Origin of the sequence: Halogranum rubrum (assembly GCF_900114455.1) — an archaeon.
Taxonomy (GTDB): domain Archaea; phylum Halobacteriota; class Halobacteria; order Halobacteriales; family Haloferacaceae; genus Halogranum; species Halogranum rubrum.
Genome location: NZ_FOTC01000008.1, coordinates 114926 through 170445 on the forward strand (window position 1 = coordinate 114926; position 55520 = coordinate 170445).

Consider the following 55520-nt stretch of genomic DNA (forward strand, 5'->3'; position numbering starts at 1 on the left):
ATGACCCAGCGCGTCGTCGTCCTGAAGCACGCACTCCAGAACGCCATCATCCCGGTCATCACCGTCGTCGCCTTCCAGTTCAGCTACGCCTTCGGCGGCGTCGTCGTCTTGGAGGAAGTGTTCTTCTGGCCGGGCATCGGTCGACTCACGCTCACGGCCATCCAGAGTCGCGACATCCCGCTGCTTCAAGGCTGTATCATCGTCGTCGCGCTCATCTACATGCTGTCGAATCTCACCGCCGACCTCCTGTACGGCTACTTCGACCCACGCATCCGCTACGGAGGTGACGACTGATGGCGACGTCGACGCTCTCCATCACGTCCGCCCGCAAAGAGCGGATGGAGCGCTTCGTTCGGAAGTTCCGCAACAACACGAAGGCGATGATCGGACTCACCATCGTGGTGTTGCTCGTCCTCGTCGCCATCTTCGCGCCCGTCATCGCGCCGTACGAGATAGACACGACGTCGGTCGAAGACCGCTCTGAGGCACCGTCGGTCGCCCACCCGTTCGGCACCGACGACCTCGGCCGCGACATCTTCAGCCGCGTCGTCATGGGGAGTCGAATCTCCCTCTACGTCGGGTTCGGTGCGATTAGCGCGGCGTTGCTCGTCGGGACCGTCATCGGCGTCGTCTCCGGCTACTACGGCGGGATGGTCGACGAGTTACTCATGCGTCTGATGGACGCGGCGATGTCGTTTCCGCCCATCCTGCTCGCACTGACACTGATGGTCGTCCTCGGGCCGGACTTGAACAACGTCATCCTCGCGTTGGCGTTCGTCTACACGCCGTACATCGCCCGCGTCGGGCGGAGTGCGACGCTCTCGGAGACCAACGAGGCCTACGTCGAGTCCGCTATCGCACGCGGCGAGAGCAGCGGTCGAATCATCTTCAGCGAAGTGCTGCCGAACACGACGGCACCGCTCCTCGTGCAGGGGTCTCTGAACATCGCCTTCGCGATGCTCGCCGAGGCGAGTCTGTCGTTCCTCGGACTGGGCGCACAGCCACCGACGCCGTCGTGGGGGCTGATGATAGACACCGGTCGCGGGTTCATGCAATCTGCGCCGTGGATGATCATCTTCCCCGGTCTGGCCATCGCAATCACCGTCATCGGCTTCAACATGCTCGGTGACGGTCTCCGAGACATCCTCGACCCCAAGGTGGACGCGATAGAATGAGTACCACGACACCCACACACGACGACCCGAGTTCGAGTTCGCCCCTGTTGGAGGTGCGGAACCTCCGGACGCAGTTCCACACAGAGAGCGGCACCGTCGTCGCCGCCAACGACGTCTCGTTCTCGCTCGACGCAGGCGAGACAATGGGACTCGTCGGCGAGTCCGGCGCGGGTAAGAGCGTCACCGCTCGCTCGCTGCTCCAACTCATCGACCCGCCCGGCGAAATCGCTGGCGGCGAGGTCATCTTCGAGGGCGAGAACCTGCTCGACTACTCCGAAAAGCAGATACAGAGAGTTCGCGGAAACAAGATTGCGCTCGTCCCACAGGACCCGATGTCGTCGCTCAACCCGGTGTTGACCGTCGGCGAGCAGATAATCGAGACCATCACGCACCATCAGGGGATGGAACGCGACGAGGCGAGAGCGCAGGCCATCGACGCGATGACCGACGTGGGAATCCCGGACGCCGCAGAGCGTATCGACGACTACCCCCACGAGTTCTCCGGCGGGATGCGGCAACGCGTCCTCATCGCCATCGGCCTGTCCTGCCAACCCGACCTCATCATCGCCGACGAACCGACGACGGCGCTCGACGTGACGACGCAGGCGAAGATTCTCGACTTACTCAACGAGTTACAGGAAGAGAAGGGGATGGGTATCCTGATGATCACCCACAACCTCGGCGTCGTCGCCCAGACGTGTGACACAGTCGGCGTGATGTACGCGGGCAACCTCGTCGAGACGGCGGAGATGCACGAACTGTTCCGCCACCCGCAACACCCCTACACGCGCGGCCTCATCGACTCCATCCCGCAGATAGACACGGCGTACGACGAGTTACCGACGCTCGACGGGGCGATGCCGGACCTGACGGACCTGCCACAGGGCTGTAACTTCGCCCCGCGATGTGAGTACGCCACCGACGCGTGTCGAACCGGCGGCGACCCGGCGCTCGAACCGGCCGGGCCGGGGTCGTCGCGCGCGGCGTGTATCCGGACCGACGAGATAGACCTGCGCCAGGGCTACGTCCCCGACGACGTCGAACGTACCGAGAAACAGGTCGACCGTAGCGGCGACCCGCTGTTCGAGGTGAAGAACCTGAAGAAGTACTTCTCGGCGGGCGACGGCGTCATCGGAAACCTGTCGTTGTCGCGGAACGGTGGTGGGATACCGAAACTCGAACGCCGATACGTGAAAGCTGTCGACGGCATCAGCTTCGACATCTACGAGGGCGAGACGGTCGGTCTCGTCGGCGAATCCGGCTGTGGGAAGTCCACCGTCGCGCGCACGGCGCTGAAGCTACTCGAACCGACGGACGGCGAGGTGTACTTCGACGGCCAGCCGATGCACGAGATGGGCGACAGCGAAGTTCGGAGCCTGCGCCGCGAGATGCAGATGGTGTTTCAGGACCCGCACAGTTCGCTCAACCCCCGGAAGACCGTCGGCCAGATCGTCGGGCGCGCGATGGAGAAACACGACATCGCCACGGGTGAGGAGAAACGCCAGCGCGTGCGGGAGTTGCTCGAACGCGTCGGACTCTCGGCGTCGGCGGCGGGGAAGTACCCTCACGAGTTCTCCGGCGGCCAACAGCAGCGCATCGCCATCGCACACGCGCTCGCGGTCGAACCGAAACTCATCGTCTGCGACGAACCCGTCTCCGCGCTCGACGTGAGTGTGCAGGCGCAGATACTGAACCTGCTGAACGAGATTCAAGCGGAGTTCGGCCTCTCCTATCTCTTTATCTCGCACAACATTGGCGTCGTCCGGCACATCTGTGACCGACTCGCCGTGATGTACCTCGGCAAAATCGTCGAGTTCGGGAGTATCGAGCAGGTGTTCGACACGCCGTTCCACCCTTACACGGAGAGTCTGCTCTCGGCCGTCCCACACGCCGACCCGACGCGGAAGTCCGAGCGCATCTTCCTCGAAGGGAGCGTCCCGAGTCCGCTGGACCCGCCGTCTGGCTGTCCGTTCCAGACGCGGTGTCCGAAGAAGATTGGCGAGGAGTGCGAGACGGTCGTTCCGGACCTCGAAGAGAAAGAGGCGGGAACCGGACACTACCTCTCGTGTCACCTCTCGATCGAGGAGATGAGTGAGCACGCCGGGTTCGTGCAGTCGGAACAGGCCGAACAGTCGGAAGCACAGCACGGCGACTAGTCGCTTCGGCCGCCCGACTCGGTCCACCCGGGGACCACCGTCGCGAATGTAACTGTCGACGGACGCTACTCGAACTGTCCGTCCTGTTTGTACTGCTGGCCGAGTTCGACGTAGTGTTCGTGGACGCGCGAAATCTCGTCGAGTTGGTCGTCGGTGAGCGGTTTCGTCTTCGCCGGCGTGCCGTAGGCGAGATGGCCTTCCGGAATCGTCTGGTCTTGGAGGACGATTGCCCCGGCGGCGACGATGCAGTTCGACTCCACCGTCGCACCCCTTAGGACGGCACTCTGCATCCCGACGAGCGAGTGGTCTTCGACCGTCGCGTAGTCGACGACGACGCTGTGGCCGACGGTCACCTCGTCGCCCAACACTGCGCCGTGGAGCATCGTGAACTCCTGCACGTTGGTCTCGCGGCCGACGACGGTCGTCGCGCCGTCTGCCCGGAGACAGGTGAAGGGCCACAGACTGGCCCGTTCGTCGACCATCACGTCGCCGACGAGGTAGGACTGTTCGGAGACGAACGCCGACTCGGCAATCGTGGGCATCTGGCCGTCGAGTGGTCGTTTCATGCTCTGATGCCGCGGGGTGACCCCATAGTGTTATCGCCGGGTAGTACGACAAAGATGTCAGTTTGACTACCAGCGAGCGAAGGTGATACCTACCTCCCCTACGAGGGACCGACCAATGACGCTCGAAGACGACGCGCGGGACTATCACCGGCGTACCCCGCCGGGCAAGGTAGAGATATCGACGACCAAACCGACGAACACCCAACGTGACCTCTCGCTGGCGTACTCGCCGGGTGTCGCGGCCCCGTGTCTCGACATCGCCGAGGACGAAGAACAGGCGTACAACTACACGGCGAAGGGGAACCTCGTCGGCGTCGTCTCGAACGGGTCGGCCGTTCTCGGACTCGGCGATATCGGCGCACAGGCCTCGAAACCCGTCATGGAGGGGAAAGGCGTGCTCTTCAAACGCTTCGCCGACATCGACGTGTTCGACGTCGAACTGGACCTCGAAGACCCCGACGCGTTCACCGAGGCCGTCGCCGCGATGGAACCGACGTTCGGTGGCATCAACCTCGAAGACATCAAAGCGCCCGAGTGTTTCGCTATCGAGTCCGACCTCTCCGAGCAGATGGACATCCCCGTCTTCCACGACGACCAACACGGCACGGCCATCATCTCCGGGGCGGCGCTCCGCAACGCCGTCGACATCGTCGGAAAGGACGTAGAGAACCTTCACGTCACCTTCGCGGGCGCGGGCGCGGCGGCGACGGCGACGGCGCGGTTCTACGTCTCACTCGGTATCCCTCGCGAGAACATCACGATGTGCGACATCAACGGCGTGCTCTCGGAGGCGCGCGCCGAGGCGGGTGACCTCAACGAGTTCACCGAACCGTTCGCCCGCGGCGAAGCAGACGGCGAACTCGAAGACGCGATGGCGGGTGCGGACGTGTTCGTCGGTCTCTCGGTCGGCGGCATCGTCAGCCAAGAGATGGTGCGGTCGATGGCCGACGACCCTATCATCTTCGCGATGGCCAACCCCGACCCCGAAATCACCTATCAGGACGCCAAAGACGCCCGCGACGATACCGTCATCATGGCGACGGGACGCTCTGACTACCCTAACCAAGTGAACAACGTCCTCGGCTTCCCGTTCATCTTCCGCGGCGCACTCGACGTGCGTGCCACCGAGATAAACGAGGAGATGAAAGTCGCCGCCGCCGACGCCCTCGCCGAACTCGCCCGGCAGGACGTCCCGGACGCCGTCGTCAAAGCCTACGGCGACGACCCACTGCAGTTCGGTCCCGACTACCTCATCCCGAAACCGTTGGACCAGCGTGTTCTCTACGAAGTGACGCCCGCCGTCGCGAAGGCGGCGATGGACAGCGGCGCGGCACGGAAAGAACTGGACGTCGACGAGTACCGCGAGGAGTTAGAAGCGCGTCTCGGCAAGTCTCGCGAGATGATGCGCGTCGTCCTGAACAAGGCGAAGTCCGAACCGAAGCGCGTCGCCCTCGCCGAGGGAGAAGACGAGAAGATGATTCGCGCGGCGAACCAAATCGCCGAGGACGGCATCGCCGAACCCATCCTCATCGGGCGGACGAAACGTATCCTCCGCAAAGCCGAGGAGTTGGGACTGGACTTCGACCCGGTCATCGCCAACCCCCACGACGGCGAGTGGAACCACTACGTCGACCACCTCTACGAGCGACGACAGCGGAAAGGGCTGACGCGGACGGAAGCGACCGAACTCATCCGACAGGACTCGAACTACTTCGCCAGCGTGATGGTCGGACTGGGTGACGCCGACGCGATGCTGACGGGACTGACCCACCACTACCCGTCGGCACTCCGCCCGCCGCTGCAGGTCATCGGGACGGCCGAAGACGCGAACTACGCGGCCGGTGTCTACATGCTGACGTTCAAGAACCGCGTCGTCTTCTGTGCCGACGCGACGGTCAACCTCGACCCCGACGAGGACGTCCTCGCGGAAGTGACGAAACACACCGCCGAGTTGGCGCGAAGCTTCAACGTCGAACCGCGCGCGGCACTCCTCTCGTACTCGGACTTCGGCAGCGTCGACAACGAAGGCGTCCGCAAGCCGCGGGACGCGGTGAAACGCCTGCACGACGACCCGGACGTCGACTTCCCCGTCGACGGAGAGATGCAGGCCGACACCGCTCTCGTCGAAGAGATGTTGTCCGACACCTACGAGTTCGCCGAACTCGACGGCCCGGCGAACGTGCTCGTCTTCCCGAACCTCGAAGCGGGCAACATCGGCTACAAACTGCTCCAGCGTCTCGGCGGCGCGGAAGCAATCGGCCCGATGCTCGTCGGCATGGACAAACCGGTCCACGTCGTCCAGCGGGGTGACGAGGTCAAAGACATCGTCAACCTCGCGAGCGTCGCCGTCGTCGACGCCCAAGAGTAAGCGAACTGGAGAGCAAATTTCTCCAATTTTTGTAGAAGTAATTGTATGAAATTCGGGATAGGGAGGTAGTCACAGTGTTCAGAATTTTTACAATGTTTACAAATTGTAGAATGTCTAGTCTGAGCGGAGGGGATAAAAGCATTCGTGGCCCGTCGAGACAGTGAGTGGCTCCGGTAGAGCAGCAACTCGTCTCTAAACGTGTCTTCATATTCAGAGTAGATGGATAAAGAAGTCCAAGAAGAAATCTACACGAAGGTGGCTCGACGTGTCGGCGAGACTGCCGCCTCGACGTAGCCACTCGGTGACTTTTCGGCTGTGCTGTCTCCGCCACAACCGTGTGGCATGGTGACCCCAACCGTGAACGTTAAACGCTTACACGCAAACGAGTAAATAATGAGCAGTACGCAGCGTACCGACACCGACGTCCGCGACACGCTAGAGGAACTCCGTGCCGGAACCAAAGCCGTCCGTGTGAACGGGATGGGCCCCTTCAACGTCCGAGAGCGTCGCGAACGGGCGAACTACGCAGGCGAGTACGTCGACACGACAGTCGAACTCATCGGGGAGACCAAACGAATCCGCATCCTCGCGAAAGACCAGGGAGCGCACGGAACTGGAACACCGGTCGTCTACGAGATCGACCCCGAGGGGAACCGTCTGTCCGACGCCGAACGCGTCGCCGCCATCACCCTCGCCGAGACGATCACCTCGAACGTGACGGTGCTCGACTACATCGACTCTGTTCAGTAGTGTAGATATTCTCCTAAATTCTGTTATTTGGTGCGACACTTTTTCCGGTTGCAGTCCTGACGGGTGGGTATGGCGGCGAACACCAGTCTCGTTCGGGTCACGTGGGAGTGCCCGCTCTGTGGGACACGCCGGTCGAGTATTCAACAGGCCGTCAACGAGCGCCGGGGGCGAAACGGCCTGTTGAACCACATCAGACATACCGACGACGACGACCACGGTGAGTGGCGGTCGGTTCCCGACTCACTCTCCCAGGAGACGCTAGAGGCGTGTCTCACCGTCGAGTCGGTCTCACTCGGTGTCTCGGACGCAGACGAAGGCGACGACGCCTAACGGCTCTCTGTTCACTCTGTCATCGCCTCCGCAACCCGGTGGAGGAGTTCGACCTGTCGGTCGACGTTCTCGGCGAGTTCACCGACGAGTTCGTGGTCCGCGCCGTGACGTCGTCGCTGTTCGTCGAGTGCTACGAGACTCGTCTCGACCGTCTCGAGGAGGCCGTCGAGGCGAGTCGCCGCGTCGCGGACCTGGTCGGCGTACGCCAGCGTCGGGTCACCCCAGACGTCGTCGGCGGCAGCGCGTGATTCGTCGAGTGTCGCTCGCCACGTCGCCACCTGTACTATCGGCGCGACCCCCTCGTCGTCGGCAGCGTCGAGTTCGAACGTCGCGAACTCGTCGACCAACTGAACGATGGTCCCGTAGAGAATCGACGGTCCGATGTTCCGTTCGAGCCACGCTTCGGCCGTCATCCCGTCGTCCGCGGCGACGCCACCGAGTTCGTCCAGCACGGACGCGGCGACTTCGATACGTTCACCGCGGACCTGCGCGACGACGTAGCTCGACTCGTCGTCCACGTCGAGCGGTCGGGTCGGGTCGTCGTCGTTCACGGTCGTCTCTACGGAGAGACGAGGTGTATAGCTTCGCCCGCACGGAGTTCGCTCGAACCGAGCGACGAGCGAGTCGCTCGCTCGGTGAAAATAACGAGAAAACGAGGGGCTGCCTCAGTAGAGGCCCATCGCTTCGATCTGCTCTTGGTACCGGTTGCGGATGGTGACTTCGGTGACCTGCGAGACTTCGGCGACTTCACGCTGGGTCTTCTTCTCGTTGCAGAGCAGCGACGCCGCGTAGAGGGCGGCGGCGGCGAAGCCGGTCGGCGACTTCCCGGAGAGCAGTCCCTGCTCGGCGGAGACGTCGATAATCTCGTTGGCCTTCTGTTTGACCTCCTCGCTGACGCCGAGTTCCGAGGCGAACCGCGGCACGTACTCTTTGGGGTCGACCGGCTGCATCTCCAGTTTGAGTTCCTGGGCGATGTAGCGGTAGGTACGGCCGATCTCCTTGTACGGAACACGAGCGACTTCGGTCACTTCGTCGAGCGAACGCGGGATACCTTCCATCCGGCAGGCCGCGTAGAGACAGCTCGTCGAGACGGCCTCGATGGAACGTCCGCGGATGAGGTCCTCGTTGAGCGCGCGCCGGTAGAGCACCGACGCGACTTCGCGGGTCGACCGGGGCGCACCGAGTGCGGAGGCCATGCGGTCCATCTCCGAGAGCGCGAACTGGAGGTTACGCTCGCCTGCGTCCTTGGTTCGGATTCGCTCCTGCCACTTGCGCAGTCGGTGCATCTGCGAGCGCTTTTCGGACGACAGCGACCGACCGTAGGCGTCCTTGTTCTTCCAGTCGATCTGGGTGGTCAGCCCCTTGTCGTGCATCGTCTTCGTCGTCGGTGCGCCGACGCGCGATTTCGAATCACGCTCGTTTTGATTGAACGCACGCCACTCCGGCCCCCGGTCGATGTTCTGCTCGTCGAGGACGAGCCCACAGTCGTCACAGACGAGTTCGCCGCCGCTGTGGACGATACTGTCGGACGAGCACTCCGGACAGGTCTGCTCTTCCGATTCGTTGGACGTCTGTTCGTCCTCGTCGACGCGACGTCGGGATCGTTGCCGGGAGAAATCAGGCATTGAGATACTTTTTCAGGTGTGAGGGTTTAAATATATGGTGTTTCCGGATTATGGCGCCAATCGGTAGACGGCGTCGGGGTGACCCAGACAACCGGCGGAATTCCCCTACTTTATCGTGTCGATTTGCCCCCAACCAGTAGAGCTACAAGTGATTTTCAGGAGCCAATTGAAGTTTGTGGGCGACATATGTCACCATATGACAACAAGTGGCCCGTTCGGTGCTATCCGGAACCTCGACGTGGGTGAAGAGCAGTATCGAATCGCCGACCTCCACGCGCTCGAAGCGGCAGGGCTCTGTGAACTAGAGCGACTTCCAGTCAGCATCCGCGTTCTCCTCGAATCCGTCCTCCGCAACGTCGACGGCGAGACCATCACCGAAGACGACGTTCGCAACGCCGCCTCGTGGCAACCTGACGTCCCCGACGTCGAACTCCCCTTCACACCGTCTCGCGTCGTCCTACAGGACTTGACCGGCGTCCCCGCCGTCGTCGACCTCGCGGCACTCCGGTCGGCCGCCCAGCGAAAGGGGATGGACCCGACGCTCGTCGAACCCGAGGTTCCCTGTGACCTCGTCATCGACCACAGTGTACAGGTCGACTTCTTCGGGACCCCCGAAGCCTACGAGCAGAACGTCGAACTGGAGTACGAACGAAACGCCGAACGGTATCGTGCGCTCAAGTGGGCACAGAACGCCTTCGAGACGTTCCGTGTCGTCCCGCCGGGGACCGGCATCGTTCACCAGGTCAACCTCGAATATCTCGGGCAAGTCGTCCACGCCCGCGAGAGCGATGGCGAACAGTGGCTCCTCCCCGACACGCTGGTCGGCACCGACAGCCACACGCCGATGATCGGCGGCATCGGCGTCGTCGGGTGGGGCGTCGGCGGTATCGAAGCCGAAGCCGCGATGCTCGGCCAGCCAATCACGATGAAACTCCCCGAAGTCGTCGGCGTCCGGTTGACCGGCGAACTCCCCGAAGGAGCCACCGCGACGGACCTCGTCCTCCACATCACCGAACGGTTGCGCGAGGTCGGCGTCGTCGACCGGTTCGTCGAGTTCTTCGGCCCCGGCGTCGCGAACCTCACGGTCCCCGACCGGGCGACTATCGCGAACATGGCTCCCGAACAGGGGTCGACCATCAGCATGTTCCCCGTCGACCAAGCGACGCTCGACTACCTCGCGCTCACAGGACGCGATCCCGACCACATCGAACTCGTCCGCGAGTATCTCGACGCACAGGGGCTGTTCGGCGAACACGACCCCGAGTACACCGAGACGGTCGACCTCGACCTCTCGACGGTCGAACCGAGCCTCGCCGGGCCGAAGCGCCCGCAGGACCGCGTGCCGATGCGGAAGATGCGACGCCACTTCCGCGAACTCCTCCACAGCGAGTTCGAAGACGAGTTGCCGGACATCAGCGACCGGGCGCTGACCCGGTGGTTGGGCGAAGGCGGGTTCGACGACGACGAGGTGCAACCGGCGGACGAAGACGCACCGACCGACCATCCCGAGGCCCCGGTCGACCAACTCTCGAAGCGCGTGCCGGTCACGATGCCCGACGGGACGGAGACAGAGTTGACCCACGGCAGCGTCGTCATCAGCGCCATCACGAGTTGTACGAACACGTCGAACCCGTCGGTGATGCTCGCGGCCGGGTTGCTCGCACGCAACGCCGTCGAACGCGGCCTGACCGTGCCGCCGCACGTGAAGACGAGTCTCGCACCCGGAAGCCGCGTCGTCACGGCGTATCTGGAGGAAGCCGGTCTCTTACCGTACCTCGAAGAACTCGGGTACGACGTCGTCGGCTACGGCTGTACGACCTGTATCGGCAACGCGGGGCCGCTCCCGGAGCCCATCGAGGAGGCAATCGACGCCGAAGACCTCTGGACGACGAGCGTGCTCAGTGGGAACCGGAACTTCGAGGCGCGCATCCACCCGAAGATTCGCGCGAACTACCTCGCGAGTCCGCCACTCGTCGTCGCCTACGGACTGGCCGGGCGAATGGACATCGACCTCGACAGGGAACCACTGGGAACCGACAGCGAGGGCGAGAACGTGTTTCTCGCGGACCTCTGGCCCGACGCCGACGAAGTTCGACAGGCCATCCACGACGACGTGGACCCGGCGATGTTCGTCGAGAAGTACGCCGACGTGTTCGAGGGCGACGAACGATGGGCCGCACTCGACGCACCGACCGGCGACGTCTACGAGTGGGACGGAACGTCGACGTACATCCGCGAACCGCCGTTCTTCCAGGACTTCCCGCTGGACGAACCCGGCGTCGCAGATATCGAAGGCGCACGGAGTCTCCTCCTCCTCGGTGACACCGTCACGACGGACCACATCAGCCCCGCCGGACCCTTCAGTTCGAAGCAACCGGCCGGTCAGTGGCTCCTCGACCAGGGTGTCCCCGCACACGAGTTCAACACCTACGGCGCTCGCCGAGGAAACCACGAGGTGATGATGCGCGGGACGTTCGCCAACGTCCGCATCGAAAACGAGATGCTCGACGACGTAGAGGGTGGGTTCACCGTCCACCAACCGACCGGAGAGGAGACGACGGTGTTCGAGGCGAGTCGCCGGTATCGCGACGAGGGGACGCCGCTCGTCGTCCTCGCCGGGAAAGAGTTCGGCACCGGGTCGAGTCGAGACTGGGCGGCGAAAGGGACGACCCTCTTGGGTGTTCGTGCGACCATCGCCGAGAGCTACGAACGCATCTTCCGCGACAACCTCGTCGGGATGGGCGTGCTCCCACTCCAGTTCGAATCTGGTGATAGTTGGCAGTCGCTCGGACTCGACGGTACCGAGACGTTCGCCATCCACGGACTCGACGACGGCCTACAGGTGAACGACGAACTCACCGTCGTCGCCGAGCGTGACGACGGGTCGAGCGTCGAGTTCCCCGTCACGGCACAGGTGAGTACGCCGACGGCGGTGACGTACGTCGAACACGGCGGGATTCTACACGCTGTCCTCCGGCGACTTCTCACGTCACGCTGAGGCAACGTCCCGTTCGAACCTGTCGCCAACGTTTCTACAGAACTAGAAATTCGGCAAGAATGAAAAGATAAACAGACAGTTAGTGGTGTCTCGTGGAGCAGACTGTCCGATTGTGGGAAAAGACTATGTGGTATGCTATCTATTGCCGTATCGTATGTTGTACGAATGCCGATTCTGCGAGCAAGGATTCGTCGGTCATCCAGGTGAGTCGTGTCCCGACTGTGGGGCCGACGACGAGGAGTTCCCGAACGGATATCTCCGAACGACGCCGACGACGCCGGAGATGGCCTACAGAAGAGAGCCCGGTTCTCCGCACAGTGGAGGGACTTCGACGATGTAACTACGCTTCGAGGACTTCGACGAGGTTCCCCTCGGGGTCACGAACGAAGAGAATCCGCGTCCCGCTCTCGGTCGTCTGCGGGTCGCTGAGCGTCTCGACGTCGGCCGAGAGGTCAGCGTAGAAGTTGTCGAGGTCCGCCACAGAGAGTCCGAGATGCGTCGCTCCGGGTTGGTTGAGCCGTGGCGCTCCGCGAGCGTCCGCTTCCGGGTCGTACTCGACGAGTTCGACGCGCACGTCGCCAGCGTCGAGATGAGCGAACCGACCAGTCGCCCCAGCGACGTCGACGCCGGTTGCGAAGGCCTCACCACCGACTGAGAAGCGCGAGAGTACGTCCAGTCCGAAGACGTCGCGGTAGAACGCGACCATCCGGTCGAGGTCCGAGACGGTGACGCCGACGTGGTGTGCGCGAGGGTCGTTCTCGTCCATACCGTCTCTCACAGAGCCACCCGCAAAAGCACGCTTTCGTCGGCAAGCTTGACCGACGAGCCCTCGACGCTCCCTTAAGTCACCACGGAACGTGCATACAACGCATCATGCCACCCGAGGACGAGCGACACGTCGAAGTCGAGTACGACGAGGACGGTGAACTCACGAAGCGACACTACAAGGCGGAACTCGACCGCCTCCAAGAGGAACTGGTCAAACTCCAACACTGGGTGGAGGAAGAAGGTCTGAAGGTGTGCGTCGTCTTCGAGGGCCGCGACGCCGCCGGAAAAGGTGGCGTCATCAAGCGCATCACCCGTCGACTCAATCCGCGTGTCGCCCGCGTCGTCGCACTCGGCAAGCCCACAGAACGCGAGCAGGGACAGTGGTACTTCCAACGGTACGTCGAACAGTTGCCGACGGCGGGCGAAATCGTCCTGTTCGACCGGAGTTGGTACAACCGCGCCGGTGTCGAGCACGTCATGGGGTTCTGCACCGACGAGGAGTACGACGAGTTTCTCCGCTCCTGTCCGGAGTTCGAACGCCTGCTCGTCCGTTCGGGTATCGTGCTCGTCAAGTACTGGTTCTCCATCAGCGAAGCGGAACAGGAGCGACGGTTCCAGCGGCGAAACGAGGACCCGAAGCGACGCTGGAAGCTCAGTCCGATGGACCTCGAAGCGAGAGCGAAGTGGGAGGCGTTCTCCGAGGCGAAAGACGTGATGTTCGAGCACACCGACATCGAGGAGGCTCCGTGGCACGTCGTCCACGCGGACGTGAAGCGTCACGCGCGGCTGAACTGCATCACGCACCTGCTCGACCAGTTCGCTTACGAGGACCGGACACCCGACCGGATCGACTTGCCGCCGCGCAGCGAACGTGACGACTACGACCGGCCGCCGATTCACGAACAACGCTGGGTACCGGCCGTCTACGGGTCGAACCCCGTCGACGAAGCCTGACGAGAGCTACTGGCTTCGGCCTTCGAAGGCGGTTCGGAGGCGCCGAACTTCGTCGCGGACAGCCATCCACTGGTCGAGCGTCCCCGGTATCTCGTCGTCGTCGCCGACCTGTTTCTCGACGAACGCCCGGACGGCACGAGGTTCGTTGATGTCCGAGAAGGCGATTGCGCCGCCGCCAGCGGCTTCGACAGAGACGGTTCCGTAGTCGAACGCCGACCCGAGGACGCCCTGCGTGAACGCGCTGTTCTGGACGCGGTGAAGCGAGACACGCTCGACGTGACGAGAGAGGATGCCCGTCTTGCGGTACAGCGCGTGGTCGGTGACGACGTAGCGCGTGTTGACGACGCGGAGATACGCGGCGACGGCGATTGCGACGCCGACGGGGACGAGCAAGAGGAGCACGAGTTGGTTCTCCGTGACCGCACCACCGACACCGACGGCGACCAGCACGAGGCCGACGGCGACGGCGGGGAGAATCGTCGGTAGTCGCGGCCGCCCGCTCCAGAGGACGTCCTCGTCGTCGCCGCGAGCCATCCACTCGTCGACGTTCGGGGCGTGCTCCGCGCCCGTCGCGTCCGCGAGGCTCATCGGTCGTCCGTCTCGCTCGTCTTCTTCGTCTGACTCGTCTCACGCATCTCGCCACGCTCGAACATCGTCTCGTCGGTCGTGGCGGCGTCAGTTCTCGACTCGCCTTCGACGGCCTGCCGAATCGCACGGAGTTCGCCGAGGATGTCGTCGAGGACGGCCGTCTTGTCGTCGCCGTCGGTCGACCGGCTGTCACGTCGGCGGATACGCTCGTTGATGAGTGTCTGCAGCTGCTGCGGGTCTGCGACGTTCTGGAAACTCAACTCGACGCCGGAGCCACCGGCGGTGCTGATGTCGACAGTGCCGTAGCCGAACTGCGCGCCGAAGAAGGTCTGGCGGTAGGAGGTGTCTTGGACCTTGTCGAACTCGATGCGTTGGACACTTCGAGAGAGCACGCCCGTCTTCTTGTAGAGGGCGGCGGAGGTGACGACGTAGTTCGTGTTCTGATACGTGAGATACGCCGAGACGAGAATCGGAATCCCGACCAGCACGATAGAGAGCGGGACGCCGACGATGAACGCTGGGACGAGACTGTACGGATGTGGCGTGTCGGCCCAGAGAATCTCCTCGTCGCCGTCGAGCGTCAACCAGTCGAAGTCGTTGGACTCGGTCGTGGTCGAGGTCGCCGTGGAGGGACTATCCATACCGTCGCATTTCCCTCGTTGGCGGATAACTCTTCGCTGTCTGGCGACGCCGTGGGTACGAATACCGGCTAGTGGTCGCGTCGGATGTCCGACGAGCGAACACATCGAGAGCGAAGGCGAGTCGGTCCGATGCGAGACCAGCCAGTGTGAACTGATGGCATGGACAAAGCGCTCTTTCACTCTACAATACGGTTAATCCCTCAACCGACAATCAATCTATATGTCTCTAACACGACGGACGATCTTGCGGTCCGGTGGTCTCGCGACAGTTGCACTCCTCGCTGGCTGTACGTCCGGTGGAAGCGGGTCGACCGACGAACCCACGAGCGAAGAACCGACGGACGAACCGACCAGCGAGTCGCCGACGACGGAAGCGCCCACGACGGATAGCCCGCCGGGCGGCAACGGCACGGGCACCGACGACCCGTCAGGTGGAACTCGACCGGCCGGAACGGGTGGGCCCGGCATCATCGTCGCTCAGACCGACGACGAGACGGACCTCCCGGTCAGTCACGCCGTCGAAGTGACGAAGGAAGCCGCGACCGAAGAGTACCCGCCGCAACTCCGGGTGACGCTCACCAACGAGAGCGACGAGACGGTCCAAGTCGGCGAGGGCCGTGCGGTCGTCTTCGCCTACGTGACGAGCGAGAGCGACCAACTGACGCTCCTGCCCGCAGACGGCGACTATCCCGCCGAGGCGGGTTGCTGGCGGCTGACCGAGGGCATCGCCGTGACCGAGGAGTACCGCATCCTGACCATCGAGGCCGGCGAATCGGTGACGCAACTGCTCGACGTGTACGGCACGCCGAACGGCGACGGTTGCCTGCCAGTCGGCGAGCACCGCTTCGAGACGTCTTACACCGTCGCGCGCGGCGAAGACGGTCTCGCGGGCGGTGACGGCGGCGAGGAAGGGTCGTGGGGCTTCTCGGTGCTCTTGGAGTGAGTAGCGAGCGACAGACGCGCGTCTGACAGGCTTTCAAGCCGATGGGTGACGAATATTAGGTCAGATGCCGCGTGCGCGTCGCGACCCGGAGTCACTGAGAGAGTGCTTCGAGCCACGGCTGCTGCCCTCCATCCGCGACCAGAAGCGACGGTTACATCGGGTCCGTCGCGCACTGCTCTCACGGTCGCCGTACTACTTCGCTCGGGGCGACATGCGGCGAGAGTATGGCTGGACACGTGCTCTGTTGACTGCGGGTGCGACAGTGGCGGGCGTCGCACTCGCCTTCCGTCTCGTTCTCACCGGCCTGTTCGTGACGCTCGTCTCCGCCGAAATCTCACTGGTTCTCCTGTTCAACGTCTGTGTCTCACTCCTCCTCGGTCGAGCGTTGCTCGACCGTATCGACACCGAGCCACGGACGTACCGACGAGTGGTCGGTCCGCGACCACCGTGGGTGCGGTCGACAATCAGCCGACGCCGTCGTGGTCGACGGTGGCGGCAGCGACGACACCGACGACAGTCGAAGCGAGGGCATTCGGTACGTCGCCATCGCTCGGCACTCGACGGTCGCCGACGGTCGTAGTCGGTGGACAGTCCGATAGCCAACCACGACTGCCAGCGTGCTTATACCGGCGGAACGACAACGGCCAGCCATGACTGGGAACACTGACGACAGTATCGAGGACGCGTTCGACGGCGACTTCGAGCTACCGCCCGGTGTCGACGAGGCTGCCATCGAGCGAATGCGAACCGTCGCTCGCATCTTCGACGACCTGGTTCGAGTGCCGGGAACCGACTTCCGCGTCGGTATCGACCCCCTCCTCGGCGCGATTCCGGTGGTCGGCGACGCGCTGAGCGCCGGACTCTCGTTGTACGTCGTGCTCGAATCGGCACGACTCGGCGTGTCGTTCACGACGCTCCTCCGGATGCTCGCGAACGTCACGCTCGATACTGCCCTCGGGTCGATTCCGGTCGTCGGGAGCGTCTTCGACGCCGTCTGGAAGGCGAACAAGCGAAACCTCGAACTCGCCATCGAGGACCTCACGGCCGAGGCCGAACGTCGCGGACGCGACGAACGCGAGGCCGTCGTCATCGAAGTCGAGTAACGGAAGTGTGTCGGCGTGTCGGCATTACGTCGACCTCAGGGTGAAGACGGCTGTGCCGCGGCCGTCAGCGAGTCGAACAGCGTCGGGTCCTCCCAGAGTTCGCCCAGCGTCGCCGCCGCCAGATAGCGCGTCGGCGCGGCGACCCACTCGGTCGCCGCCGCGTCGGTCGGGTCGGGCGCAGTCGTCGTAAACCACCATGCGATGTATCGACCGTCGTCGAGCTTTGCCGTCGGATACATCTGCCCGTTGACCGAGACGTCGATACGGGAGGAGGGTTCGACCGCCGGCCGTTCTTCGTCGCCGTCGGCGACGAGCAGTTCGATGAGAACCGACGTCTCAGCCACGGGAGCCACCACCGGCGTGCGAATCACGCTCGGCAACACGGGACCCGGTCGTGCGTAATCCGTCGTTCATACTCACTGTATCGCGCGCTGTCGGTATAAGTGTCAGTCAGGCGTGTGTCAGACGGAGTCGCACGACGGCGTCGACACGGTGAGGACAGAATCACTCAGCCGTCGAGACAGTTTCTCCCAGAAGAACAAGAACGTTCAATACTGTTGGGTGATAACAGGTGCCATGGTTCGACCAGTCAGCGTCACCCTCGTCGGGGATAGGCTCTCGGTAGCAGCGGCGTTCCAGCAACTCGACGAGATGGTGTCCGACGTGACGAGAGAGCAGTGGACGGAGGTACCACGCGGACCGGACGCGACGACGGAGTCGCCGGAACGTCCTCGCGTCGCGACGGATTCGGACCTCGACGTCGCCGTCGAGCGTGCGGCGTCTCGGCTGGCCTTCGACTCGGTTCCGGTCGACGTGCTGCGACTGTCGATGCGGGTCGAGTCGACCATCGCGCGCGACGTCGTCGCGACGGTGCTGCACAACCACCTCACCGACCGGGCGCGCCCGGTCCAAGTCGTCATCGGAAACCACCGGCTGACGGCGCACGAAGAACTCGGCGACCTCCAGCAGCGCGTCTGGGACGCAGCGAACGGCGCGGTGGTGGCCGAATAACGGTATCGAGGCCCGTGGTACCGTTCGACAGGACAAGACAACTTACCAAACCTTATACGGCACGGAGAGATAGAAACAGGTAGCGGGATGGGATAGCCAGGAGATTCCGCCGGGCTCATAACCCGGAGATCGGTAGTTCAAATCTACTTCCCGCTACTTCTCTCGGACTCACACTCAGACGCCGAGTCTCATCTCGGCGTGATAGCCGTGAGTCCGTGTAAGTTGGATGGAGTAGTTTGAACCAAGGAGCGAAGCGCAGCGGAGCGACTGAGGTTCAAATCTACTTCCCGCTACTTCTCTGCGACAGTCACTCACCGAGCGAGGCGTTTGATTGCCGAGCGACCGCAGAGTTTTGTGAAGAGGGACACGGTAATTGGAAAGAGAGGTTAGGAGGAAAACGGTAGTACGAGTCCTCCATCGGAACAACTAGTTTGTACTGTTCACGGAAGTTCTTCGCTGTTTGTGTAGCAGTTGAAGCGGAGGGTTACAGTCGCAGTTGGTTCGTCGTCGGGGTCGACCAGAGAGACGGTATATTCGCCGTGTACTGGGGGCGGGCCTAACTGAACTGCGTACAGTTCGCCACTGTCAGAACTGAACACCGAGTAGTCGTCAGGATCGAGGCTGCTCATTCCACGGTTAGACAAAAGCGGAATGGAGGCGAGGAGGTTGTCGTCGGTATCTCTAACGCTGACTCTGTGGTGGGCTTCATCAGTAACGGCTTGTTCAGAAACCAAGATTCCGAGAGCGACTTCTTCTTCACCCTCTATCGGAGCAACCCGCCGGAGGTGTCGTGAATCGCTTCCAACGCCGCGACTACCACAACGGGCGACGATGTCTTCATTACCGAGACAGCCAGCAGTCGCACTCAAGAGACCAGCGACACTCCCAATCAGTTCACGTCTGGAGGGCATGTCAGATACTGTGAAACTCTCGTGGCATAACCATGTGGGAACTATCGTTGCGTGCGCAAGAGAGAAGGCAACGACGAGTCTCACGACACGCCGTACCCGATGCAGACGCCAACGCGGTGGTCAACAGCAACTCCTGCAGAAGCTCCGATAGGGGGTCGCATGGCTCCAACTGAACTGAGGAACGAGCTTCGAGTCACCTAGACAACCCCGCCGCCAGTTTTTCCTGCCCACAGTCGCTAGCGCCGCCATGTCCTACACCTGGCAGTACTACGACCTCGTTCTGCTGGGTATCGTCGTCAGCCTCGGCAGCGGTGTCGCCGTCGGGCAGTTCACCGCCCTGCCGTCGACGACGACGGTTCCCGTCGCGGGTCTCGTCGCCATCGCCATCATGGGTCACGGACTGTTCGTCAACGGGCCGGTCGACGCGCCTCGCGACCTGGCCGAGGAAGTCGAGACGTTGAACTGAGCGCGGTTTACGCCGTGGTCCGGGCCGTCGCACGGTCGAACGCCGCGATGCCGACGCCGCCGATGACGACTGCATAGACGAGCGTCAGCGCCGAGAACACACCCGGGAGCGCCGGGAGGACGAACCCCGCGACGACGAGCGGGAGCAACCCGACCAGCATGAGCAGCGAGTACGCCGAGAACCGCGCAGTGTCGAAGAGGAACTCGTTCGGCTGAAAGCCCGTGACGAAGACGGTGACGCCGAACAGGAAGACGACGGCACCGACGAGTACGCCGCCGCCGAGTGCCAAGTCGGCGACGCTCGCGTCGGTGAAGAACGCCATCCCGAGGTAGTAGACGAGGACGACGGGCGTCTCCAAGAGGACGAACGCGCCCGCCTTCGCCCGGTAGAGCGCCCGTGTCGAGACGGGGTAGAGCTGGTAGTCCGAGGGCGCGTCGACCTGTGTGAGCCAACTGTAGGTCGGGAACGCCGTCGCGCCGAGGACGGCACCGAAGAGGACAGCGGGAACCAGCGGGAGCGTGACGTACGTCCCGACGAAGGTGACGACGACGAACGCCGCGCCGAGGAGGACGCCACTCGAAAGGACGAGTTTCCACACCCCGCCGCTGCTCCGGTGGACGTCGAGAACCGTCTTGGCGATGAGCGACGCGAGCGGACCACCGCCCAGTCGTCGCTGGAGTCGGAGGAACCCCGAGCGGTGAGGTGTGGTGGTCGCGCTGTCTCGGGAGTCGGCAGGCTCAGAGAACTCGAACCGCCAGACGCCGACGAGGAGCAGCACCACCGTCGCGAATGTAAGTATCGCGACGAAAGGAAGCGAGTAGGGCGGCGTCACGAACGGTCGAACGGTCGAGTAACGCGTCAGCCCAGCCACGAGAGCGGTGAGTACGACCGCGAGGCCGGCTAGCCGCACGAGTCGAGAGCCACCGGTCCAGAGCGAACTGGCGGCGAGCGTGACGCCCAGACCTGTCGAGAACGCGAGTGTGGTCATCCCCCACACCGCGGGTGCGGAGGCCAGTGCAGGCTCTCCGGCCGCCGTCGCGCCGCCGAGCGTACCGAGCGACATAGGTAGGAGAAACAGGACGGCGTAGTAGCCGACGTCCTTCAGGATGAACGCCGTGACAGTCCGGCGTGCAGAGAGGGGGAGCGTCCGCGTCGCAGCGAGAAGGAGCGTCACGTCGCCGAGGAGGTTCGACAGCGAGTCACGACCGACGAACCCGATAGACCCCGTCTGGAGGCCGAACCCGAACGCGAGGGCGACGAGACCCGCCGCGAGCGTCGACGCCGGGACGCCGATAGTCGCGAGTGCGTAACTGGCACATCCGGTGAGGACGAGGAGAACGACCGGAAAGCCAGCGAACCGTCGTCCTCCGAAGAGGTCGCTGTGGAGTCGCCACTCTTCGACGGCCATGAGGCGAAGGAGCGTCAGAAAGCGCGTCGACGACGTCATGGCTCGGGGTAGAGAGGAGTCGAGTGGTCCTCGACGGCGCGCAGAAACACGTCTCTGAGAGTCTCATCGGACAGCTCTCGTGGGTCGCACTCGACGGCGAACGCGCCGTCGACGAGGATACCGACGTGGGTACACAGTTCCTGTGCGACTTCGACGTGGTGTGTCGAGAGGACGATAGTCGTTCCACGCGACTGGAACTCGCGGATGAGCTCTTTGACCCGCTCTTGAATCACCGGGTCGAGGTTCGCGAGCGGTTCGTCGATGAAGACGAGTTCGGGGTCGTGCAGGAACGCTTGCGTCAGCATCACCTTCTGTTGTTGGCCGCGCGAGAGGTCTTTACAGAGCGTGTCGAGTTTCTCGGCGAAGTCGAGGCGCTCGGCCCACTCGTCGACACGTGTCGCCACGTACTCGGTGTCCAGTTCCCGGACGCCGCCGACGAACGAGAAGTACTCACGAGGTGTGAGAAAACTCGGCGGCGACTCCTTCTCTGGGAGAACACCGATGCGTTCGCGGACGCCTTCGGGGTCGTCGCTCGGGTCGAGTCCGAGGATAGCGGCCGACCCCGTGTCGGGTGGGACGATGCCGGTGAGGACGTTGATGGTCGTCGTCTTCCCCGCACCGTTCTTCCCGAGGAGTCCGAAGACCGTTCCCACGTCGACCTCGAACGTCAGATTCGACAGCACCGGCGTCGTGTCGTAGGACTTCGAGAGTCCGTCGACGGTAATCGCAGCCATGGTTGTGAAGTCGCTACGAGTTCGACAAATATAAACAGACTATCTTTATTCCTGATAATTCGGGACGGCGTTCAGAACGGCTATCTCGTCGAAGCGTCTCTAGGAACGGCATGGTTCACGCCTACGTGATGGTCGCTACGGAGTCGGGGAAGTCGCCGGCGGTGCTCTCGACTGTCAGCGAGTTCGAGAACGTCACCGAGAGTCACATCGTCGCCGGTGAGTGGGACCTCGTCGTCGAAGTCGACGCCGACCGTATCTACGAGGTGCTCAAACTCGTCTCTTCGAACGTCGGGACGGTCGAGGGGGTCGAAGCGACCCGGACGTATATCGCGCTCGAATAAGGAGTCAGTAGAGGAGGACTTCGAGGACGACGGCGACGAGCGTTCCGACGAACAGACCACCGAGGAGGATGCCGAACAGCACCGGCATCTCACCGGCGAGCACTGGATTACCGAGGACGTACGGACCGACGACGGGAACCACGACGAGTGCGGCGACGAAGAGCGTGAACAGCGACCACGTCACGAGACGGAGGGCGTCGACGGCCTTTGCAATCTTGTTCTCCGGTGGTGTCTGCGAGGTCTGTGAAGTCTGAGAGGTCTGTGAGACCTGTGAAGTAGGTGAAGTCTGCGGCGAGTCCATCGACCGAGTCGTCTCACTCATACCGCTCTCGACGTGCGAGAGGACCATGATACCACCGGCATCTCACTCTCGCTGTGTCGTCTCACCGGCCGAGTCCATAAGCTGTAGTCGGTCGCCGACTTCGCTGTAGATATCGATGAGTGCTTTCAACGTGCCGAGGACGATTGGGCCGTAGAACAGCCCTACGAAACCGAACGCGGCGATACCACCGAAGATACCGACGATGAACAGCCCTGGGTTGAGTTTCGCTTCGTGTCCACCGATGAGTGGCCGGAGGTAGTTGTCCGAGAGGCTGACGACGAGTGCTCCATAGGCGAAGAGCAGCACGCCAGCGGTGGTGTCGCCGACGAACAACAGGTAGAGAGAGGCTGGAATCCAGACGACAGACGCTCCGATGAGCGGGAGAAGCGAGAGCGTCGCCGTCATCACGGTCCAGAAGATGACGTTGGGAAGACCGACGGCGAAGAAGCCGATACCGGTCAAGACTCCCTGCACGATACCGACGAGGACGTTGCCGACGAGGACCGCCCACATCAGGCGGTCGAGGTGCGTGAACAGGTCGTCCAACACGTCTTCCGGCAGCGGCGTGGCAACCCGAATCCACGCGACGAGACGGTGACCGTCTTTCAGGAGGTAGTACAGGACGAACAGGAGAACGGCGAGACCGATGGCGGCATGCGAGAGACCGCCGAACACGTCGAGGACGCTGTCGAACAGGGCGGCCCGTCCGTCACTGGTGAGCGATTCGAGGAGTTCGCGAATGTCGACGACGACGCCGAAGTAGGTCTGAATGTACGCTTCGATGATGTCGACGTTGAACTGACCGTTTCGTATCGCCGTCGTCACCGTCAACGCCTGCCCGACGACGACGCTCGCGAGGACGACGACAGGCAAGAGCACGGTGAACACTGTCGCGACGATGAGCACGCCGGCAGAGAGACGAGGGCCGACGCGAGGAGCGAGGCGACGGTGCAGTGGGTGGAGAACGTACGCGAACAGAACCCCCAGGAGAACGTACTGGTAGAAGGGAAGTGCAACGAACAGCGACAACGTCCCGACGACGGCGAGTAGGAGCAGAAAGAACGCTCGGTTGCGGTTCATGCAGACGTGTCGTCACTGATAGAGATAAATCCCGGCCGCTCCGGTGTCACTTCGGGCACCGTGACTATATACCGCATACGGAGACAGTAGCGACTCGGGGCGTAGTGTCGAAAAAACAGTAGAGGTCGTTGTACCGTCTCGTCAGTTACGGGTCCAGTGACACTCCCGGCACTCTGTAGGTTGCCACGTATTTCCAAAGTGCAGGAGCGTCGCTCGGACGCAGGGGCTGCCACAGTCGGGGCATTCTGCGCCGGCGAAGTCGGTTGCGTCCTGTGTACTCATTGCCGCACCTCCAGTAGAGTACACGAGTGAGTCGTCGGGGTTTGCGGAGTCGTCCAGCCTTCTGAGGGCATACTGCCGAACATTTGTTGTTGCTCCATGCCCGAAACGGGGCCGCACCGAATCCCAGTCGGGCCATCGCCCACGTCGGAATCGAACCGACAGTTCCGATCACCAGATGGGCTCTCGTCTCCCACGGCGGTGTGTGGTACAACGGTACCATGGGTACCACTTAAATCTACGTCCGCTGGAAGGTCCGATTTCTATATAGTCAACGGGAGAGACAGTGAGTGTCAGTCGCCGCAGGTCAGTCGTCGCCGAGTGAGACAGTCGAGAGGTCGGCGTCCAGTTCTTCGACGTGGTCGTTGTACGCTTCTACGAACGCCGCGAAGTCGTCGGCCAGCGTCCGAACGTCCTGTGCGGACGGTGGCGAGTACTGTGAGACGAGGTAGATACCGCTCTCGCCACCGACGCGGAGGTACGAGGCCAGACCGTCTTCCCACTTCAACTCCCAGCGCTTGCCGTCGACGCGCTTGGCGAACATCCCGTAGGAGTCGCCCTCGTAGCGATGGAGTTGGCCGGCCATCTCGTTCGACGTCTCTCGAATCGTCGCCACGAGTCGGTCGCGTTCGGCGACGACGGATTCGGTCGACGTGACGTCGGGGAACTCGTCGAGCACCCCGTCGAGGACGCCGTCCAGCGACGCGACGTAGGCGTTGTACGAGGCGACGAAGTGCTCGTAGTCCTGCATCGCCGTCGCGAGGTCTTTCGGGTCCGGCGGGCGCTGCGTCGAGACGACGTAGGTCTCACCGCCGCCTTTGCCCTTGAAGCGGAGGTACTGCAACGCGCCCGCCTCGTACTTCACGGTCCACTCGCCGGTGTCGGTGTTGAGCGTCTTCGACCCGTAGTCACCGCCCTGCAGGAGGGCGAGTTCGCGAGCGATGCGTCCGGCGTGTTCTTCGACGGCGGCGAGAATCTCCTCGCGGCGGTCGGCGACGGCCTCGGTCGAACTGATGTCGGCGTCAATCACGGGTAGCAAATCGAGGGGCGGGAGACAGAAATAGTCGGTGTTCTGTGCGTCAGTTCACCACGTGTCCGACGCCCGCCAGCGCGTCGAAATCGTAGTGGACGTCGGTCAGTCCCTCGGAGACGTCCCACAGGTCGTCGGCGAGTTGCATGTCGTAGGATTTGTCGTTCGACGCCACTTTCGTCGGGTAGCCACGCATCTCTCCGAGTCCGTCGGGACCGATGTAGTCGCCACCGCGGACGTCCTCGGCCGTCGCGGCGTAGAGGATGGGAAGTGCGCCCATCGCCGCCGATTGGGCGACGACTTTGTTCGCGACGGCCATGAGTCGCTCCTGAACGTCTGCTCCCTCCATCTCCGGACCGCGGAGTTGGAGGTTCGTCGCGGCGTAGCCCGGATGGGCGGCCACGCTCGTCACGTCGACGTCGGCGACGCTGAGACGGCGGTCGAGTTCGTAGGCGAAGAGGAGATTCGCGAGTTTGCTCTGACCGTACGCACCCCACTTGCTGTAGGAGTGCTGGTGTTGGAGGTCTTCGAAGTCGATGTCGCCCATCCGGTGGGCACCACTGGAGGTGGAGACGACGCGCGTCTCACCCGGCGTCTGGGCGAGTGTTTCGAGTAACTGGCCGGTAAGCGCGAAGTGGCCGAGGTGGTTGACGCCGAACTGGAGTTCGAAGCCGTCTTTCGTCGTCCGATAGGGCGTCGCCATCACGCCAGCGTTGTTACAGAGGACGTGCAGGTCGTCGTAGTCGTCGGTGAAGTCGGTCGCAAAGGAGCGGACAGAAGCGAGGTCCGCGAGGTCGAGTTCCCGCACTTCGAGGGAAGCGTCGGGATGCTCCGTGAGAATCTCTCGACGGGCGTCCTCACCCCGGTCGGTGCTCCGACAGGCGAGGACGACGTGAGCACCCTTGGCCGCGAACGCGCGACTCGCTTCGAGGCCGAGACCGCTGTTTGCCCCGGTGACGACGACGGTCTTTCCCGAACAGTCCGGCATCGCGTCGGCGGTCCACGGTGATTGGCGTGACATGGACCGATTGTAAGGGTCGAAGCCTCTTGGGCGCTCTGGCAGCGGAAGAGAGACCACAAGCGACATCAACGACGACAGACGACACCTCGGCGATGACCACCTCACAATCTCGAACGGTCTCGCCGACGGTTCGACTCCTCGGAACCGGCCTACTCGCCGCTACGGCGCTCCTCGGTGGTGTCTTCGTCGGCGGATGGCTCGCCTTCCAGACACCGTACTGGCGAGCGTTCAAAGCACTCGTCGAGGGGCTTCCGCTCCTCTCGGGACTCCACCTCGGGATACTTCTCTTGCTCGTCGGTATCGTCGGAAAAACGGCACTTCGAACACTGGTTACGGAGCGGTAACGGCTCCCGAACCGGGACCAAGGTTGGGAGCACGGGGCCACGAGTGGGCGGCGGCCAGCAGCGCCAGTCGGTGGCCGATGTTGGTGTCAGACTGCTGCACGGGGCGGGGACGGGACCTTGCGGGGACCTGCCAGTGAGGACCGACTAGGGGCCTGTCAGCGGGGACTCTCTCTCTCCAGACCGCGTCGTTACTGGCCCTCGGAAACCGTCGTCACACCAGTCGTCGACTGGTGAGTCGGTGCGGAGCCCTCCTGAACGACTTCGAGGTAGTAGAGTGCCTCTTGAAGATACGCCTGTTGACGCGCACTGAGCTCGCCGTAGCCTTCGTTTTGAATCGCGTTCTCGAGGTTCGTCGTTGCCTCAGCCAGGTTGTCGCCGATGGTTCGGTTCTCCATCTTGACTCAATCAATCCCGTACACCTTGATAAAATCGAGGCAACCAGGAGGTAAGTGGGGTCGATATTCTCTAAAAAACGAATGTTCCGCATCGCGGGACGTTTGGGGCTAGGTGGTCAGAGTCTCCGGTAGCACGCCGAACGCGTCCGGTCTACGACTCCCCTTTCTCCGCGCCACCGAGACTGTCCGGGTCGTCGGCGACGACGGCGTTGTCACGAAGCCACGTAACGGCTTCCGACAGCGTCGCTTCGTCGGCGGCGGTGAGTTTGATTCGGTTCGGTGTCGACCCACGGGCGGGGTAGCTACCGACGACGACGTCGAAGCGGTCGTGCAGGTCGGCGAACAGTTCGGTCATCGCTCCCTCCGGCGCAGGGGTGTAGAACGTCTGAGTGACGACGTCACCGCCGAAGCGGTCGGCGACGAGTTCGAACATCCCTTTCATCTCGTCGGGCGGGCCAGGAAAGACGTAGACCGACTCGATGGCGCATCCGGGGGAGAGACCGACGGGGTTGAGCAGCGGTTCGGCCCCGGCGGGCGTCGCCGCCCAGTCGTCGACGTCGATGTGGAGGTCAGGGTACTCCTCGACGAGTTCCGGGTTGTTCTCTCGGTAAGCGCGAGCGGTGGCTTCCACGTCTTCGGCGACGTCGTCCTCGACGACGAGTTCGCGGTCGAAGGCGTCGGCGACGGCGGCCATCGTCACGTCGTCGTGTGTACCGCCGAGGCCGCCGATGACGACGACGGCGTCGAAGGCGGCGTGCCACTCGCGAACCGTGTCGGCGATGAGTGCGGCGTCGTCCGGAACGGTGAGCATCCGGGTGACCGCCGCGCCGCGAGCGGTGACCTGCCGGGCGACCCACGAGGCGTTGGTGTTCTCGGTGTCGCCGGCGAGCAGTTCGTCGCCGACGGTGAGAATTGCGACGTCCATCGTTCGTTCGAGTCGGCCCAGGGGCGTAAATCCGTGGCTCGCGGCCGCCCTCACCGATAGCGAGTGAAAGAGTACTGAGTTCCGAGTTACAGAACTGATTAATCCAGTGAAAAGAAATGTAACGTCGATGTCCGAACGCACGCCGCTCACAGAGCTTTCGGCCGTCGAGTACATCGAGCGCCTCCAAGGCGACGCCGAACTCGTCTGTACGGACGACGGCTGTCTGAGCTACCCCCGTCGAATCAGCCCCGACCGCCCCTACTCCGCGCGACTCGCTCTCGAAGACCCGACCTGTTCGGAGTGCGGGAGCGGACTGGCGCTACAGGGTCACTCGTAGGCGACGTGGGGCGATTCTCGGTGGGGTTCGTCACAGTGGACGAGAGAGCGACGCGTCCATCGGGCGGTTACGTCCCCGTCGAACTTCCCGAACTCCCCGACCCCCGCGACTCGCGAACGCTCGTCCCTTCACGGAGCAAGTCACAGTTTGGACAGCAACGGACCGACTCCTGACTCGGGAGCGAGAACACGCGGACGTACTCCTTCGAGACGGCCGACCCGCAGTTCTGACAGGTTGGCATATGTCAGCTACACGCATAGAGAGGGTTGTAGGCTTTTCCCTACTTCGGCGGCGTTCGAGAGACGAACCACGGTCGAAGACTCACAGAACTGCTTGGAACATCGTGCTCAGCGTCCGGCGTCGAACTCGCGCAACAGGCGGCGGACGTGGCCCGTCGAGTAGGAGACGCCGTACTCGCGTTCGATGTGTGCCTGGACGAGTTCCGGCGTCCACGTCTCGTCGTCGTAGCCGTGTGCCGTCGGGTCGGCGCCGAGGTCGGCTTGCAGCGTCTCGCGGGCGTCGTCGGTCAAACGCGGCGGTCGTCCCGGTCGCGGTTCGTCTTCGATGGCGTCCGCTATCGACTGTTCTTCGAACCGGTCGAGCCAGTAGTACAGCGTCGAACGCGGAATACCGTAGCGGTCGGTGAGGTCCGCGACGGAGACGTCGTCTTTGTAGTCGAGTGCGACCATCAACCGCTTGGCCGCCTTCGCACTCTCGACGTCGGTGAGTGCCGTTCGGAGTGCGTCGGCGCTCACGTCGGCGAGTTTGTCCATACTCGTGATTAGAGCGAGAGAGTTTAATGACTTGTGTTCGAGAAAAGAGAACCGGCTCTCGGTGGCTCAGGGCTGGTTGGCGTGTTCGGTCTCCTGGTCGGGCCACTCCAGTTTCGTCGTACACCAGTGACAGAAGTCGAGTTCCGGGTCGACGGGACGGCCACAGACCGGACACTCGATTTCGGCGCTCGGGTCTTCGCCAGCGGCGAGTGCGGCCTGTTGTGCGCGGTACTCGGCGTTCTGGTTGCGGGCGACGAGGTAGGCGTCGACGATACTCAGGAAGCCGACGACGATGATGGGTGCAAGCGCGACGAAGTCGGGTGCAGGAACGCCCGCTGCGCTTCCGGACCCGGAGAGCATCGCTTCCCACCCCGCGTTCAACGCGTCGAGCTCCTCGGCCGGAACGAACATCGACGAACCGATGACCAAGAGAAGCCAGCCAGCGGCCCGCATCCACCGTCGTAGATAGAGGTGGCCGAGACCCACGACGGGGATGGCGAGCGCCACCGCGAGCCACGTTCGTTTCTCTTTCCGTTGGTCCATAGCCACAGTACTGTGACCGACCGTAATCAGTCTTGAGTCTCACCGTTCCGAGACTGCCGCCGCCGGAGAACCTTAGAGCGTCCAACACCAAAGGGTGGTAATGGCAGATACCGAACTCGCGACGGTCGCTGGCGGCTGTTTCTGGTGTATCGAAGCGCCGTTCAAAGAACTGCGCGGCGTCGAGTCCGTCACCTCCGGCTACTGCGGCGGCCACGTCGAGAACCCCTCCTACGAGGCGGTCTGTCGCGAAGAGACGGGCCACGCGGAAGCGGTCCAGATCGAGTACGACCCCGACGAACTCGACTACGAGGACATCCTCGCCGTCTTCTTCACCGTCCACGACCCGACGACCGTCGACCGGCAGGGTCCCGACGTCGGCTCACAGTACCGCTCTGGCGTGTTCTACCACGACGACGAACAGAAAGAGGCCGCCGAGGCGTTCATCGAGGAGTTGGAGGCCGACGGCATCTACGACGACCCCATCGTCACCGAGGTCAGCCCGTTGGAGACGTTCTACGAGGCCGAGGGCTACCACCAGGACTACTTCGAGAAGAACCCCAACTCGACGTACTGTACCGTCAACATCAACCCGAAACTGAGCAAACTCCGCGAGCGGTTCGCCGACAAACTCGCGTGACGGTCTCGCGTCACCGGTCTACCCGGCCACCGTGCGGCGAAAACCCGAATTGCTAACACGGCCCGTTACTTGTTCCCACGTATGCTGCCCCGACAGCGGAAGCGGAAGATCATCGAGATGGTCACGGAGCGAAACGGGCAGTCCGTCGACGAACTCGCCACCGACCTGGACGTCTCCGAGGCGACCATCCGACGCGACTTGCGTCAACTGGCCGACGAGGGACTCGTCGAACGCTCACACGGCGGTGCAGTACCGGTCAAGAGCGTCGGGAACGAACGGCCCTACGGCCAGAAAGAGGTGCAGTTCCTCGAAGAGAAACAGGACATCGCGTCGGCCGCCGTCGAGGAGATTCGACACGGCGAAGTCGTCTTCTTCGACTCGGGGACGACGACGATGGAAGTCGCGAAGAAAGCCCCGTCTGACGACTCGTTCGTCGGCGTCACCAACTCGCCACACATCGCGCTCGAACTCCGGAAACAGGACGGCGACGTGCAACTCACCGGCGGGTCGCTCCGACAGCGGACGCGCGCACTCGTCGGCCCGACGGCCGAGCGGTTCATGGACTCGTCGAACTTCGACCTCGCGTTCGTCGGCACGAACGGTATCGACGCGGACGGCGTGCTCACGACGCCGAAAGCCGAAGAAGCGCGGATGAAGGAGCTGATGATTGCGCGCTCGAAACGCGTCGTCCTCGTGTCGACCGGCGAGAAGTTGGGCGAACAGAGTTTCAAACAGTTCGGGACGCTCGACGACGTGACCGTCTTCATCACCGACGACCGCCTCTCGGACGAGCGCCGACAGTGGTTCGAAGACGCCAACGTCCGCGTCGTCGACGGCGTGACGAACTGACTCGTCCCGGGGTCAGAGGTAGCGACCGAACTGCACGATGGACATTGTTTCTCGGCGAATTGCTCACAACAAATCACACCCAGAATTCATTTGTGCGTCTCTGTCGTGGATACAGTCGAACCAGTGCGCGCTGGACAGAGACCACACACCATGTACGCAGCTACGACTCGATGTGACAGCGTCGGCGACAGCGGAACCGAGGCGTCATGACGGCCGTCGACTCGATACTCACGACCGTCGTCGACGCGACAACCGAGATTCGCGCCGAGTTGGCCACCTACCGAGACAAAGTCGACACCGAGAACCCTACCGGCGACACGCAAGTCGCCGCCGACCAGTGGATAGACGACCTACTGTTCGAGCGGTTCCGTGAACTCGACGCCGTCGGGTCGTTCGTCAGCGAGGAGCGACCGGACGCCATCGACGTCGGCGACGGCTACAGCGTCGCTATCGACCCGCTCGACGGGTCGTCGAACCTCGAACCGAACAGCACGACGGGAACCATCCTCGGCATCTACGACGCCCCGCTCCCGGCGAGCGGCCGCGAGTTGGTCGCCAGCGCGTACGTCCTCTACGGCTCCTACACGACGATGACCGTCGCCCGCGACGACACGGTCGAACGACTCGTCATCCAAGGAGGAGAAGTCGTCGACACTGACCCGGTCAGCATGCCGAGCGACCCCGGAATCTGTGGCGTCGCCGGTCAGACGAGCGACTGGGACGACGCCCTCCGGACGTACGTCGACGAACTCCGCGAGACGTACAAACTCCGCTACAGCGGCGCGATGGTCGCCGACGTCGAACAGCTGTTGACCTACGGCGGCCTCCTCGCGTATCCGCCGGCACCGTCACAGCCTGACGGGATTCTCCGACTGCAGTTCGAGTCGAACCCCATCGCCCACATCGTCGAGGCGGCGGGTGGGCGGTCCTCGGACGGCCACGGCTCCGTCCTCGACTGTGACCCCAAGGAACTCCACCAGTGCGTGCCGACGTACTTCGGGACGCCCGCGCTCGTCGACGAATTAGAGACGAGACTGTAGAGGCATCGAGAAGACGAGGAGGAGACACGGAGGAGACGACAGGGTCGAGGCGTTAGCTAAACAGCCGTTTGAGTCGCGCGAACAGCCCCTTCGAGGGGTCGCCGCCGACCTGTTTCTGGTCGTTCGATTGGGACTGCGACGGCGACTCGCCATCCGTGTCGGCGTCGCTGCCGCCGCTCTGGAGTTCAGTCTCGCCCGTCTCGCCGGACTCGGCGAGTTCTTCGGCTTCGCGGATGAGACTCTCGACGTCGTTGACGGCGTCTTTGACCGTCCCCTTCACGAGCGGTTTGCCCTCGAAGCGGTCGCGGCTGACGGCGGTGTCGGCCGCGATGATGACGGCGTCGGCCTCGGCGATCTCCTCGGACGTGAGTTCGTCTTGGGCACCCATCGCGCCCTGCACCTCGACGGACATGTCGTGGCCCATCTCCTCACCTTTCGTCCGGAGGTTCTCTGCGGCCATCTGGCTGTGTGCGATTCCGGTCGGACAGGATGTGACGGCAACTAGTTTCATTGGTCTTCGATGATGTTCGTCACGTCGCCTCTTGTAACTGCGTTCAGCGCGCGCGCTGCGACGTCGATGGCGCGTTCGTGCTCGAGTGTCGATACGTTCTCCTTCACCGCCGGGATGGTGACGGCGCTCATACTGAGTTCGTCGAGGCCGAGTCCGACGAGCAGTTCGGTCAACTCGGGACTGCCGGCCATCTCACCGCACATACCGATCCACGCGTCGTTGTCGTGGGCGGCCTCGACGCTCCGGGCGATTGCGCGAAGCACCGGCGGGTGGAGCGGGTCGTGGAGGTGCGCCACGTGCTCGTTTTCGCGTGCGGCGGCCATCACGTACTGTGCGAGGTCGTTCGTCCCGATGCTGAGGAAGTCGACGCGGGCGGCGAACTCGTCGGCCATGAACACCGCGCCGGGCGTCTCGACCATCACACCGAGTTCGGGGACGGTGTAGGCGACGCCCTCGTCGTCGAAGTCGGCGGCCACCTCGTCGACGGCGTCGAGTGCGGCTTCGAGTTCGTCGACCGTCGAGACGAGCGGGAACATCACGCTCAGCGTCCCGCCATCTGCGTCCGCGGCCGCTCGCAAGAGCGCGCGTAGTTGTGTCTCGAAGAGGTCGGCGTCGGGGCCGAGCGACCGCCGGATGCCGCGTTCGCCGAGGAACGGGTTCTCCTCTTCCGGCAGGTCGAGGTACGGAATCTGCTTGTCGCCGCCGATGTCGAGCGTCCGGACGACGACGCGTCCCTCGGGGAACGCCTCCAGCGCCTCGACGTAGGTCTCGTACTGCTCTTCTTCACTCGGTGGTTCCTCGCGGTCGAGAAAGAGGAACTCCGTCCGGTAGAGGCCGATACCGTCGGCCCCCTGCTCGACGGCCCCCTCCAGTTCGACGGAGCGGCCGACGTTCGCGGCGACCTCTATCTCGCGGCCGTCGGTCGTCTCCACGCGTTCGTGTGTGACTTCGACGTCCGGGCCGGTGTCGAGGGCGTCGAGTCGCTCTTGTGACGGGTCGACGACGAGTTCACCCGTCTCGCCGTCGACGATGACTGTCGCGCCCTCCTCTATCGATTCGAGGTCCGGGCCGACGCCGACGACGGCGGGCAGTGCGAGCGACCGCGCGAAGATGGCCGCGTGCGACGTCCGGCCGCCGGTGACGGTGGCGAACCCGGCGACGCGGTCGGGGTCGAGTTGCGCCGTGTCGCTCGGCGTCAGGCGTTCGGCGAGGACGACGGCGCCCTCCGGGAGCGCCGAGAGGTCGACTCGCTCGCCGTCGGTGAGGAGGCGAACGAGTCGGTCGCGAACGTCTCGCAGGTCGTCGGCGCGTTCGGCCATCCGACCGTCCATCCCCTCGAACTGCTCGATGGGGCCCGCGAACGCGTCGCGGACGGCGTACTCGGCGGGCGTGCCGTCGTCGATTTCACTGGCGACGCCGTCGTCTATCTGCGGGTCGTCGAGGAACTGGATGTGTGCGTCGAAGACGGACGCCTCCTCTTCGCCGACGCGTTCGGCGGTCTGGTCGCGTTCCGCTTCGAGTTCCTCGCGGGCCTGGTCGCGGGCGTGCTCGAAACGGTCCTGTTCGGCCGAGCGTTCGGCAGGGTCGACCGTCGGCACGTCCTCGGCGTCGTCGAGCGCCGACTCCGGTCGGTACCAGACGACGGTGCCGACGTTCGCGCGAGGCGTCGCGCCGGTTCCCGTGAGCGTCCGTTCGCTCATGCCTCTTCCAGTTCGTCTTCCGGTGTGCTCAGTACCTGTTCGAGTGCGTCGAGCGCCGCCTCGGCGTCGTCGCCCTCGGCGACGAGACGGACTTTCTCGCCGGACCGCGCGCCGATACTCGTGACGGCGATCATGCTCCCGGCGGGGACGAGGTCGTCGGAGTCCGCCCGAGCGATTTCCACCGTCGCGTCGTACTCGCCGGCCGTCTCGACGAACTTCGAGGCAGGACGCGCATGCAGTCCGGCCTCGGGGACGATTTCGACGATTCGCTCGCTCATGCGACTGCCTCCCGGAGCGCCGCCTGAACCGCTGCGGGTGTCTCGGCGGCGTACAGGTCGTCACGAACCTCCTCGTGCATCAGCGCCCGGGAGAGCGAACTGAGAATCGCGAGGTGGTCCTCCGCGCCCTCCTTCGGGACGAGAATCATGAACAGCAGTTTCGCCGGTTCGTCGTCCATCGACCCGAAGTCGACGCCCTCGTCGGAGCGCGTGAAGGCGACCGACGGACGCGAGACGGCGTCCGTCTGGGCGTGGGGGATGCCGATTCCCATGCCGACGCCCGTCGTCGTCTCCTCTTCGCGGGCCAACAGTGCGTCGAGTGCCGCCTCGCGGTCGTCGACTCGGCCGGCGTCGACGAGGAGGTCCAGCAGGTACTCGATACAGGCCGATTTCTCGTTCGGCGGGTCGTCGAGTGCGATATGCGATTCGGGAATCAGGTCGTCGATGTCGTCTTTCTCGATGTTCGTGCTCATTGGTGTGTAGTATGGGTGTGGTCGAACGTGGTCCTTGTGGCTTTCGTCGTCAGTCGTTCGCCTGCGTCGTCGCCGTCGCCGTCGTCGTCGAAGACCCGGCCGTCTCCTCGAAGTCGCTCTTCAGGAGCGTCGCGATGACGGCGGTCACGACGGTTCCGAGCAGGAGACAGGCCAGGAACATCGCCGGTTGGTCCGAGAGGAGGAAGACGAAGATGCCGCCGTGCGGTGCGGGCATCGTGACGCCCAGCGCCATCGACGCAGCGCCACCGATAGCGCTCCCGGCGACGGCGCTCGGGATGACGCGAAGCGGGTCGGCGGCGGCGTACGGAATCGCTCCCTCGGTGATGAAGGAGAGACCGAGCGGGACGGCGCTCTTCGCGTTCTCGTACATCTCGGCCGTGTACTTCTGCGGCGCGATGAAGTTCGAGAGCGCCAGTCCGAGCGGCGGAATCATCCCCGCAATCATCACGGCGGCCATCGGCTGGTAGATCTGTTCGGTGATGAGACCGACGGAGAAGACGTACGCGACTTTGTTCACGGGACCGCCCATGTCGACGGCCATCATCCCGCCGAGGATGGCACCGACGAGCAGCGCCTGCCCGCCCTGCATCCCGCGGAGGAACGAGGTGAGCCCCGCGTTCGCGATGGCGACGGGGACGCCGAGGACGAAGATGACGAACGGTGAGAGAATCAGCATCGTCAACACCGGGATGATGAGCACCGGCATCATCGGCTGGATGAACTCGGGGACGTTTCGCTGTTTGAGCCAGCGAGCGACGTACCCCGCGGCGAGTCCGGCGACGAGTGCGCCGAGATACCCCGCCCCGGCCGACCCGCCTTGCAGGCCGATGACGTCACCGGCGGCTTTCAGGATGTCCCCCTGCTGGATGATGTACGACAGCAGGAAACCGGGTGCCAGTCCCGGTCGGTCGGCGATGGCGTACGCGATATAGGCGCCCAAGATTGGCACCATGAACGTCAGTCCAGCAGTACCGATCTGTGCGAGGAACCAGTCAGGTCGACCGGTCGCCTCGAAGATGGTCTTCGTCGCCTCTGGTCCCCCGAGGAACGACGAGAGTGCGTACCCCAGCGCGAGGAAGATTCCGCCGATGGTAACGAACGGAATCATGAACGACACTCCCGTCATCAGATGTTCTTTGACAGAGGTGAGGTGTGACCGCATCGCCCCCTCCATCGTGTTGTCTCCTGTCATGGCCGTATTCCATCACAATCGTTCATCGTACAGTTCAAAAGTATTTTCGGAACTGATTATTTCGTTTCTTTTTGTTCGGAATATTCACGTGTTTGAAAATCTGGCTGCGTGTTTTCGGTAGTGCACATAACTATTCTGACGTGTTCGAGACGTCAGTGTGCCGTGACACGCATCTCGTCGACGTGGTCGAGGACGTCGTCGAGCGGCGGGACGCTGGTACCGGAGACACTGACGACGCGCGACGCGACGGCGACACCCGCGCGGAGTGCCGACTCGTCGGACCCGCCGCGCTCTCGGTCGGCGAGGACACCAGAGAGAAGTGCATCACCGGCACCGACAGTGTCGACTACGTCGACGTCGAGCGCCGGCGTGTAGAGCACCGCGTCCGGCGTCGCCATGATGGCACCGTCGCCGCCGAGTGAGGTGACGACACGTTCGAAACCACGCTCTTGGAGGCTTCGTGTGGCGGCGAACGCGTCGTCGAGCGACTCGATCTCCTCGCCGAGGGCCGCGGCCAACTCTTCGCGGTTCGGCTTGCAGAGTGCGTACTCCGCGTCGAGTTTTCGGAGAACGTCGCCGCCGACGTCGACGACGGTGTCCCACGACCCGGCGTCTGCGATACGGTCGAGTATCTCCGGGCCGACCCCAGGTGGGAGACTACCCGCGACGACGACGGTCTCCGGTTCGTATCGTTCGATGGTCTCGACGATGGACTCGACGGCCATCTCGTCGACGGTCGGACCGTTCTGGTTGATCTTGAACTCCGACTGCGGCGTGAGCACCGTCGTGTTGAGTCGCGTACAGCCCGATATTTCGACGAAGTCGTTCGGGATGTCGCGAGCCGTCAGTTCCTCTTGCAGGAACCGACCGAGGAAGTCACCGACGTAGCCGGTGGCGACCGTCTCGACGTCGAGCGAGACGAGATACTTCGAGACGTTGATTCCCTTGCCACCCGGGTCGAACTGCGCCGAGTCGGTTCGGGCGACCGTGTCGGGGGTGAGTTCGTCTTCGAGTTGGAGCGTGTGGTCGACTGCGGGGTTGAGTGTGACTGTGAGTATCATCGGTGGATGAGCGCGGGGACGCCCGTCGGAGGCGGCGACTGCTGGTTCGGAATCGATACGTGGCTCATCGTCGTTACGTGTCGAGGGCCTCGGTGGCCGTAGCCTCTTCGAACACGACCTGCTCGAGCGCGTCGAGGATGTACGTCGGGTCGTCGTGTTGCCAAACGTTGCGGCCGACTGCGAGTCCGGCGGCACCGGCGTCCATCGCCGTCTCGACGGTCGAGAGGAACTCGTGGTCGCCGGTCTTCGCTCCGCCGCTGAGGACGACGCGGCAGTCGCCGGCGGCGTCGACGGCCCACTGCATCGCCTCGGCGCTTCTCGGATACTTCACCTTCGCGATGTCTGCACCGAGTTCGAGCGCGATACGGGTCGCGTACGCGATGACCTCGGGTTTGCGGTGGTCTTTGATACCCTGTCCACGCGGGTACGACCACATCGCGACCGGCAGGTCGTGCTCGCGGGCGGTCTCCTGGACGTCGCGAAACTCCTCGGCCATCTCCAGTTCGTGGTTCGAACCGGGGTAGACGGTGAAACCGACGGCGTCGGCGCCGAGTTCCGCGGCGTACTCGACGGACCAGTTGACGGCCGAGTCGGGTTCGCCCATCCAGAGCGACGACCCACCGTTCAGTTTGGCGAGCAGGTTCACGTCGTCCTCGTGGGAGGGGTAGTACGTCTCCGCCAACCCCTTTCCGACGGCGAACCCCGTGACGGCGTCGTGTGTCGCCATCTCGAAGACGGTCTCCGGGTCCAACCGCTCGCGGACGCCCTCGAACTTGGTCGGGCCGTGTTCGAGTCCGTGGTCGTGCGCGAGGATGATGCTCTTCCCGTTCCGTGTGAGTTGGCTGTGAGTCGTTGACAACATCCGTTCACATGTTTGCAGAAGTTGTGCCTAAACAACACCGAACATGATTATTTCCTACTGTTTAAAGAGATAAGAATTATGTAACGAACATTATCTGGTCGAGTCGGGGCGGAAACCGAGCCGAACCGCGGTGGGTGGGCGAGGGGAACGCTGTCGAAACCGACCGGTCACTTGTTCCGGCGGCCGCTGCCGAACAGTCGCTCGCCGAGCGACCGTTCGCTCGGGCGTTCGGCCAGGAACACCGAGCAGTCGAGGTCGTCGACGACGTTCAAGTGGAGGGAGTCGGTGACGAGACGCGAGAGGAGCCCCTGTTCGGTCGCGCCGAGGAGGACGGCCGTGTGGTCGGTGGCTTCGCGCTCGATTGCGGCCTCGACGTCCCCCGACTCGTCGACGAGTTGGGTGGCCTCCGAGAGGTCGTGGTCGGCCGCCCACGCGCGGAGGAACGCCTCTCCCTTCTCGCGCTCGTCGGGACCGTCGACGACGTGCTGGAGCACGACGTCCGACCCGGCCGTCTGTCGAAGCGTCCGTGCGACGTCGGCGCTCAGGTCGGAGTTGGGACCGCCCGCCGTCGGAAGCAGGAGTCGCGAGAAGTCGAGGTCACGGTCCTTGACGACGAGGAAGTCACAGGGAAGTCGGTTGGTCAACTCGGCGATGGGTCGCTCGGCGCGCGCGGAGGCCCACAGCCCGTTCTCGTCCCAGTTCATCAACACGAGGTCGGGGCGGGTGCGGTTCGCGCGGTCGAAGACGTCCTCGAACGAGCGGTGAGTGACGATAGTGGACGTCTCGAACTTGACGTCGTACTGCGCGCCGATTGCGCTGACGTCGGACAGGAGTCGGTTCGACTCGCGGACGATTCGGTCGCGCTGTCCCCGTTCGTCGGTCCCACTGAGGTGGGTGGGTGCTTGGACGACGTGGACGACGTGGACGGTGCCGCGCGCTCGCGCGCTCGCGATCGAACAGGCCATCTCGATCAGTTTCGACTCGGTTCGCGGGTTGGCGATGGGAACCAGAATCCGATACGAGTCGGGGTCTCTGACGAACTCCTCGACAGTGTCGACGAGCGGGACGTACGACCGTCCCGCCAGCCCACCGAGCAGCCACTCGCGGACCGAGAGCCGTCGGACGTTCTCGAAGCGGGCGGTCTTGAGGCGGTCCTCCGTGGTCTGATAGTAGTTGACGACAGTGACCAACAACACGCCCCCGAGCGTGTTGCCGAGCAACACCGGGATGACGAAGTCGGTCATCGCCAACAGGAGACTCAAGTCACCGACGAGCGTCAGATAGACCGCCTCGGTGAACGAGACGACCACGTGAAAGAGGTTGCCCAGCGGAATCACGAGGAACGCCAGATAGACGATGAGCAACCGCGAGACGGTGTCGCTGGCGGCGAAGTTCATCCAGACGACGCCGGCGACGACGAGCCCCGCGTACGCCCCCTTGAAGAAGAGCTCCCAGCGGGAGGTCTCGTAGACCCCTTCGACGGCGAATTCGGCGGCTACCGCCGCCGCTTCGGGCGAGAGGACGCCCCCGTACGCGAGGACGACGGCGCCGATGGCTCCCCCGAGGAAGTTTCCGGCGAGGACGACCGCCCAGTGGCGGAGCAACGCCGGAACGGACGCCAACCGTTCGAGCGTCAACGCGACCGGTGGAAGCGTGTTCTCGGTGTAGAGTTGGTAGCCACCGATGATGATGTAGATGAACCCGATGGGGTACAGCAACGTCGCGACGATACTGCTGTCCGTCTTCGTGTACATCGACGCGTACACCACCAGCGTAACCGTGATGGCGAGACCACCGGCGAGCGCGCTGAAGAACAGTTCGCGCGTCCCGGACGTAATCTCGTGGTCGGCGTCGGCGACGATTCGGTGGAACACCTCGTCCGAAGAGAACCGGTCGGGCACGACCTCGCCCGAGGCGGGCACGTCGTGGTCGGCGTGCGACGAACCGTCCTCGGCGGGCGGCGGAGTGTTCGAACTAGCCATTGTCGAATCAATCGCAGAGGGTGATGAAGAATGTTGTTTTCGGAACGAAGTGCGAACAATGCTGCTGAATCGGCCGTTTTCGGGGGCAGTAGCGGCGGAGGGCGCAGAGACGTCACGGAACCGCCCGGTCGGCGGCGGCGCAGACGAGTGCTACTTCATCCCCTTCGACTCGGCGCTGTCGGCGTCGAACGCCGCCTCCATCTCGGCGAAGTAGGGGTCGCCGGTGATGTCGTGCAGTTCTCGGAGTTGGCGGATGTGGACCGCGTGGTAGTACTCGTTACCGCGGTAGCCTCGGTTCAGTCCGTACCAACTGACCTCGCCCGGGACGCGGAACGCCTCGATGTAGTGCTCGATGGTCGTAATCGCCGCCTCCAAGAGCGCGCGACTCTCCGCAGTGTCGCGGAGTAACCAGTACTCGTACAGTCCCCAGAGGCCGACGTTGAACCCGTTGAGGACGTGCGTCGGCGGGTCGTGTGGATACTCTTCGATCCAGTAGTAGCCGTCGTCGTCGACCATGACGGTCCACGGGTCTTCGCGCGGACCGAGTCGCGTGAACGTCTCGAAGATGTCGTCGGCGACGGCGAGGTACTCCTCGTCACCGGTCTCCTCGTAGAGACGGAGAAACGCCGACAACGACGTTCCCTGCGACATTCCCGAGTACCACGGGGGTTCGAAGTCCTCTCCCGACCCGCCCTTGGGGAGCGTGTAGGCGAAGTACGGCAGGCCGTCGACCATCGTGGCCGAATCGAGGAAGGCGTCGGCTATCTCCTCAGCTTTGTCGAGATACGGGCCGCGGTCGATGGCACGATAGCAGTGGAGCAACCGCATGATCATCCGCGAGGTGCGAATCGGCATGTGGCCGGTGACGCCGTCGATGGTGGCCATCTGTAGGTTGTCTATCCCGTCGAGTTCGTCGACGTTGTACGCACACCGTGGCGGTTCTCGTCGCTCGAGGATGAACTGGGGGCGCTCCTCGTATGGCAACCGACGCAGGTCGTAGCGAGTGCGTTCGACGCGACGGCCGTCGAGCGTGAACGACTCGGGTTCCGCTGTCTCCGTCGGTGTCGGCGTCTCTGTCTGCGTCGCCGTCGGGGTGTTCGTTGGCGTGGCCGTCGACGTCGCGTTCGACGTGACGGTCTGTCGAGACCCGACGGGGCGCGACCCAACACAACCCGCGATGCCGCCGATACCGGCCGACACCAGGGCGACGAACGTTCGTCGATTCACCGGCGGAGACACCCGCCGTTCGGAGTCGGGCAGAACGCTCGATGGGGATGGAGGGACTGGTGAGTGGGGAGAGACCTCGTGTCGAGAGACATGCTTCTCGAACGATACCTCGTGGAGCGGTATGAAGATGACGACTCGTCGAACAGTACATTCGAGTAGCAGCTTCTAGCGAGCGAGCGGGTACGCCTTTGTCGGTTGCCTCCCTAGGTGGGCTATGGGACAGCAGACCGTCCTCGTCGCCGTCGACGATGACACCGAGCGGAGTGAGAAACAAGCAGCGTTGGTGTGTGACCTCTTCGACCCCGAAACCGTCCGGGTGGTCGTCCAGCACAACTTCTCGATGGACGATACCGAGACGACGCTGGCCGACGTCGCGTCCGTCGACACCGCCCAGACGACGCTGACCGACGCCGGGTTCGACGTCGAACTCCACGAGACGACGGGGAAAGCGGGCGTCTCCATCGTCGACACCGCCGAGAAGTTCGACGCCGACGTAATCTGTCTGTACGCCCGTCGCCGTAGTCCGACGGGGAAGATGCTCTTCGGCAGCACCGCACAGAACGTCATCCAGAGCACCGAACGTGCGGTGTTGCTCGCGCCGAAGTGACAAACCAACCCGCTTAGTTTCGAGAACGGCGTGGCGATTTGTCGGCGGACCCGTCTCCACGCCCCATACAGATAGAATAATTGTCAATTATCGCCGACGTTCTGGAGTCCGAGTTATTGTCTTCGGAGCGAGACGGAGAGTAGCGTCGACACGTCATCAGAGACGAGACCACCCGACGGCGTACGTTTGAACGGCTAACGGTTACAGCCACTACGAGTCGAAAGCCACGATATCCCTCATCGCTGTATCGTGAACTGAGACGATGCCGACCGAAGCTGAGGAATCACAAGTAGAAGAGATCAGAGTGTGCTGTTCCACAAGATAAGACCCGATCGTTCACGGGTTTCGAAACCCACTTCCGTTCATGAACACAGACCTCGACTCTTCGATCAGATCAGCGAAGTAGTGGTGTAAAATGTCCAAAAAGATATCTGCTCTGACTTCGTCAACGAGACCAGAAAACAACTCCTGCACGCCGTCAACTGGTTTCGTGAGTGATCATCAACGCTCAGTACGGGTCGCTCTCGTACAAATCAGCAGAAAACAATCGCTGAGACGTCATATACAAGAGAGTTCTGCTGATTCTCTCTTCTTTTAAAAATACTCCCAAGGAGTGAAGTGCGACTAAGCTTCGGAAATCTCGTGCTCAAATACGTAGACTGTAGAGAGAATAAAATAGATTGGATAAGGCTGGCTGTACATCTACAAGTCGCGAGCGTGAATTACTGTTACTCACCTCTCATTACAGAGACAACTGACTAGCCGAACGTGTGATACGTAGAAATTACAAAGCTAGTTATGTAACACCTAACGAGAGAAATAGACGTGATTGTGACTGATAGAACAGACCGAGGAACGGCCTACTCGTCTGGGTTCGTTGAGTAGCGAGAAATTATAAAAACCCAACCGATGGGAGCTAGTAGAGTCGAAGGGTACCGAGACGTGAGACAGAACAGTGGGAGAGAAAAACGCCAGAATCACAGGGACGGCGTAAAGGAGACGTGCGCGGAGTGGACGCTCTCTTCTGTGAGAGAACCCCACTGCACAACAGCTATTTATAGATGTGTTTCAAATGACTCTTCGTGAGTGAGAAGTGGACTATGAATGGTATTCTCATAAGTTGTGTGTCATCTGCTACTCGGCGGGTTGGCCACGGGGGTAGTCGTGGCAACTAACTTTCGTACCCGCGTAAGAGTCGATAAGCGAGAGGTCATCACCCTCACACTGTTGGTCGCGTTCTGTCTCGTGGGGCTCGAGGCGACTCCCGAACTGAAAGAGTTCTCGATCATTCAGGGTGGCGTCGGTATCGTCGCATCGCTTCTCCTCCCGGGCTATCTCCTCTTACTCATCGCAAAGATTACTCCCCAGCGAAAGGGTCAGTTGGCGATGTATGCAGTCGCCGTCAGTACGGCCTTTCTCCTCTTACTCGGAGCCATGACGTACGTCGTCGGTAGCGTTGTCGATGTCGAGAGACCGCTAGAGGCGATGCCGTGGGTGCTTGGACTGTCGCTCGTGCTCCTCTCCGCTGGTGCATACACTCGGTCAGCGGGGTCGAGTCTGTCTCGTCGGTCGTTCAGCGTGTCGTTTCGGCCGCTGTTCTCTGCTGTCCTCTTGGTACTTCTTCCGCTGGCCTCGGTAGCGGCAACGTCGGCAATCAATGCAGGTGAGAGTACGTTGCCGATGCTCCTTCAGATTGTCCTGCTCTGCGGCGTCGTGGTACTCCTTCTCATCGGAGCCATCCCGCCCAACCTGCGACCGTTTGCTGTCTGGTCGGTTTCGATAGCGGTCCTGTGGCAGATGACGTTTATCTCTCCACACATCTGGGGATGGGATATTCACTTCGAGTACTTCACGGCACAAGAGATATTCCAGGGTGAAGACTGGACTCCCGCGTCTGCGGGGCCGACGAACTCGCTACTCTCCGTGACGTTTCTAGCGGCCGTCTACGCCTCAGTGACAGGTCTCGAACTGGTCTGGGTCTACAAGCTAGTCTATCCGCTCATCGCCTCGTTGCTCCCTGTTGCAATCTACTATCTTGCACTGGCCGAGTTCGACGACGAATGGGTGGCAACCCTCTCACCTTTCGCGCTGATTTTCTACTACGGATATTTCAAGATCATGCCAGATAAACAGATCATCTCGCAAGTATTCTTGGCACTCGTTCTTGTGACAATCTTCGACAACTCGGTACGTGGCACTCGAAAGAAGGTGCTCGCCGCAACGTTCGGAACGATGCTGATTTTCTCACACTACGGCACCAGCTTGCTGTTCATCGGAGTACTCGCCGCAACAATCGTTGTCGTCGCCGTTGCCAAACGACTCGACGTCGTCGACGGGGCTACGCCTACTGTCCTTAGTCCACTCTTCATCGCCTTCCTCGCGGTCGAATGGATCATCTGGTATCTGTTCAGTGCTGCCGGCGAGAACTTCGACCGTATCGCCAGTGTGCTTGGAGCATTGTTGACGCAGAATCTCGGTTCGTCCGGTCGCAGTGGTATCGGCTACGCGACGAAGACCTTCGAATCGCCGACCTGGATGGTCTACAAGTTCCTTGTCGCCGCGTTAGTCGGTCTTATCTGTATCGGGGTCTTGTGGATGCTGTACTCGGCCGTAACCAGGCGAGATAACAGAACGCACTTCGAATACACCGTCTTCTCAGCGTTGCTCGTGTCGTTCCTCGTTTCGTCAGTGTTACTGACCTACAACGTGGGATTCGATAGAACACTCCTCTTGGTCTTGGTGGCACTGCCACCGTTCGCGGTCGTCGGGCTTCGAACATTGCTCTCGCTTGGACCGAAGGTATCTGACCGTATTTCGACCGAACCGTCTTCGAAAGCGGTAGCGAGTGTCTTTACGATTTTTCTCGTGGCCCTGTTCTTCTTCAGTTCCGGTGCCGCGTTCGCAGTCGCAGGAGAGGACGTCCCGGCCTACAGTATCAACCTCGAGAAGGATGCCGGCTGGCCAGTGTACGAACGAAGCGAGGTCGCCGCCACTAGATGGCTGGACGAAAACGCACGTCCGGAGTCGAGAGTCGTCGTGTACAACCAGTGGAGCGCGCTCAAGAGCAGAGACGCACTGTTGGTCCGAGAGGTCATTTCCTCTGATCAGATAGTGTATGCCCTCCCGAACACTGACTACTTGGGCAGCGGACAGTACGTGTACATAAGTGACAAGCCGATGGTGCAAGACGTCGACGACAGGGTAGAGCGAGTCTACATCAATCCCGAAGAGACACGCTTCTATCGACGACACGTGGTCGGTGAGAGCAAAATCTATTCGAGCGGCGATGCCCAAATCTACCGATCCGACTGATCAGATTACCGTCGCGACTAAACTTTTGACCCGCGTCCGAACGCGGCCTATGAATACCAACACGAGAATCGCATAGATAGCCGCGCCACCCACGACTGCCGAAACCGTCTCAACGAACGACAGCGTCCCACCCCGAGTGAACCAGAACAACGCGATGCCCATGAGTATCGCAGCACAGACCTCTGAGAGAATCTCACGCTTCGGGATGGTGATGTCGACGAGCGAGCGGAGATACCGGTACGAAAGTGCCGTCCGAATGGCCATCGAAGCGGCCGTCGCAATCGCGGCCCCGACCCAACCGACTGCCGCAATCGCGACGACGTTGCCGACGAGGTTGAGAACGACGTAGATTACGTTCGCACGGAACATCAGATCAGGACGGTCGAAGGCGTTGATGACTTTCGCGAAGATTTCTTCATAGCTGTGGGCGAGTCGCGCGAAGATGAGAATCACGAAGACCCAATAGCCAACGGTGTACTGTTGACCGAGCGCCAACAGCAACGACCGGGCCACGACGAGTCCACCGACGACACCCGGAATAGCCATGATTCCGGAGTAGACGAGTGATTCGTTTACTGCTCGTTTGACCGAATCCAGCCCGTCGTTCCGGATCATCCGATCGACGTTTGCGTACAGTGTCGCGCTAAGAGCCGAGGACACGAGAAAGAATGCGGCACTGATACGCCAGGTTAGCTCGTAAACGCCGATGAGCTCTGAGGCGACGAAGAATCCGAGAACGATCGTGTCGGTCCAGAGCCACGCCTGATTGCGCACAGTGCTCATCCAACTGTATCGGCTGAACTCGAAGAGGCTGGCGAACTGTTCTCGAGTCGGTCGCCGCGGCCGGATGGTGAGGAATTGAGCACCGACGACGATGTAAACAACCTTACTCAGCACCAACCCGGCGAACAGCCCGGCGGCCCCGTATCCCTGCCAGAGAAAAACCACCCAGCACACCAATTTCGTCACACCAGAGAGAAAGAGCGTGAACTCCGCTCTGCCGACCCGTTGCTCTCCGTGGAGTCCAGAGCTGATTGTCTCAGCAAACATGACTGCGAACAGCGTAACGATAAGATACGGAACTGCAACTGGGCTACCGATGTACGCTGAGACGGTGTCTCGAAACAGGACTAACACGAGGACGATCGGCAGCGATAGTACAAGCCGAATTAGAAATTCGGCGACGAGGAACTCACCCTGCAATTTCCCTTCGGCGATACGTTTGACCGTCGCCTCCCAGATCCCGAGGCTGCTCAGTAGAAGGGCGAGAACGTACACCGCGACGAATAGCGCGTACGTACCTAACGTCGACGCACCAGCAACGTCCGCCACATAGATGATGCCGACGATTTCCGTGATTCCGAGCCCGACTCGAGAAACGAACGAACCGAGAGACGATTTGATCAGGCGCGACATGGCTGTAGAAGACCTGAGTTACTGTGTGTTTCCATGACAGTTTCCTACTTCGTACATCGTCTTAATGATGCAGGTTGAGCGAGAAATTGTCACGTCGACTCCCGGTCGACTGGACGAAGCAATCCGGTGATGAGACATTCGTTCGGCGAATAACACGAATTATAGTGTGGGTAAGCGATTTAGTACTGCCGGACATTAGGCAGATAAGAGACCCTATGGAGAACCCACAGCGGCGAGACTATCTAAAATTGGCTGCGGCTGCAGCGGGTAGTAGTATTCTCACGTGGACAGTAGCGGAGGCGAGATCGGACGACAGTGACGAACAGAACACACAGTTAGATCCGCAGAGTTTCGACGGAATGGACGGTATCCATTACGTCCCCCCGGAGGACGGAATCCGTGGCATACAGAGCGTCATCGACGAACACGCACCGAACGTCTCGATTCGACTGGGAACGGGCGAGTACGTAGGCAGAGAACTGACGCTCGACCACGGCGTACATCTCGTCGGGAACGGACGAAACGCGACGCGGCTCGTTCTTGCCGATGGCGCGAACACTGATCTCTTGAGAACCCCAAATCCAGACGAGCGGACGTGTATGCAGGTCCTGTTACAGAATATCACGTTCGACGGTAACAAAGACAACAACTCGTCCGGCGACGGAGTCTACGGGTCGTTCTGGAACGGACGGTTCGTCGACTGTGACTTCGTCACCGCGGCCGGGAAGGGCTTCTGGCTCGCGGGGTCGTCCACAGCTTCGACAGATGATAACTACTTCCGGGGCTGTCGCTTCGTCGCGTCGATGGGTGACGGACTGCAGATTGGTCTCAATAGAGACGCTGGACCGGCGGTCGGCGTCTCGCGGCTCGAATCCTGTTGGTTCGGATCGAACCAAGGCCGTGGTGTGAAGATACGTGGAAACGACAACATCATCACGACCAGCAAGTTCTACGCGAACCGTGACACCGACGTGGTAATCGACCGAGGAGACCGAAACCAGATTCGTCAAAGCGACCTCTCTAAACAGGATCCGACCGCACCCTGCGTCGAACTCATCGCATCGAAAGGGGTCAACTCGATAGGGAACAAGATCGATGGAAACGTTATCTTCGGGAGCTTTCGTGACGCTATCTACTGCAACGCCGACAGAAACGACATCGTCGCGCTCCAGATACACGACAACACGGTTCTCGGACGGACCGGGGGTCCGGAGCGAAACCGAAGCGCTATCTTCGCCGAGGGTAGCGCGTTCGTCGCTTGCTCCGCAAGGAACAACACCCTACAGGGCGACTACACCGCATCGGCGCTCCGTATTCCATCCTCGTGGCAGACGAGCGGAAACATCCTCTGATCGCGGCAGTTCGGCATCTAGAGATAGAGAGAAGACTCGGGTGGACCGAAAAGTAAAATTCGAGTGGCAAATCACCGGTGAGCGCGGACGAGATACGCGCCCGGACGACCGTTCGTGGGATCTCCGAGATGCGTGAGTGAGTAGCCCTCCTCACGAAGGAACGCTTCAATCTCGTCGGTCGTCGTCCCGTATCGCTTCGACTTCTCTGTATGCAGTTCGACGTAAATCGTGTCCACACCATCTAGCAGACCTCCCAATCCTCGAAGCACCTGTAGCTCAGCCCCCTGAACGTCGATCTTCAGCATATCTGGCGCGGGGTATCCGCTGGCGACCACGCTATCGCCCCTCCGAACTTCGATAGGTAACCCATCTCTATGGTCAGAGAGGTAGTGATGTCCGCCGCCCGCTTCGACGAACTCCGATTGGAGAACGGACTCGTCGTCGGTATCGGAGAGTGCGACAGCAGATGTTCGCCAGCGCTCCGTTGGAGCGTTCGCGGACAGATTCTCGGAGAGTCGAGAGCGGTTCGTTGGGTCGGGTTCGAAGGCGACGACGCAGCCGCTCGATAGCCGTCGCGCGATGAGACAAGCGTACGTCCCCACGCAGGCTCCGACGTCCCAGACGACCTCTGACCCGGATAGTTCGTCGAGAAACATCTCGATGACGCGTCGCTCTCCACCCAATCGCTTCGCTCTTCTTCGTTCTGAACGAGTCGAGACGGTAAAGCGAGCCGTCGTCTCTCCGACTGTCACCGTGCCATCCTCGGGAAACAACGCGAGACGCCACCTCCAGTAAACGCGATGGAGCTCTCCAAGGCTATCGTAGCGCTTCGTCAACTGCGATAACGCACGTGCTGATACATCTCTCGGTGAAATCGGGAGTGACTGCTGTTTGAGAGGGTTAGTCGACCTCATACACGAGTGATACATCCGTCTCGTCGGTTGTAACGTTATGCGTCCGGATCGCTCGACCGCTTATGAACTCGGTTTCAGTTCGATATCTCACCGGCAGTCGAGGCGCGGGCCTTGTCACACCTAATTCGCTGAGAACCGATACTGCGTGAATGTTGAACGTCAAACAGACATCAGTTTCATATCGTGTGACGAAGACTACTAACTATGATTCACAACCAGCAGGTTGAACAGTCGATTCTGATTCCGGCCGGGGCCTCACCGAAGAGCTTGACGGCGGTTCGTTCACTCGGGGGGCACGGCGTCCACACCGTCGTCGCATCGTCGATACCGACCGCCCCAGCGATATCGTCGAAATACTGTGACGAGGCGATAATCGTTCCGTCGCCGTGGGACGATCTGATTGCGTACAAGAATGCTCTCGTCGAGATTGCCTCGCGTCCCGACGTCGAGGCAATCATCCCCTCGCTGGAGGAAGATGCATTCCTCCTCGCCAAATATGCCGACGAGTTCACCGACCACGTTGCGCACCTGTGGCCGTCGTTCGAGACGCTCCGTGTCGCACACGACGGAAAACTGTTGGCCGAAGAGGCAGCCAAGATTGATATCCCTGTCCCGGAGACGATGCTGTTCGACGAGGTGAACGACTGGTCCCGCAAGCTGATCATCAAACCCCGATACTCGATTCTGACGAGTGAGTACGACGATTCACTCGATCCCACAGAGTGTCGTGGGAAGATCGACCCGATTCATCCACGTCCGGGTGAGGAGTTGACCTACGACGAAGTTACCGCAAAACTGTCCGGGTATCCACCCCTCGTCCAGGAGTACGTACCGATAAAGCGTGAGTACTCGTTCAGAGCACTCTACGACCACGGTGAGGCGGTGGCGACCAGCCTGAAACATCAGGTTCGTGGGAAGTCGTATGCAGGCGGGGCGAGCGTCTTCTGCGAACTCGTTCGGAACCCCGAACTCGAGGAGATGGGTCGGCGACTCTTGGACCATCTCGACTGGCACGGACTCGCCACCGTGCAGTTCATCGAGGATGCGCGCACGGGCGAGTTCAAACTGACCGAGATCAACCCCCGCATGTGGGCGTCGATTCCGCTCGACGTCCGTGGCGGAGTCGATTACCCCTACTTCTACTGGTTGATGGCACTTGGGAAGATGGACCAGATCGAACAGAGCTACGATGAGGGATTCGCCGCGCACATCCTCTTCGGCGAGGTAGAATACCTGTTGAGTGTCGTTCGAGACGACTACCCGAACGCCGAACGTCCACCCATCCAGCGCGCTCTTTGGGACGTACTCCGCTCGGTATACGAGCATCCGAACTTCTACTTCCTGACCTGGGACGACCCACGACCGTTCGGTCGGGGCGTACTGAACGTCTTGACGTCGGCCATCGACAACCGGCGAGGCCAACTCTTTCGTCGAGAGACGGAACGAACCGAGCGGCAGGAACGCACGGTCAACCAATGAAGTGAGCCGGCGCTAGCCACGAGTGAATAGTGCTGTCAGAATGTGATGTTCCTGTTTCCCTACCGTAACGTAGAGACTTCTACCTGGATTGCATCCTTCGCGTGACAGTTACGGCTTCTCCTGGTGTCGATTCAGAATCTCCTATCCAAGCGTGAGAGTCGTCACTGTTTGACAACACAGGCAGAGTGTCTCGCTATGCGACACAAACAGGAGATTTGTGTCGTCGTTAGGTCGTCGTTCGTCCGATCGCATGGTCGAACGCTGGCGGAGGGAGTACGTCGCCAAGCGAGGTTCAATGCGCCAGTACAATCAGTAGTAACGATACATTTTGTAGAGGTTCGCGCAATCAGCGTAAAAGGCACATGTTTCGAACGGTGCCGAAACACAGCTGTGATCACCGACTACGAGTTATAAAACACATTACAATACTGGTTCCGTGTCACCCTCTTTTGAGATGAGTGAGTGATTAGAATGAACGGCCCACTTTCAAGGCTGACAGACGTGGATGACGTCGAGAACGTCGTGATCTTCGTTTCTGATGCACATCGGTTCGATTTCTTGCCGGACGAGGTGAAGCGATTGGGTTTGACCGCCAAGGCAATCGCTCCAAGTACGTTTACCGCATCGGCGTTACCATCGCTGACGACGGGACAGTATCCGGACACACACAAGGTGTGGATGTTCGACGACCAACTCGCTGCGAGGCCGCCCCTACTCGACCCGACTGACCAGGAAATCGATGTCGGCTTCGACGCGGAGACGGTGTGGACAAAGCTAGAGCAGAGTGAGAAACCACCGCTGCAGATTCATCACCTCGACACCGAATCCAAACTTCGCGAGCTAGAACCACCGTTCGTGCACGTCGTCCACGACGTCGGCCCTCACGCCCCGTACGGGTTCGAGAACGGCGTCTTCGAGTCGACAAAGGAGTTCTTCCGAGAGTACGAGAACAGACGGCCACAGTTGATAGATCTCTATCGGCAGGATTGTCACAACTCTGTAGACCGGTTCATGAACGTCTACAACCAACTCGTCGAGCGAGATCTGCTCGACGAAACACTGGTCGCCTTCACGAGTGACCATGGACAGTGTCTCGGAGAGAGAGAGAATGGTGGTCGATTCGGCCACGGCCACCCGATGAGTCCGGAGAACGTCGAGATACCGGTGGTGTTCATGGGTGCAGGGCTACCGAGAGGAGAGACATACGACACGCTCCTCTCGGGAACCGACATCGCACCGACAGCTCTCTCGGCACAGCGAGGCACGGTCCCCGAGGACGTTGACGGAACTGATATCTGGCGAGACACTCCGACCGTAGAGAGACGAGTTCGTTCGGATGTGTGGCAGAACCTAGAAGTAACTGTCGGCGATCACTCCGCCGAGATATCGGTCTACGCTGCGTGCGGCCTCTGGAACGACAGTGGTGGATACGTGTTCCATCAGAAATCGCGTCTCCAGCGGCTCGGAGCGTTGTTCTTCGACGACCTCTGCAGAGGATACTCTCCAGCCTGGCGGGGGAACCTGTCTCCGAGGAAGCTATCGACGTTTACCCGGTTGGCTCTCTCGAACCGTCTGAAATACGGACGTCCCGATTTCTCCGACAGCCTAGCTTTCTCCGAAGTGCCGAAGGACTTCGAGAAAGGGACGCACGACTTCAGTGACAACGCACTCAGCGATGCGCAAGTGACTCAGTTGCGAGATCTCGGCTATCTCCAGTGATACGAGAGACACCCCTCCCTGCTCGGAGTCGAGTCGACGGTGGGCCAAACGGAGCAACACCGAGTCGAGTTCACCGGAGAAAGGTAGGATGCGGAGATTGTATTACGACCGACGACGAACTACGGGTTCAGTAGTCATGTTACCTTGGGCACACGCCGGAATCGGCTATCTGCTCTGGTCTGTACTGACCCGGTATCGAGAGCGACGCCCCCCGAGCGACCTCGAAGCGTGGGTTCTCCTCTTCGGCACCCAGTTTCCAGATCTCGTCGACAAGCCGCTGGCGTGGACGTTCGGTATCCTCCCGTCGGGTCGGTCACTCGGCCATTCGTTGTTCACGCTCTCTGGACTCTTCGTCGTCGGATACGTCGTCAGCAAGCGCTGGGGACGAACGAATCTGGTGGTCGCGTTCGGTGTCGGGTCGTTCAGCCACACCTTTGCAGATACCTATCGAATACTGTTGGAGGAGCGATACGCGTCTCTCGGCTATCTTCTGTGGCCGATTCTTCGGACGCCGGGAGAAGACATGCAACGGTCGATTATCGACCATTTCCGCGGGACGAGTTTCGGTGTCTCGTTTTCGATTCAGTTGTTGCTGGCACTCGTCGTCGCGCTTGTGTGGTTCCGTGACGGCGCGCCTGGACTTCCGACACATTTCCTGCTGTCGAACGAAGCGACGGACACGGAACGAAGCGAGGAGTCGGACACGACGGAGGAGGAATCACAGGGATAGCGACTGCCCGAGAGATGATCGCTCACGTAACGGGTCACTCATCCGACTGCATGCAGTCGCGCGGTCGGATTGAGCGATGACAGACACTCATTATAGAGAGTCGATTCGAACGGTGCGGTGACGGCTGTTCTTGTCACCGTGTCCAAGTGGTTGTTTCCATCTGCGGGGTCGCCTTCTTTCGAAGTGCGCGCTCGTAGACAGCCAGATACTGCTGTGCGATATTGCCCCACGAAAGCTCGTCGGCCATTCGACTGCTGTTCGCTGCCATCTCGCGTTTTCCATCGTCGTCACGCAGAATCTGCGTTATCGCCGCCGCCAACTGTGTCGGGTCCTCTGGTGGTACGACGAGGCCACAACCCGAGTCTGCGACAAGGGAGGTGAACTCCCCGGCCGTCGACGCGACGACGGGCTTACCGAACGAGAACGCCGTCGCCAGCGCCCCGCTGTGTCCCTTGGTCCCTCCTTGACTACGGTACGGGAGGGCGACGACTTCTGTGCGCGCGAAGAGTTCTCTGACCTGCTGGTTCGGGACGAAGTAGTTGTGCACCTCGAAGTTCTCCTCGTGTGCTTCGACGATGGACTGCACGCGATTCGGGATGCGTCCCTCACCGGCGATGAGCAGCTTCACGTCGGGAACGTCGCGTTTGACGAGCGGAATCGCCTTGACCAAGGTATCTAACCCCTTCGGCGTGACGATGTTTCCGAAGAACAGCAGCGTGTTCTTCTCGGGAGCGGTGTCGACGTCGTCCTTACTGCCGAACACCGTGTACGCGCCGTGTGGGATGATGTCGATGTGGTCGGCGGTCACCCCTCTGGACAGCATCGCTCGTTTCTGTTTTTTCGTGTGGACGACGACGCGTGCGAGGTCGAGGTCCGGGATGGCAAGATCCATCAACTCTTCGACGAAGACCGGCGGTCGAGAGATGGAGAAGCGACTCTTCGACACCTCGTGTCGCGTCACGATGAACGGACAGAACTTGTCGATACGATGCAGTTTCGCGAACAACTTCACTTGCGGGAAGAGGTCCGTCGTGTCGTGGACGATGTCAGGGTCGAGCTGCTTGATCTGTTTGACGTTGTTGTAGGAGAGAAACCCCTTGACGAAGTCTAACGGATTGACGTCGAAGCTGTAGAGCTGTGGCATCGAAACGCCAATCGGATCGAACGCATCTATCAACTGAACGTCGTCGTCGAACAGATCGTCTCCCGTCGTCTCGGCTGGTTTCATGACCGTGACGTCGGCGTAGTTCGTCATGGCGTTCGCTAGTTCTGCTGTATAGTGTGGCAGTCCACCGGTACTCTGACCGACCAAATAGAGAACGTGCATTGTCTTTCAGAGACTGATATCTTTTCGAACGGCCGGGCCAATCGTCTGAGTGACTGGAATCGGAAGTCGTCTCCAGACCCGCTTGAGCGGTTCGTACGATTCTTTCTCCGGGTCCGGGAGTTCCGCCGAGTCGCTGGGGAAGTAGTGCAAATCGTCGTACCACACCTTCGTTCCGCCGAAGCTCTTCTTGAACATGTAGACGCCCGACCCCTCGCGCGTTCGACCCATCTCGTAGGCGTCGAAACCACTCTCGTTCGCCCGCTCGATAGATTTCCAGAGGGCGAAGCTTCCGCCTTGCAGGTCTCGATACTCGTAGTCGGTGATGACGCCCCACTGGTAGACGGTCGACCCGAGCGAGAGGTCGATGATGCCGTTGATCAACGTGCCGTCCAGTTCGACCATGCCTAGATGGAGATGGCCTTCGGGAGCGAGGTTCTCCCAGAGAACTCTGTGGAACTCGAAGGAGTGCGGCGGACTGCCGTGGTCACGCATCGACTTGAGGTAGAGTTTGTGGTACTGTTTCAGGTCTGAGAGCGAGTCGCCGACCCGATACTCGAGTCGGGCGTCCTCGGCCTGTCGAATCTGGCGTTGACGACTCGACTTCACTCCGTCCCAGACAGATTCGGAACTCCCGTCGACGGGGACGCTAAAGGTCACGAATCGCCGTTTCTCTGTGAACTCCTGCTGCGGTTCGATAGCTGCGCCGCGGAGACTGACGAAGTCGACGCCGAGGTCGTCTGCGAGTTGCTTCGTCCGTTCAAGCAGTACGGCCGTCGCAGCTTCAGCGGTCTCCGAGTGGTCGTTGCGCAGCACGAGCGACCCGCGTTCACCGAACGGTGGCGAGACGAGTTGAGAGCCGAACAGTCGACTCTCCATGTGGATGAGCGGCAAGGCTCCGACGATGGTCTCTCCCGCACGGGCGACGAGATAGAATCTGTCGTGACCGTACGTCTCGACTGCTGTTCCCCATCCCCACAGTGAGTACGGCGAGCCGTCGTTCTCTTCGACGAATGCGTCCCACTCTGCGGCATCTGTACACGGTTCTACGTTCAGTTGGTGAGTCGAATACGTACTCATGATCGAGGTTCTGTGTGGTTCGTACCGTCGGTTCGACCGAATCGAACCGTGTTCTGTCGAGAGACGCTGCCGGCCGTCGCTTCGTTTTCGATCATCGTTCGGACGGTCCCGAAGTCGAACGAAGTGAACAACTGGTCTAGTTTCGCTTCGGTCTTCTCGATGCCAGTGAAACTGACGAATCGCTTCGGCATCGAACAGTCGATGCGGACGTCCGGGTTGAGCTCCCACGGATGGAAGTAGATATTCGCTGGGACCCCGTGTCGGTTGAGCCAGTCGATACCCTCTTTGAGGACACTGACCGGCAACAACCGTGCGTAGAATCCGCCAGCAATCGGAAGCGGAAACCGCGTGTCCGCGACCGAGAGCGGGCATTCGACGAGTTCACAGCGGGCTGTCGACTCCGAGGACGAACTGAAAGGGTCGTCGAGCGACACGTTGTACGGTCGAACAGGTGCTCCGAAAACGCCGTACATCGGTGTCCTGACAGGGAAGACGCTGGAATCGTACTGATACCCGCTCGACTCGAGAATCGGAAACGCCCATCTAGTCTCTCGCGTGATAGAGAAGTTCGGGGCTCGAAAGCCGAGCGGTTCGACTCCAGTGGCGTCTTCGATTGCTCGTGAAGAGAGTTGCAACTCCGCTTCGAACGAGTCTGGTGTGAGGTCGAACAGCGGCGTATGTGTGTGCCCATGCGATGCGATTTCGTGACCCGCATCGGCGACGTTCCGGACGAGACCGGGGTACTCGTCGGCGAGTTCGCCGACGATAAAGAACGTCGCGCGTACGTCGTGGCGACGAAGCAACTCGAGGACGATAGAGACGGAGTCCGC

The 55520-nt window shown here is 61.7% G+C and carries 58 protein-coding genes and 1 tRNA gene (2 of these 59 running past the window's edge); 26 read left to right on the top strand and 33 right to left on the bottom strand.

Going from position 1 to position 55520, the window contains the following annotated elements; genetic code table 11:
* The 3 genes in view from BM083_RS20445 to BM083_RS20455 are tightly spaced (each overlapping or abutting the next) and all read left to right on the top strand, a layout consistent with a single transcriptional unit that may run on beyond the window.
* Positions 1 to 294, top strand: the 3' end of a protein-coding gene (locus BM083_RS20445; protein ID WP_089872148.1) for an ABC transporter permease. Its footprint begins 666 nt before the window's first position; 294 of the gene's 960 nt are visible here — the last part of the coding sequence; its start codon lies off the left edge, out of view; it ends in the stop codon at positions 292 to 294.
* Positions 294 to 1175 carry an ABC transporter permease gene (locus BM083_RS20450; protein WP_089872150.1) on the top strand — a complete coding sequence of 294 codons (882 nt, stop codon included), beginning with the start codon at positions 294 to 296 and terminating at the stop codon, positions 1173 to 1175. The genes BM083_RS20445 and BM083_RS20450 overlap by 1 nt, the downstream gene beginning before the upstream one ends.
* Positions 1172 to 3331, top strand: a complete 2160-nt coding sequence (locus BM083_RS20455; RefSeq protein WP_089872152.1) for a dipeptide ABC transporter ATP-binding protein — start codon at positions 1172 to 1174, stop codon at positions 3329 to 3331. Before BM083_RS20450 ends, BM083_RS20455 begins: the two co-directional genes overlap by 4 nt.
* A gap of 65 nt (positions 3332 to 3396) precedes the next feature.
* Here the strand turns inward: BM083_RS20455 and BM083_RS20460 are convergent, their stop codons facing one another.
* Entirely contained in the window at positions 3397 to 3897 is a 501-nt protein-coding gene (locus tag BM083_RS20460) for a gamma carbonic anhydrase family protein (protein ID WP_089872154.1), read from the bottom strand.
* A gap of 115 nt (positions 3898 to 4012) precedes the next feature.
* Here BM083_RS20460 and BM083_RS20465 point away from each other — a divergent pair, with 115 nt between their 5' ends.
* The 3 genes from BM083_RS20465 (at position 4013) to BM083_RS20475 (ending at position 7345) form a co-directional block, all read left to right on the top strand.
* Positions 4013 to 6265 carry an NADP-dependent malic enzyme gene (locus tag BM083_RS20465; RefSeq protein WP_089872156.1) on the top strand — a complete coding sequence of 751 codons (2253 nt, stop codon included), beginning with the start codon at positions 4013 to 4015 and terminating at the stop codon, positions 6263 to 6265.
* Positions 6266 to 6658: 393 nt separating this feature from the next.
* Positions 6659 to 7015, top strand: a complete 357-nt coding sequence (locus tag BM083_RS20470; protein ID WP_009377832.1) for a hypothetical protein — start codon at positions 6659 to 6661, stop codon at positions 7013 to 7015.
* Positions 7016 to 7084: 69 nt separating this feature from the next.
* The gene (locus tag BM083_RS20475) at positions 7085 to 7345 is read left to right on the top strand and encodes a hypothetical protein (RefSeq protein ID WP_089872158.1); all 261 of its coding nucleotides are present in this window, start codon (positions 7085 to 7087) and stop codon (positions 7343 to 7345) included.
* An 11-nt stretch (positions 7346 to 7356) separates the two neighbouring features.
* Here the strand turns inward: BM083_RS20475 and BM083_RS20480 are convergent, their stop codons facing one another.
* Positions 7357 to 7896 carry a hypothetical protein gene (locus tag BM083_RS20480; protein WP_089872160.1) on the bottom strand — a complete coding sequence of 180 codons (540 nt, stop codon included), beginning with the start codon at positions 7894 to 7896 and terminating at the stop codon, positions 7357 to 7359.
* 114 nt (positions 7897 to 8010) lie between these two features.
* Complete coding sequence (locus tag BM083_RS20485) at positions 8011 to 8970, bottom strand: transcription initiation factor IIB (protein WP_009377829.1); 960 nt, start codon at positions 8968 to 8970, stop codon at positions 8011 to 8013.
* Positions 8971 to 9166: 196 nt separating this feature from the next.
* Between BM083_RS20485 and BM083_RS20490 the strand changes: the two genes are divergently transcribed.
* Complete coding sequence (locus tag BM083_RS20490; RefSeq protein ID WP_089872161.1) at positions 9167 to 11968, top strand: aconitate hydratase; 2802 nt, start codon at positions 9167 to 9169, stop codon at positions 11966 to 11968.
* Between the two features lie 340 nt (positions 11969 to 12308).
* Here the strand turns inward: BM083_RS20490 and BM083_RS20500 are convergent, their stop codons facing one another.
* Positions 12309 to 12734 carry a VOC family protein gene (locus tag BM083_RS20500; protein WP_089872164.1) on the bottom strand — a complete coding sequence of 142 codons (426 nt, stop codon included), beginning with the start codon at positions 12732 to 12734 and terminating at the stop codon, positions 12309 to 12311.
* A 107-nt stretch (positions 12735 to 12841) separates the two neighbouring features.
* Between BM083_RS20500 and ppk2 the strand changes: the two genes are divergently transcribed.
* On the top strand, positions 12842 to 13690 hold the full coding sequence (gene ppk2, locus BM083_RS20505; RefSeq protein ID WP_089872165.1) for a polyphosphate kinase 2: 849 nt from the start codon (positions 12842 to 12844) through the stop codon (positions 13688 to 13690).
* Positions 13691 to 13696: 6 nt separating this feature from the next.
* Here the strand turns inward: ppk2 and BM083_RS20510 are convergent, their stop codons facing one another.
* Both BM083_RS20510 and BM083_RS20515 read right to left on the bottom strand, forming a co-directional pair.
* Positions 13697 to 14278, bottom strand: coding sequence for a PH domain-containing protein (locus tag BM083_RS20510; RefSeq protein WP_089872167.1), 582 nt, complete (start codon positions 14276 to 14278; stop codon positions 13697 to 13699).
* On the bottom strand, positions 14275 to 14919 hold the full coding sequence (locus BM083_RS20515) for a PH domain-containing protein (protein ID WP_089872169.1): 645 nt from the start codon (positions 14917 to 14919) through the stop codon (positions 14275 to 14277). Before BM083_RS20515 ends, BM083_RS20510 begins: the two co-directional genes overlap by 4 nt.
* Positions 14920 to 15139: 220 nt before the next feature.
* Between BM083_RS20515 and BM083_RS20520 the strand changes: the two genes are divergently transcribed.
* From BM083_RS20520 to BM083_RS20530, 3 genes are all read left to right on the top strand, one after another.
* Complete coding sequence (locus BM083_RS20520) at positions 15140 to 15862, top strand: hypothetical protein (RefSeq protein ID WP_089872171.1); 723 nt, start codon at positions 15140 to 15142, stop codon at positions 15860 to 15862.
* Between the two features lie 64 nt (positions 15863 to 15926).
* Positions 15927 to 16442: a hypothetical protein gene (locus BM083_RS20525; RefSeq protein ID WP_089872173.1), complete on the top strand. Its 516-nt coding sequence runs from the start codon at positions 15927 to 15929 to the stop codon at positions 16440 to 16442.
* Positions 16443 to 16512: 70 nt separating this feature from the next.
* Complete coding sequence (locus BM083_RS20530) at positions 16513 to 16965, top strand: DUF4112 domain-containing protein (protein WP_009377818.1); 453 nt, start codon at positions 16513 to 16515, stop codon at positions 16963 to 16965.
* A gap of 35 nt (positions 16966 to 17000) precedes the next feature.
* Here BM083_RS20530 and BM083_RS20535 read toward each other — a convergent pair whose 3' ends face one another.
* Complete coding sequence (locus BM083_RS20535; protein WP_245756959.1) at positions 17001 to 17309, bottom strand: hypothetical protein; 309 nt, start codon at positions 17307 to 17309, stop codon at positions 17001 to 17003.
* A gap of 232 nt (positions 17310 to 17541) precedes the next feature.
* On the opposite strand from BM083_RS20535, the gene BM083_RS20540 reads away from it, so the two are divergent.
* Positions 17542 to 17976 carry a hypothetical protein gene (locus tag BM083_RS20540; protein ID WP_089872177.1) on the top strand — a complete coding sequence of 145 codons (435 nt, stop codon included), beginning with the start codon at positions 17542 to 17544 and terminating at the stop codon, positions 17974 to 17976.
* Positions 17977 to 18057: 81 nt separating this feature from the next.
* A tRNA-Met gene (locus BM083_RS20545) sits at positions 18058 to 18132 on the top strand.
* A 284-nt stretch (positions 18133 to 18416) separates the two neighbouring features.
* Here BM083_RS20545 and BM083_RS22965 read toward each other — a convergent pair.
* On the bottom strand, positions 18417 to 18887 hold the full coding sequence (locus tag BM083_RS22965; RefSeq protein WP_143085784.1) for a hypothetical protein: 471 nt from the start codon (positions 18885 to 18887) through the stop codon (positions 18417 to 18419).
* 247 nt (positions 18888 to 19134) lie between these two features.
* Here BM083_RS22965 and BM083_RS20555 point away from each other — a divergent pair, with 247 nt between their 5' ends.
* Positions 19135 to 19353, top strand: coding sequence for a DUF8015 family protein (locus BM083_RS20555; protein ID WP_009377814.1), 219 nt, complete (start codon positions 19135 to 19137; stop codon positions 19351 to 19353).
* Positions 19354 to 19360: 7 nt separating this feature from the next.
* On the opposite strand, the gene BM083_RS20560 is transcribed toward BM083_RS20555, so the two are convergent.
* Positions 19361 to 20800 (bottom strand): hypothetical protein, encoded by a 1440-nt coding sequence (locus BM083_RS20560; RefSeq protein WP_089872181.1) that lies wholly within the window; start codon positions 20798 to 20800, stop codon positions 19361 to 19363.
* Positions 20797 to 21534 (bottom strand): ABC transporter ATP-binding protein, encoded by a 738-nt coding sequence (locus BM083_RS20565; RefSeq protein WP_089872183.1) that lies wholly within the window; start codon positions 21532 to 21534, stop codon positions 20797 to 20799. The genes BM083_RS20560 and BM083_RS20565 overlap by 4 nt, the downstream gene beginning before the upstream one ends.
* A gap of 110 nt (positions 21535 to 21644) precedes the next feature.
* On the opposite strand from BM083_RS20565, the gene BM083_RS20570 reads away from it, so the two are divergent.
* A complete protein-coding gene (locus BM083_RS20570) occupies positions 21645 to 21875 on the top strand; it encodes an Lrp/AsnC ligand binding domain-containing protein (protein WP_089872185.1) in 231 nt (76 codons plus the stop codon).
* 4 nt (positions 21876 to 21879) lie between these two features.
* On the opposite strand, the gene BM083_RS20575 is transcribed toward BM083_RS20570, so the two are convergent.
* The 4 genes from BM083_RS20575 to BM083_RS20590 all read right to left on the bottom strand — a co-directional run bounded on the left by BM083_RS20575 (position 21880) and on the right by BM083_RS20590 (position 25607).
* Complete coding sequence (locus BM083_RS20575) at positions 21880 to 22224, bottom strand: hypothetical protein (protein WP_089872187.1); 345 nt, start codon at positions 22222 to 22224, stop codon at positions 21880 to 21882.
* Between the two features lie 15 nt (positions 22225 to 22239).
* Positions 22240 to 23277, bottom strand: a complete 1038-nt coding sequence (locus BM083_RS20580) for an AI-2E family transporter (RefSeq protein WP_089872189.1) — start codon at positions 23275 to 23277, stop codon at positions 22240 to 22242.
* Positions 23278 to 23863: 586 nt separating this feature from the next.
* Positions 23864 to 24595 (bottom strand): profilin-fold protein, encoded by a 732-nt coding sequence (locus BM083_RS20585; protein ID WP_089872191.1) that lies wholly within the window; start codon positions 24593 to 24595, stop codon positions 23864 to 23866.
* 40 nt (positions 24596 to 24635) lie between these two features.
* Positions 24636 to 25607, bottom strand: a complete 972-nt coding sequence (locus BM083_RS20590) for an oxidoreductase (protein WP_089872194.1) — start codon at positions 25605 to 25607, stop codon at positions 24636 to 24638.
* Positions 25608 to 25699: 92 nt separating this feature from the next.
* On the opposite strand from BM083_RS20590, the gene BM083_RS20595 reads away from it, so the two are divergent.
* Positions 25700 to 25951 carry a hypothetical protein gene (locus BM083_RS20595; protein WP_089872196.1) on the top strand — a complete coding sequence of 84 codons (252 nt, stop codon included), beginning with the start codon at positions 25700 to 25702 and terminating at the stop codon, positions 25949 to 25951.
* 188 nt (positions 25952 to 26139) lie between these two features.
* Here the strand turns inward: BM083_RS20595 and BM083_RS20600 are convergent, their stop codons facing one another.
* Together BM083_RS20600 and BM083_RS20605 are read right to left on the bottom strand one after the other, a co-directional pair.
* Entirely contained in the window at positions 26140 to 26346 is a 207-nt protein-coding gene (locus BM083_RS20600; RefSeq protein WP_089872198.1) for a hypothetical protein, read from the bottom strand.
* 151 nt (positions 26347 to 26497) lie between these two features.
* Positions 26498 to 27271 (bottom strand): competence/damage-inducible protein A, encoded by a 774-nt coding sequence (locus BM083_RS20605; protein WP_089872201.1) that lies wholly within the window; start codon positions 27269 to 27271, stop codon positions 26498 to 26500.
* Between the two features lie 127 nt (positions 27272 to 27398).
* Here BM083_RS20605 and BM083_RS20610 point away from each other — a divergent pair, with 127 nt between their 5' ends.
* Positions 27399 to 27608, top strand: a complete 210-nt coding sequence (locus BM083_RS20610) for a hypothetical protein (RefSeq protein WP_009377803.1) — start codon at positions 27399 to 27401, stop codon at positions 27606 to 27608.
* 67 nt (positions 27609 to 27675) lie between these two features.
* Here the strand turns inward: BM083_RS20610 and BM083_RS23565 are convergent, their stop codons facing one another.
* From BM083_RS23565 to BM083_RS20620, 3 genes are all read right to left on the bottom strand, one after another.
* On the bottom strand, positions 27676 to 27849 hold the full coding sequence (locus BM083_RS23565; protein ID WP_177197728.1) for a DUF7563 family protein: 174 nt from the start codon (positions 27847 to 27849) through the stop codon (positions 27676 to 27678).
* 106 nt (positions 27850 to 27955) lie between these two features.
* Entirely contained in the window at positions 27956 to 28381 is a 426-nt protein-coding gene (locus BM083_RS20615) for a helix-turn-helix domain-containing protein (RefSeq protein WP_089872203.1), read from the bottom strand.
* A 66-nt stretch (positions 28382 to 28447) separates the two neighbouring features.
* A complete protein-coding gene (locus BM083_RS20620; RefSeq protein WP_089872205.1) occupies positions 28448 to 28924 on the bottom strand; it encodes a zinc ribbon domain-containing protein in 477 nt (158 codons plus the stop codon).
* Positions 28925 to 29024: 100 nt separating this feature from the next.
* On the opposite strand from BM083_RS20620, the gene msrA reads away from it, so the two are divergent.
* The 3 genes from msrA to BM083_RS20635 all read left to right on the top strand — a co-directional run bounded on the left by msrA (position 29025) and on the right by BM083_RS20635 (position 31450).
* Positions 29025 to 29561 carry a peptide-methionine (S)-S-oxide reductase MsrA gene (gene msrA / locus BM083_RS20625; RefSeq protein ID WP_089872207.1) on the top strand — a complete coding sequence of 179 codons (537 nt, stop codon included), beginning with the start codon at positions 29025 to 29027 and terminating at the stop codon, positions 29559 to 29561.
* An 81-nt stretch (positions 29562 to 29642) separates the two neighbouring features.
* Positions 29643 to 30410, top strand: coding sequence for an HTH-type transcriptional regulator GlpR (gene glpR, locus BM083_RS20630; protein ID WP_089872209.1), 768 nt, complete (start codon positions 29643 to 29645; stop codon positions 30408 to 30410).
* Positions 30411 to 30616: 206 nt separating this feature from the next.
* Positions 30617 to 31450 (top strand): class 1 fructose-bisphosphatase, encoded by an 834-nt coding sequence (locus BM083_RS20635; RefSeq protein ID WP_089872212.1) that lies wholly within the window; start codon positions 30617 to 30619, stop codon positions 31448 to 31450.
* A gap of 52 nt (positions 31451 to 31502) precedes the next feature.
* Here BM083_RS20635 and BM083_RS20640 read toward each other — a convergent pair whose 3' ends face one another.
* The 9 genes from BM083_RS20640 to BM083_RS20680 all read right to left on the bottom strand — a co-directional run bounded on the left by BM083_RS20640 (position 31503) and on the right by BM083_RS20680 (position 40757).
* Positions 31503 to 31961: a PTS fructose transporter subunit IIB gene (locus tag BM083_RS20640; protein ID WP_009377796.1), complete on the bottom strand. Its 459-nt coding sequence runs from the start codon at positions 31959 to 31961 to the stop codon at positions 31503 to 31505.
* On the bottom strand, positions 31958 to 33661 hold the full coding sequence (ptsP, locus tag BM083_RS20645; protein ID WP_089872214.1) for a phosphoenolpyruvate--protein phosphotransferase: 1704 nt from the start codon (positions 33659 to 33661) through the stop codon (positions 31958 to 31960). Before ptsP ends, BM083_RS20640 begins: the two co-directional genes overlap by 4 nt.
* Positions 33658 to 33939 carry a phosphocarrier protein HPr gene (gene ptsH1, locus BM083_RS20650; RefSeq protein ID WP_089872216.1) on the bottom strand — a complete coding sequence of 94 codons (282 nt, stop codon included), beginning with the start codon at positions 33937 to 33939 and terminating at the stop codon, positions 33658 to 33660. Before ptsH1 ends, ptsP begins: the two co-directional genes overlap by 4 nt.
* Complete coding sequence (locus tag BM083_RS20655; RefSeq protein WP_009377793.1) at positions 33936 to 34412, bottom strand: PTS sugar transporter subunit IIA; 477 nt, start codon at positions 34410 to 34412, stop codon at positions 33936 to 33938. Before BM083_RS20655 ends, ptsH1 begins: the two co-directional genes overlap by 4 nt.
* A gap of 49 nt (positions 34413 to 34461) precedes the next feature.
* Complete coding sequence (locus BM083_RS20660; protein ID WP_089872218.1) at positions 34462 to 35625, bottom strand: PTS fructose transporter subunit IIC; 1164 nt, start codon at positions 35623 to 35625, stop codon at positions 34462 to 34464.
* A gap of 152 nt (positions 35626 to 35777) precedes the next feature.
* Positions 35778 to 36686, bottom strand: coding sequence for a 1-phosphofructokinase (pfkB, locus tag BM083_RS20665; protein ID WP_089872220.1), 909 nt, complete (start codon positions 36684 to 36686; stop codon positions 35778 to 35780).
* A 73-nt stretch (positions 36687 to 36759) separates the two neighbouring features.
* Complete coding sequence (locus BM083_RS20670; protein ID WP_089872222.1) at positions 36760 to 37548, bottom strand: class I fructose-bisphosphate aldolase; 789 nt, start codon at positions 37546 to 37548, stop codon at positions 36760 to 36762.
* Between the two features lie 167 nt (positions 37549 to 37715).
* Positions 37716 to 39530 carry a formate/nitrite transporter family protein gene (locus BM083_RS20675; RefSeq protein ID WP_089872224.1) on the bottom strand — a complete coding sequence of 605 codons (1815 nt, stop codon included), beginning with the start codon at positions 39528 to 39530 and terminating at the stop codon, positions 37716 to 37718.
* Between the two features lie 150 nt (positions 39531 to 39680).
* The gene (locus BM083_RS20680; RefSeq protein ID WP_089872226.1) at positions 39681 to 40757 is read right to left on the bottom strand and encodes a D-glucuronyl C5-epimerase family protein; all 1077 of its coding nucleotides are present in this window, start codon (positions 40755 to 40757) and stop codon (positions 39681 to 39683) included.
* 214 nt (positions 40758 to 40971) lie between these two features.
* Between BM083_RS20680 and BM083_RS20685 the strand changes: the two genes are divergently transcribed.
* The gene (locus tag BM083_RS20685; RefSeq protein WP_089872228.1) at positions 40972 to 41364 is read left to right on the top strand and encodes a universal stress protein; all 393 of its coding nucleotides are present in this window, start codon (positions 40972 to 40974) and stop codon (positions 41362 to 41364) included.
* 1245 nt (positions 41365 to 42609) lie between these two features.
* On the top strand, positions 42610 to 44676 hold the full coding sequence (locus tag BM083_RS20690) for a DUF2206 domain-containing protein (RefSeq protein ID WP_143085785.1): 2067 nt from the start codon (positions 42610 to 42612) through the stop codon (positions 44674 to 44676).
* On the opposite strand, the gene BM083_RS20695 is transcribed toward BM083_RS20690, so the two are convergent.
* Positions 44677 to 46092, bottom strand: a complete 1416-nt coding sequence (locus BM083_RS20695) for a lipopolysaccharide biosynthesis protein (protein ID WP_089872232.1) — start codon at positions 46090 to 46092, stop codon at positions 44677 to 44679.
* 359 nt (positions 46093 to 46451) lie between these two features.
* Here BM083_RS20695 and BM083_RS20700 point away from each other — a divergent pair, with 359 nt between their 5' ends.
* On the top strand, positions 46452 to 47444 hold the full coding sequence (locus tag BM083_RS20700; RefSeq protein ID WP_177197730.1) for a right-handed parallel beta-helix repeat-containing protein: 993 nt from the start codon (positions 46452 to 46454) through the stop codon (positions 47442 to 47444).
* A 71-nt stretch (positions 47445 to 47515) separates the two neighbouring features.
* On the opposite strand, the gene BM083_RS20705 is transcribed toward BM083_RS20700, so the two are convergent.
* Complete coding sequence (locus tag BM083_RS20705) at positions 47516 to 48196, bottom strand: FkbM family methyltransferase (RefSeq protein ID WP_089872235.1); 681 nt, start codon at positions 48194 to 48196, stop codon at positions 47516 to 47518.
* A 366-nt stretch (positions 48197 to 48562) separates the two neighbouring features.
* Between BM083_RS20705 and BM083_RS20710 the strand changes: the two genes are divergently transcribed.
* The 3 genes from BM083_RS20710 (at position 48563) to BM083_RS20720 (ending at position 52286) form a co-directional block, all read left to right on the top strand.
* Positions 48563 to 49837 carry a carboxylate--amine ligase gene (locus BM083_RS20710; RefSeq protein ID WP_089872237.1) on the top strand — a complete coding sequence of 425 codons (1275 nt, stop codon included), beginning with the start codon at positions 48563 to 48565 and terminating at the stop codon, positions 49835 to 49837.
* Between the two features lie 678 nt (positions 49838 to 50515).
* On the top strand, positions 50516 to 51556 hold the full coding sequence (locus BM083_RS20715; protein ID WP_245756961.1) for a sulfatase-like hydrolase/transferase: 1041 nt from the start codon (positions 50516 to 50518) through the stop codon (positions 51554 to 51556).
* A gap of 136 nt (positions 51557 to 51692) precedes the next feature.
* Positions 51693 to 52286, top strand: coding sequence for a metal-dependent hydrolase (locus BM083_RS20720; protein ID WP_177197732.1), 594 nt, complete (start codon positions 51693 to 51695; stop codon positions 52284 to 52286).
* Between the two features lie 133 nt (positions 52287 to 52419).
* On the opposite strand, the gene BM083_RS20725 is transcribed toward BM083_RS20720, so the two are convergent.
* The 3 genes in view from BM083_RS20725 to BM083_RS20735 are tightly spaced (at most 6 nt apart) and all read right to left on the bottom strand, a layout consistent with a single transcriptional unit that may run on beyond the window.
* Complete coding sequence (locus BM083_RS20725) at positions 52420 to 53613, bottom strand: glycosyltransferase family 4 protein (RefSeq protein ID WP_089872242.1); 1194 nt, start codon at positions 53611 to 53613, stop codon at positions 52420 to 52422.
* Positions 53614 to 53619: 6 nt separating this feature from the next.
* Positions 53620 to 54690 (bottom strand): GNAT family N-acetyltransferase, encoded by a 1071-nt coding sequence (locus BM083_RS20730; RefSeq protein ID WP_089872244.1) that lies wholly within the window; start codon positions 54688 to 54690, stop codon positions 53620 to 53622.
* Positions 54687 to 55520 carry the 3' portion of a polysaccharide deacetylase family protein gene (locus BM083_RS20735; RefSeq protein WP_089872246.1) on the bottom strand. The gene runs 111 nt beyond the window's last position, so the window shows 834 of its 945 coding nt (coding positions 112–945); the start codon falls outside the window, past its right edge — the gene reads right to left on this strand; its stop codon occupies positions 54687 to 54689. Before BM083_RS20735 ends, BM083_RS20730 begins: the two co-directional genes overlap by 4 nt.

Bases quoted from the DNA above. Each gene is read 5' to 3' on its own strand.
- BM083_RS20450 (WP_089872150.1), top strand. From the start codon at position 294: ATGGCGACGTCGACGCTCTCCATCACGTCCGCCCGCAAAGAGCGGATG.
- BM083_RS20455 (WP_089872152.1), top strand. From the start codon at position 1,172: ATGAGTACCACGACACCCACACACGACGACCCGAGTTCGAGTTCGCCC.
- BM083_RS20460 (WP_089872154.1), bottom strand. From the start codon at position 3,897: ATGAAACGACCACTCGACGGCCAGATGCCCACGATTGCCGAGTCGGCG.
- BM083_RS20465 (WP_089872156.1), top strand. From the start codon at position 4,013: ATGACGCTCGAAGACGACGCGCGGGACTATCACCGGCGTACCCCGCCG.
- BM083_RS20470 (WP_009377832.1), top strand. From the start codon at position 6,659: ATGAGCAGTACGCAGCGTACCGACACCGACGTCCGCGACACGCTAGAG.
- BM083_RS20475 (WP_089872158.1), top strand. From the start codon at position 7,085: ATGGCGGCGAACACCAGTCTCGTTCGGGTCACGTGGGAGTGCCCGCTC.
- BM083_RS20485 (WP_009377829.1), bottom strand. From the start codon at position 8,970: ATGCCTGATTTCTCCCGGCAACGATCCCGACGTCGCGTCGACGAGGAC.
- BM083_RS20490 (WP_089872161.1), top strand. From the start codon at position 9,167: ATGACAACAAGTGGCCCGTTCGGTGCTATCCGGAACCTCGACGTGGGT.
- BM083_RS20500 (WP_089872164.1), bottom strand. From the start codon at position 12,734: ATGGACGAGAACGACCCTCGCGCACACCACGTCGGCGTCACCGTCTCG.
- ppk2 (WP_089872165.1), top strand. From the start codon at position 12,842: ATGCCACCCGAGGACGAGCGACACGTCGAAGTCGAGTACGACGAGGAC.
- BM083_RS20510 (WP_089872167.1), bottom strand. From the start codon at position 14,278: ATGAGCCTCGCGGACGCGACGGGCGCGGAGCACGCCCCGAACGTCGAC.
- BM083_RS20515 (WP_089872169.1), bottom strand. From the start codon at position 14,919: ATGGATAGTCCCTCCACGGCGACCTCGACCACGACCGAGTCCAACGAC.
- BM083_RS20520 (WP_089872171.1), top strand. From the start codon at position 15,140: ATGTCTCTAACACGACGGACGATCTTGCGGTCCGGTGGTCTCGCGACA.
- BM083_RS20525 (WP_089872173.1), top strand. From the start codon at position 15,927: ATGCCGCGTGCGCGTCGCGACCCGGAGTCACTGAGAGAGTGCTTCGAG.
- BM083_RS20530 (WP_009377818.1), top strand. From the start codon at position 16,513: ATGACTGGGAACACTGACGACAGTATCGAGGACGCGTTCGACGGCGAC.
- BM083_RS20540 (WP_089872177.1), top strand. From the start codon at position 17,542: ATGGTTCGACCAGTCAGCGTCACCCTCGTCGGGGATAGGCTCTCGGTA.
- BM083_RS22965 (WP_143085784.1), bottom strand. From the start codon at position 18,887: ATGCCCTCCAGACGTGAACTGATTGGGAGTGTCGCTGGTCTCTTGAGT.
- BM083_RS20555 (WP_009377814.1), top strand. From the start codon at position 19,135: ATGTCCTACACCTGGCAGTACTACGACCTCGTTCTGCTGGGTATCGTC.
- BM083_RS20560 (WP_089872181.1), bottom strand. From the start codon at position 20,800: ATGACGTCGTCGACGCGCTTTCTGACGCTCCTTCGCCTCATGGCCGTC.
- BM083_RS20565 (WP_089872183.1), bottom strand. From the start codon at position 21,534: ATGGCTGCGATTACCGTCGACGGACTCTCGAAGTCCTACGACACGACG.
- BM083_RS20570 (WP_089872185.1), top strand. From the start codon at position 21,645: ATGGTTCACGCCTACGTGATGGTCGCTACGGAGTCGGGGAAGTCGCCG.
- BM083_RS20575 (WP_089872187.1), bottom strand. From the start codon at position 22,224: ATGGTCCTCTCGCACGTCGAGAGCGGTATGAGTGAGACGACTCGGTCG.
- BM083_RS20580 (WP_089872189.1), bottom strand. From the start codon at position 23,277: ATGAACCGCAACCGAGCGTTCTTTCTGCTCCTACTCGCCGTCGTCGGG.
- BM083_RS20590 (WP_089872194.1), bottom strand. From the start codon at position 25,607: ATGTCACGCCAATCACCGTGGACCGCCGACGCGATGCCGGACTGTTCG.
- BM083_RS20595 (WP_089872196.1), top strand. From the start codon at position 25,700: ATGACCACCTCACAATCTCGAACGGTCTCGCCGACGGTTCGACTCCTC.
- BM083_RS20600 (WP_089872198.1), bottom strand. From the start codon at position 26,346: ATGGAGAACCGAACCATCGGCGACAACCTGGCTGAGGCAACGACGAAC.
- BM083_RS20605 (WP_089872201.1), bottom strand. From the start codon at position 27,271: ATGGACGTCGCAATTCTCACCGTCGGCGACGAACTGCTCGCCGGCGAC.
- BM083_RS20610 (WP_009377803.1), top strand. From the start codon at position 27,399: ATGTCCGAACGCACGCCGCTCACAGAGCTTTCGGCCGTCGAGTACATC.
- BM083_RS23565 (WP_177197728.1), bottom strand. From the start codon at position 27,849: ATGCCAACCTGTCAGAACTGCGGGTCGGCCGTCTCGAAGGAGTACGTC.
- BM083_RS20615 (WP_089872203.1), bottom strand. From the start codon at position 28,381: ATGGACAAACTCGCCGACGTGAGCGCCGACGCACTCCGAACGGCACTC.
- BM083_RS20620 (WP_089872205.1), bottom strand. From the start codon at position 28,924: ATGGACCAACGGAAAGAGAAACGAACGTGGCTCGCGGTGGCGCTCGCC.
- msrA (WP_089872207.1), top strand. From the start codon at position 29,025: ATGGCAGATACCGAACTCGCGACGGTCGCTGGCGGCTGTTTCTGGTGT.
- glpR (WP_089872209.1), top strand. From the start codon at position 29,643: ATGCTGCCCCGACAGCGGAAGCGGAAGATCATCGAGATGGTCACGGAG.
- BM083_RS20635 (WP_089872212.1), top strand. From the start codon at position 30,617: ATGACGGCCGTCGACTCGATACTCACGACCGTCGTCGACGCGACAACC.
- BM083_RS20640 (WP_009377796.1), bottom strand. From the start codon at position 31,961: ATGAAACTAGTTGCCGTCACATCCTGTCCGACCGGAATCGCACACAGC.
- ptsP (WP_089872214.1), bottom strand. From the start codon at position 33,661: ATGAGCGAACGGACGCTCACGGGAACCGGCGCGACGCCTCGCGCGAAC.
- ptsH1 (WP_089872216.1), bottom strand. From the start codon at position 33,939: ATGAGCGAGCGAATCGTCGAAATCGTCCCCGAGGCCGGACTGCATGCG.
- BM083_RS20655 (WP_009377793.1), bottom strand. From the start codon at position 34,412: ATGAGCACGAACATCGAGAAAGACGACATCGACGACCTGATTCCCGAA.
- BM083_RS20660 (WP_089872218.1), bottom strand. From the start codon at position 35,625: ATGACAGGAGACAACACGATGGAGGGGGCGATGCGGTCACACCTCACC.
- pfkB (WP_089872220.1), bottom strand. From the start codon at position 36,686: ATGATACTCACAGTCACACTCAACCCCGCAGTCGACCACACGCTCCAA.
- BM083_RS20670 (WP_089872222.1), bottom strand. From the start codon at position 37,548: ATGTTGTCAACGACTCACAGCCAACTCACACGGAACGGGAAGAGCATC.
- BM083_RS20675 (WP_089872224.1), bottom strand. From the start codon at position 39,530: ATGGCTAGTTCGAACACTCCGCCGCCCGCCGAGGACGGTTCGTCGCAC.
- BM083_RS20685 (WP_089872228.1), top strand. From the start codon at position 40,972: ATGGGACAGCAGACCGTCCTCGTCGCCGTCGACGATGACACCGAGCGG.
- BM083_RS20695 (WP_089872232.1), bottom strand. From the start codon at position 46,092: ATGTCGCGCCTGATCAAATCGTCTCTCGGTTCGTTCGTTTCTCGAGTC.
- BM083_RS20700 (WP_177197730.1), top strand. From the start codon at position 46,452: ATGGACGGTATCCATTACGTCCCCCCGGAGGACGGAATCCGTGGCATA.
- BM083_RS20710 (WP_089872237.1), top strand. From the start codon at position 48,563: ATGATTCACAACCAGCAGGTTGAACAGTCGATTCTGATTCCGGCCGGG.
- BM083_RS20715 (WP_245756961.1), top strand. From the start codon at position 50,516: ATGTTCGACGACCAACTCGCTGCGAGGCCGCCCCTACTCGACCCGACT.
- BM083_RS20720 (WP_177197732.1), top strand. From the start codon at position 51,693: ATGTTACCTTGGGCACACGCCGGAATCGGCTATCTGCTCTGGTCTGTA.
- BM083_RS20725 (WP_089872242.1), bottom strand. From the start codon at position 53,613: ATGCACGTTCTCTATTTGGTCGGTCAGAGTACCGGTGGACTGCCACAC.
- BM083_RS20730 (WP_089872244.1), bottom strand. From the start codon at position 54,690: ATGAGTACGTATTCGACTCACCAACTGAACGTAGAACCGTGTACAGAT.